Here is a 56,312-nt window from a genome sequence, read left to right as displayed (position 1 = left end):
CAAGCTCATGGAGCTGGAGCAGCGCCTGGGCGTGCGCCTGCTCAATCGCTCGACCCGCCGGCTCGACGTGACGCCCCTGGGCCAGCGCTACTACGAAGCGGCACTGCGCCTGCTCAATGAAGTCGAACAAGTGGAGCAGGGCATCAGCGGCCAAACCAGCGAGCCTCGCGGCACCATCCGCCTCAGCGCGCCGCTGTCCTTCGCCATGGCGCACCTGGGCAGCTTGTTGCCGTTGTTTCTGCAACGCTATCCGGGCGTCAGCGTCGAGGTGGACCTGAGCGACCGCTCGGTGGACCTGTTGGGGGAGGGCTATGACCTGGCGCTGCGCATCGGTGTGCTTGAGGATTCGACGCTGATTGCCCGGCGCATCGCCACCATCGAACGGGTGTATTGCGCCAGCCCGACCTACCTGGCACAACGAGGCACACCCGTGCGGCCCGAAGACCTGCGCAACCACGACTGTTTGCCCTATGGTCACAGCCGCCAGGTGCAGTGGCGTTTCGTGGGCGCTGGCAAACTACTGACCTTGGAGGTCACAGGGCGCATGCGCGCCAATAACGGTGATTTGCTCAGGGACGCGGCCATTGCCGGCATGGGCATCACCTATCTGCCGACGTTCATCCTGGGCGATGCCTTGAAGGATGGGCGACTCGTCCAGGTCTTGAAAGGCTTCGAGACCGAACCGTTGGCGCTGTCGGCGGTATATCCCCAGCACCGACAAAGTGCACGCCCGGTGCAGGCGTTGGTGGAATTCTTGCGTGAACAAATGCAGTAAAGCGCCGCGACGCATTCAGCCGTCCCATGACGGCTGAAGCATCCACGGCGCTTCGATCAGGCGGCGAGGTTGGCGCTACTCAGTTCTTTCTTGTACTGCGCTTTCATGGTTTCCATGTCTGCACCCAGGGCATCGAGTTTTGCCTTGCCCAGCAGTTTTTTCGCGAGGGGGAACATTTCTTTTTCTTCTTCCTCGATGTGGTGCTCAAGCAGTTCCTTGACCACTTTCACTCGACCGGCGAATTCCGGTTGGGTTGGATCGGTGGTTTTCAGATCCGGTAGCACCAGCGAGTCGACGGTACGGTGCTCTTCCTTGGCTTCGTAGTACATCTCGGCCTCGTCCTTGCCCCCTGCCTGCTTGAAAGCCGGGTAAAGAATTTCTTCTTCCAGGCGTGTATGGATGGAAATTTCCATTTCCAGTTTCGCCAACAGGTCAGTGCGTTTTTTCACGGCACGGTCGGTCGACTCGCTCAGTTGAGTCAGGATGGCTTTGACGCGTTCATGGTCGGCTTTCAACAGGTCGATGGCGTTCATAGTAGCTCCAGGCAATTCACGGTTACGGGTTGGCTTCAAGCGCCAACGCCGTGTAAGAGGTAAATTGCATCAGCCGTGCCAGTTGGGCCTTAATAAAAAGTTGTTTAAAAACAATTGGTTGAATTTGTCGCTGGTTTTATGTTCGTGCAAGCTGCAAGAGGCTGGGGAAAACGCCTTGCACTTTGCGCTATGGCTAAACGCTTGCAATCAGTTGCCGGACCCGTGTGGCAATCGCCAGGCAGGAGGTCAGCCCTGGCGATTCAATCCCGAACAGGTTGATCAATCCCGGAACCTGATGTTCGGCTGGGCTGCTGATGAGAAAGTCACGGGCAGGCTCGCCCGGGCCGGAGATTTTCGGACGCAGGCCGCTATAGCTCGGTTGCAGGCTCTGGTCCGGCAGGTCTGGCCAGTAATTGCGGATCGCCGGGTAGAAGGCTTCGGCCCGGGCCGGGTCGACTCGGTAGTCTTCGCGCTCGACCCATTCGACATCGGGGCCGAAACGCGCCTGGCCCGCCAGGTCCAGGGTCATATGGATGCCCAGGCCGGCGGCTTCCGGCGCGGGGTAGACCAGGTGTCGGAACGGCGCCCGTCCGGCCAGGCTGAAGTAGTTGCCCTTGCAGAGGTGGTCGTCGGGCACCGTTTGCGGCGCCAGGCCGTCGATGCGGCGGGCGAGGGCGGGTGCCTGTAGGCCGGCGGCGTTGATCAGTCGGCGGCAGGACAGGCTCATCTGCGCCGTGCCGCCCAATTCCAGCAGAAAGCCATCGGCACTGATCCGTGCGCTCGACAGAGGCGTATGAAACGCGAGAGTCGCCCCGGCCGCTTCGGCGTCACCCTGCAAGGCCAACATCAAGGCGTGGGAATCGACGATACCGGTGGAGGGCGAATACAGCGCGGCGACGCACGCCAGGGCGGGCTCCAGTTCCAGCGCCTGTTGCCGATCGAGCAAGCGCAGGTCGTCCACGCCATTGGCCAGGCCTCGTTCGAACAGGGCGTTGAGCCCGGCCTTCTGCGTCTCGTCCTTGGCAACGATCAACTTGCCGAGGCGGCGGGTCTCGACACCGTGGTGCTCACAATAGTCATACAACCTGTGCCGACCTTCGACGCACAACTGCGCCTTGAGGCTACCCGTTGGGTAATAGATGCCGGCATGAATGACTTCGGAGTTGCGCGAACTGATGCCCATGCCGATGGCTTCACCCGCCTCGATCAGCAGCACCTCGTGACCGGCCCGGGCCATCTCCCGAGCCACGGCAAGCCCGACAACGCCAGCACCCACGACCACGCATTCAAAATCGACTTTCAACCGCATCTCTCCTTCAACACGTGCCTGTTGGCTGGTCTCAAGGATAGCCCTGCTGGAGCATTTGGACGTCATGTCGCCTGGATGGATTCCACGTTGCTCGGTGCGCAGGGCTTTGTTTTCAGCAAAAAAAAGCCCGTATCTTGCGATACGGGCTTTTTCGATTGGCTACAGCGTCCAGGCGATCAGCCCGTCAGGCCTGCCTGCTGGACCAGGGTCAGCAACGGCTGCGGGTACACACCGAGGAAGAACGCCAACACGGCGATGGCCAGCAGCATCACGCCGCCTGCCTTTTGCTCCCAGTGCAACTCGGCATCGTGGCGACGCAGGTTCGGTTCCATCAGGTACAGGGTGACCATGACGCGCAGGTAGTAGAACACGCCGATGGCACTGCCCAGCACCAGGGAGCCGACCAGCCACCATTGGTGAGCCTCGACGCCGGTGGCGATGATATAGAACTTGCCGATGAAGCCGGCGGTCAGCGGGATACCGGCCAGGGACAGCATCATCACGGTCAGCACGGCGGTCAGGTACGGACGGCGCCAGAACAGGCCGCGATATTCGTACAGGGCATCAGCGTCGCGGCCGTTGTACGGCGAGGACATCAGGGTGATCACGCCGAAGGCGCCGAGGCTGGTGATCACGTAGGTGACCAGGTACACGCCGATGGCTTCCACGGCCAGGCCCTTGCTGGCGATCAGAGCGATCAGCAGGTAACCGAAGTGAGCGATGGACGAGTAACCGAGCAGACGCTTGAGGTTGCTTTGGGTCAGTGCCAGCAGGTTACCGAACAGGATCGACGCGATGGCGATGATGGTCAGTACGTTGCTCAGCACACCGCTGCTGGCCACTGGCGAGATCTGGAACAGCCGCACCATCACCGCGAACACCGCCACTTTCGACGCGGTGGCCAGGAACGCCGCCACCGGCGCCGGGGCGCCTTCGTAGACGTCCGGGGTCCAGAGGTGGAACGGTACCAGCGACAGCTTGAACGCCAGGCCGATCAGCATCATGCCCAGGCCCAGTTGTGCGATCGGGCTAGGCAGGCCGGTGGCCGCCAGGGCCTGGCCGATGCCGACGAAGTTCAGGGTGCCGGCTTCGGCGTAGAGCAGGGCCATGCCGAACAACAGGAACGCGGAACCGGCCGCCGACAGCACCATGTACTTGATGCCGGCTTCCAGGGAGCGCTTGTTGAAGAAGGCGTAGGCCACCAGGCCGTAGACCGGTACCGACAGCAGTTCCAGGCCGATGAACAGGCTGGCCAGGTGCTGCGCGCTGACCAGGACCAGGCCACCGGCGGCGGCCATCAGGATCAGCAGGTACAGTTCTTCGCGGTTGCCCGGGTAACCCGAGCCGCCATCGCCGAGGTAGGCGTGGGCGAGGGTGACACAGGCCAGGGTGGCGACCAGGATCAACGCCATGTACAGGCAGGCGAAGCTGTCGATCTGCATCAACGGCGTGACCGCCAGGGGCGCGACTTTCAGGGCCGGCAGAATCGACAGCAGGGCCAGGTTCAGCCCCGCCACCGACAGCAGGAAGGTCTGTGAGTGATTGCGGCGCCAGGCGATTGCCAGCATCACCACGATGATCGTGGCGCTGGTGATCAACAGCGGCGCAAGCGCGATAAAGTGTTGAATCGTGAATTCCATAGCGCTCTTACCGGGCCGAAGCGAGTTGAGAGAAGGCGGTGCCGAGCCACTGCTGCACGCCATGCATGGTGGCGGCAGAGGTGTCGAGGAACGGCTGCGGGGAAACGCCGAGGTAAACCAGCAGCACCGCAAGGCCGAGCACCATGATCAGTTCGCGACCGTCCATGCCGCGCAGCACTTCGTCCGACTTGGACGGGCCGAAGTAGGCGCGGTGGATCATGATCAGCGAGTAGACCGAACCGAACACCAGGCCGGACGTCGCGATGGCGGTGATCCATGGCGCACTGGCGAAGGTGCCGATCAGGATCAGGAACTCGCCGACGAAGTTGCCGGTGCCCGGCAGGCCCAGGGACGCGGCCGCGAAGAACAGGCTGATGGCCGGCAGGTAGGCGATACGCGACCAGATGCCGCCCATCTCACGCATGTCCCGAGTGTGCAGACGCTCGTACAACTGACCGCTGAGGATAAACAGTGCGGCGGCCGACAGGCCGTGAGCCAACATCTGGATCACCGCGCCTTGCAGGGCCAACTGGCTGCCGGAGTAGATCCCGATCAGTACGAAGCCCATGTGCGAAACGCTGGAGAAGGCGATCAGGCGCTTGATGTCGGTCTGGGCGAAGGCCAGGAATGCACCGTAGAAAATCCCGATCAGGCCCAGGGTCATGGCAATCGGTGCGAACTCCGCCGAGGCGTTGGGGAACAACGGCAGGGCAAAGCGCAGCAGGCCATAGGCCGCGGTCTTGAGCAAGATACCCGCCAGGTCCACGGAACCTGCGGTCGGTGCCTGGGCGTGGGCGTCCGGCAGCCAGGAGTGGAACGGCACCACCGGCAGCTTCACCGCGAAGGCGATGAAGAAGCCCAGCATCAGCACGTACTCGGTGGTCTTGGACATCTGCACTTTCAACAGGTCGGCGTAGTTGAAGGTAATCACGCCGGTGTTGTTGAAGTTGACCAGCACCAGGCCAAGGATCGCCACCAACATGATCAGGCCGGACGCCTGGGTGAAGATGAAGAACTTGGTCGCCGCGTAGATCCGGGTTTTCTTGCCGTCCGAAGAACTGTGACCCCAGAGCGCGATGAGGAAGTACATCGGCACCAGCATCATTTCCCAGAAGAAGAAAAACATGAACAGGTCCAGCGCCAGGAACACGCCGACGACACCGCCCAGGATCCACATCAGGTTCAGGTGGAAGAAACCGACGTGGCGCTGGATCTCTTTCCAGGAGCAGAGGACCGAGAGGATACCCAGCAGGCCGGTCAGCAGGATCATCAGCAGCGACAGGCCGTCGAGGGCCAGGTGCACGCTGATGCCGAAGCGCGCGATCCAGGCGTGCTTGAATTCAAGCGCCCAGGTCGGATCGGCGCCAGGGGCCGGAGCGAATGAATAGTCGCCGGTCGCCCACAGCCAGAGGCCGAGCGCGAGTTCCAGGGACATGGTCAGCAGCGCAATCCAGCGCGGGAGCGTGGAGCTGGAGCGCTCCGCGATCCAGCACAGCAGGCCGCCGATGAAGGGGATCAGGATTAGCCAGGGCAGAATCATGACGGGCTCGTTTCCTTTCGCAAGTTCGCAAGGTTCATATCAGACCGCTACCAGCACGATGGCGCCGATAACCAGCACGGCGCCAGCCGCCATGGAAGCCGCATACCAACGCAGTTGACCGGTCTCGGTACGGCTCAGGGCAGTGTGGCCGCCCTTGGCCATGCGCGGGATCAGGCCAATGGTCTGGTCGAGCGGGTCTTTGCGCAGAATGTGGCTGATCGCAAGGTATGGCTTGACGAACAGTTTGTCGTAGATCCAGTCGAAGCCCCAGGCGGCGAACCACCAGGCCGAAAGGAAACGCCCGATGCCGCTGTTGGCGATGGCCGTGACGAAACGACGCTTGCCCAGGAACAGCAGGGCGGCCAGCAGGATACCCGCCAGGGCGATGGCGCCCGAGGCGATTTCCAGGCTGTGCTTGGCTTCGCCGCCGGCATGGCCGACGCTTTGCGGCAGCACATCGGCCAGCGGTGGGGTGATCATGGCGCCGACGAAGGTCGACAGCACGATCAGTACCGACAGTGGCAGCCAGTGGGCAATGCCGTGGCCGGCGTGGGCTTCGGTCTTGGCCTCACCGTGGAACGCGATGAAGATCAGGCGGAAGGTGTACAGCGAGGTCATGAACGCACCCACCAGGCCGGCATAGAGCAGGCCTTGGTTACCGCTGGCGAACGCTTCCCAGAGGATCTCGTCCTTGGAATAGAAACCGGCGGTGACCAGTGGCAGGGCCGCCAGGGCCGCGCCGCCGACGATGAAGCTGGCGTAGGCCAGCGGCAGTTTCTTCCACAGGCCGCCCATCTTGAAGATGTTCTGCTCGTGGTGGCAGGCAACGATCACCGCACCGGAAGCAAGGAACAGCAGCGCCTTGAAGAAGGCGTGGGTCATCAGGTGGAAGATCGCGCCTTCCCAGGCACCGACACCCAGGGCCAGGAACATGTAGCCGATCTGGCTCATGGTCGAGTAGGCGAGGATACGCTTGATGTCGGTCTGTACCAGCGCGGCGAAACCGGCCAATACCAGGGTCACGCCGCCGACGATGCCGACCAGGTGCAGGATGTCCGGCGCCAGGGCGAACAGGCCGTGGGTACGGGCGATCAGGTAGACACCGGCGGTGACCATGGTCGCGGCGTGGATCAGTGCCGAGACCGGGGTAGGGCCGGCCATCGCGTCTGCCAACCAGGTTTGCAGCGGCAGTTGCGCGGATTTACCGACGGCACCGCCCAGCAGCATCAGGGTCGCCAGGACGATCCAGAAGTCACCGACCTTGAAGTGTTCCGGCGCCTTGACCAGCAGTTCCTGGATGTTAAGCGTGCCCAGTTGCTGGAACAGGATGAACAGGCCGATGGCCATGAACACGTCGCCGATCCGGGTCACGATGAACGCCTTGAGTGCGGCATTCCCGTTGTTGCGGTTGCTGTAGTAGAAACCGATCAACAGGTACGAGCACAGGCCCACGCCTTCCCAGCCGAAGTACAGGAACAGCAGGTTATCGCCGAGCACCAGGAACAGCATGCTGGCGATGAACAGGTTGGTGTAGGCGAAGAAGCGCGAATAACCGGCTTCACCGCGCATGTACCAGGAGGCGAACAGGTGGATCAGGAAACCCACGCCGACCACCACGCCGAGCATGGTGAGGGACAGGCCGTCCAGATAGAGGGCGAAGTTCGGCGTGAAGCCTTCCACCGCCATCCAGCGCCACAGCACCTGCACGAACACACCGCCTTCGGGCGGGGCGACGTTGAATTGCCAGATCACGTAGGCCGTGACGATGGCAGACAGGCCGATGGAACCCACGCCAACCAGCGCCGAAAGGTTTTCCGACCAGCGTCCACGAGAGAACGACAGCAGCAGGAAACCGATGAGGGGGAATACGAAAGTCAGAAAGAGTAGGTTCATCCGCGCATCTCGCTGGCAGCGTCGATATCGAGAGTGTGGAAGCGGCGATACAGCTGCAACAGGATCGCCAGGCCGATACTGGCCTCGGCGGCTGCCAGGCTGATCACCAGGATGAACATGATCTGTCCATCCGGCTGCGCCCAGCGAGCGCCCGCGACGATGAAGGCCAGGGCGGAGGCATTCATCATGACCTCCAGGCTCATCAGCACGAACAGAATGTTGCGGCGGACCATCAGGCCGACCAGACCGAGGCAGAACAGGATGCCGGCAACCGCCAGACCATGCTCGAGAGGGATAGCAGGCATGTGATTACTCCTTCGCCTCGTTACGGCCCAAATGGAACGCCGTGACGGCTGCGGCAAGCAGCAGCATCGAGGCGAGTTCGACCACCAGCAGGTACGGACCGAACAGGCTGATGCCCACGGCCTTGGCGCCTACGGTGGTGTGGCCGATGGCCTGGCCGCTCTGGTGAGCGAACAGCACATACAGCAGTTCACCCAGCAGCAGGGCGGACAGGATCACCGGTCCCGCCCAGATGCCGGGCTTGAGCCAGGAGCGTTCCTGCTGGACCGCGGCCGGGCCGAGGTTGAGCATCATCACCACGAACACGAACAGCACCATGATGGCGCCGGCGTAGGCGATCACTTCCAGGGCACCGGCGAACGGCGCGCCGAGGGCGAAGAAGGTCATGGCCACGGCGATCAGCGAAATGATCAGGTAGAGCAGGGCGTGCACGGGGTTGGTGTTGGTGACCACGCGAAGCGTGGACACCACTGCAATACCCGATGCGAAATAGAAAGCGAATTCCATCTTTCTTCCTTAAGGCAGCAAGCTCTTCACGTTGATCGGTTCGGCTTCGTTCTGCGCGGCGCCTTTTGGCTTACCGGCAATGGCCATACCTGCAACACGATAGAAGTTGTAATCAGGGTTTTTACCGGGACCGGAAATCAGCAGATCTTCTTTCTCGTACACCAGGTCCTGACGTTTGAACTCGGCCATTTCGAAATCCGGCGTGAGCTGGATCGCGGTGGTCGGGCAGGCTTCCTCGCAGAGGCCGCAGAAAATGCAGCGCGAGAAGTTGATGCGGAAGAAGTCCGGGTACCAGCGACCGTCTTCGGTTTCAGCTTTCTGCAGCGAGATGCAACCCACCGGGCATGCCACGGCGCACAGGTTGCAGGCTACGCAGCGTTCTTCGCCGTCGGGGTCGCGGGTCAGGACGATACGGCCACGGTAACGCGGCGCCAGGTAGACCGGCTCCTCCGGGTATTGCAGGGTGTCGCGCTTGCGAAAGCCATGGCCGAAGATCATGACCAGGCTTCGCAGTTGGGTACCGGTACCCTTAACGATGTCGCCAATATATTTGAACATGGGTCAAATCCTCACTGAACCGCGGCCGCAGGCGCGTTCATCAAAACGATCGCAGCGGTCACCAGCATGTTGATCAGGGTCAGCGGCAGGCAGAATTTCCAGCTGAAGTCCATCACCTGGTCGTAGCGTGGGCGCGGGATCGAGGCGCGCAGCAGGACGAACAGCATGATGAAGAACGCGGTCTTCAGGGCGAACCAGACGAAGGACAGTTGCGGCAGGATGCCGAACGGACCGTGCCAGCCACCGAAGAACAATGTCACCAGCAATGCCGAGATCAGGATGATGCCGATGTACTCACCGACGAAGAACATGCCCCATTTCATGCCGGCATATTCAATGTGGTAACCGTCGGCCAGTTCCTGTTCCGCTTCCGGTTGGTCGAAGGGGTGACGGTGAGTCACGGCCACGCCAGCGATGAAGAAGGTGCAGAAACCGAAGAACTGCGGAATGATGAACCACAGGTTCTGGGCCTGGTACTCGACGATGTCGCGCATGTTGAACGAACCGGCCTGGATCACGATGCCCATGAGCGCCAGGCCCATGAACACTTCGTAGGACACGGTCTGGGCCGAGGCCCGCAGGCTGCCCAGCAGGGCGAACTTGTTGTTGCTCGACCAGCCGGCGAACAGCACCGCATACACCGACAGGCCGGCCATGGCGAAGAAGAACAGCAGGCCGATGTTCAGGTCCGCCACGCCCCAGGTCGGGGTGATCGGGATGATCGCGAAGGCGATCAGCAAGGCGCTCATGGCCACGACCGGTGCCAGGGTGAAGATCACCTTGTCGGCAAACGGCGGCGTCCAGTCTTCCTTGAAGAACATCTTGATCATGTCGGCGGCGATCTGGAACATGCCGAACGGGCCGACGCGGTTCGGACCGTAGCGGTCCTGCCACCAGCCCAGCAGGCGACGTTCGACGAAGCTCAGCAACGCGCCGCAGACCACCACGGCCAGCAGGATCACGATGGCCTTGAGGACCGTCAGGATCACAGCGATCACTTCAGGGGTGAACCAGCTCATTGCGCTGCCTCCTGCAGACCGTCGACGGTTTTGCCGAATATCGCCGGTGGGATACCCGCCAGGCCAGCTGGCAGGGCCACCAGGCCGGCGCCCAGTTCTTCATTGATGCGCAGCGGCAGGCGCAGGGTCTGGCCGGCCACGTTCAGGCTCAGCAGGGCGCCATCGTTGACACCCAGGCGGTCGGCTTCGGACTTGGCCAGCGATACGTAGGCGGCTGGGATGCGTTCCTGCACCGGCGCGGCCTTGGAAGAGTTCTCTTCGCTGCCGAACAGGTGATGGAACGGCACGACCTGCCAGGTACCCGGTGCCGGGTTGAAGGCGCGCGGCACGCTGGCGAACCAGCTCAGGCCATCGCCCTGACTCTCGATCAGGCGTGTGCCCGGGTCGCCGGCACGCAGGTGACCGCCGACTTCGTCCTGGAACTTGTTCCAGGCTTGCGGCGAGTTCCAGCCCGGCGACCAGGCGAATGGCACCTGGGAGCGCGGCTCGGTCGAACCCGAGTAGCCTTCCATGGAGAACGAGAACGCAGTGTCCTTGTCCTGGGAGGTACGCGGCTCATGCACGCTGATGTTCGCGCGCATGGCGGTGCGACCGCTGTAGCGCAGCGGTTCGCGCGCCAGCTTCAGGCCTTTGATGCGGAACGAGGCCGACGGTGCGGCATCGACGATCCGGGCCAGTTGCGGGTTGCTCTCGGCGCAGGCGGCGGTGGCATGGTCCAGTTGCGTCCAGTCCACCGGCTGGTTCAGCAGGGTCGAGCGCAGGGCATGCAACCAGCGCCAGCCTTCGTGAACCAGGATGCTGGCGTCCAGGTAAGTCGGGTCGAATACCTGGAAGAAGCGCTGGGCGCGGCCTTCCTGGCTGACCAGCGTACCGTCGCCTTCGGCGAAGCTCGCCGCCGGCAGCACCAGGTGGGCGCGGTCGGTGGTGGCGGTTTTCTGATGGTCGGCGACGATCAGCACTTTCGCGGCGTTCAGGGCGGCGTCCACCCGAGCTTTGTCAGTGCGGGTGTACAGGTCGTTTTCCAGTACCACGATGGCGTCGGCGCTGCCGTCGATCACCGCTTGCAGCGCTGCGTCCACCGATTCGCCACCGAGCATGGCCAGGCCGAGGCTGTTGGCTTCCGGCACGATCAGGCTGATGGAACCGTTCTTCTCCCGCAGCTTCAAGGCCTTGGCGATGTTGGCGGCGGCTTCGATCAAGGCCTTGGAACCCAGGGAGGTGCCGGCGATGATCAGTGGGCGCTTGGCCGCCAGCAGGGCGTCGGCGATGCGCTGGGCCAGGGCGGCCGCTTCGCTGTCCAGGCCGTCGACGGCCGGAGCGCTGGTGTCCAGGGCGTGGGCCACGGCGAAACCGATGCGCGCCAGGTCGTCAGGGGCGGCGTGGACGCATTCTTCGGCGACGTCGTCGAGCTTGGTTTCGGCGAGGCTGGCGATGAACAGCGGGTTCAATGCGTGCTGGCCGATGTTCTTCACGGCGGCGTCGAGCCATGGCTGTACGCGCATGGCGTCGGCCATGTCTTCAGCCTTGCCCTTGACCGACTGGCGCAGGGCCAGGGCCATGCGCGCGGCGGTCTGGGTCAGGTCTTCGCCAAGGACGAACACTGCGTCGTGGTCTTCGATGTCGCGCATCGTCGGCACCGGCAGCGGGCTGTCCTTGAGCACTTGCAGGACCAGGCGGATGCGTTCCAGCTCGCCGGCCTCGATGCCACTGTAGAAGTGCTCGGCGCCGACCAGTTCACGCAGGGCGTAGTTGCTTTCCAGGCTGGCCCGTGGCGAGCCGATGCCGACGATGTTGCGTCCGCGCAGCAGTTCGGCGGCCTTGTCCAGCGCTTCGTCCAGGCTCAGTTTGGCGCCGCCCGCCAGCAGTGGCTGGCGTGGACGATCCTTGCGGTTGACGTAGCCATAGCCGAAACGGCCACGGTCGCACAGGAAGTACTGGTTCACCGAACCGTTGAAGCGGTTCTCGATGCGACGCAGTTCACCGTAGCGCTCGCCCGGAGAAATGTTGCAACCGCTGGAGCAGCCATGGCAGATGCTCGGCGAGAATTGCATGTCCCACTTGCGGTTGTAGCGTTCGGAGTGGGTCTTGTCGGTGAATACACCGGTCGGGCAGACCTCGGTGAGGTTGCCGGAGAACTCGCTTTCCAGGGTGCCGTCTTCAACGCGACCGAAGTACACGTTGTCGTGGGCACCGAATACGCCCAGGTCGGTGCCGCCGGCGTAGTCCTTGTAGAAACGCACGCAGCGATAGCAGGCGATGCAGCGGTTCATCTCGTGGGAGATGAACGGGCCGAGGTCCTGGTTCTGGTGGGTGCGCTTGGTGAAGCGATAACGGCGCTCGTTGTGGCCGGTCATCACCGTCATGTCTTGCAGGTGGCAGTGACCGCCTTCTTCACAGACCGGGCAGTCGTGAGGGTGGTTGGTCATCAGCCATTCGACGACGCTGGCGCGAAACACTTTCGCTTCTTCGTCGTCGATGGAGATCCAACTGCCGTCGGTGGCGGGGGTCATGCAGGACATGACGATCCGACCACGCTTGTCGTTTTCGTCGGTGTACTGCTTGACCGCGCATTGGCGACAGGCGCCTACGCTGCCAAGGGCGGGGTGCCAGCAGAAATAAGGGATGTCGAGGCCCAGGGACAGACATGCCTGTAACAGGTTGTCTGCGCCATCGACTTCGAGCTCTTTGCCGTCTACGTGGATAGTGGCCATGGTTCAAAGTTCTTCGTTGGCCCGGTGTCAGCGGGCGTGGCTAATGGAATCTTGTTATTCGTCCGAATCCAAACAGCCTGGGTAAAAGGCGTCATCGGACGAAAGGCGAAGGGCACGGACCCTTCGCCTTTTAAAGCGTCGTTACGCGCCGACCATGGTCGGCGTGACCACCTGGTTGAGATCGCCCGCGCGGGTTGGCGCGATGCCGGCCTCGAATTCAGGGCGGAAGTATTTGATCGCGCTGCCCAACGGCTCCACGGCACCCGGTGCGTGAGCACAGAAGGTCTTGCCTGGGCCGAGGAAACCCACCAGACCCAGCAGGGTCTCGATGTCGCCGGCCTGGCCTTCGCCGTTTTCAATGGCCCGCAGCAGCTTGACGCTCCAGGGCAGGCCATCGCGGCAAGGGGTGCAGAAACCGCACGACTCACGGGAGAAGAACTCTTCCATGTTGCGCAGCAGGGACACCATGTTGACGCTGTCGTCCACCGCCATGGCCAGGCCGGTACCCATGCGGGTGCCCACCTTGGCGATGCCGCCGGCATACATTTGTGCGTCCAGGTGTTCCGGCAACAGGAAACCGGTACCGGCGCCGCCAGGCTGCCAGCACTTGAGCTTGTAGCCGTCGCGCATGCCGCCGGCGTAGTCCTCGAACAACTCGCGACCGGTAACGCCGAATGGCAGTTCCCACAAGCCAGGGTTCTTGACCTTGCCGGAGAAGCCCATGAGCTTGGTGCCCATGTCTTCGCTGCCGTCGCGGGCCAGGGATTTGTACCAGTCCACGCCGTCGGCGATGATCGCTGGCACGTTGCACAGGGTCTCGACGTTGTTCACGCAGGTCGGCTTGCCCCACACGCCGACGGCGGCAGGGAAGGGCGGCTTGGAGCGCGGGTTGGCGCGACGGCCTTCGAGGGAGTTGATCAGCGCGGTTTCTTCACCGCAGATGTAACGCCCGGCGCCGGTGTGGACGAACAGCTCGAAATCAAAACCTGAGCCCAGGATGTTCTTGCCCAGCAGGCCGGCAGCCTTGGCTTCTTCCACGGCACGGTTCAGGTGCTTGGCGGCGGTGGTGTATTCGCCGCGCAGGAAGATATAGCCACGGTAGGTCTTCAGCGCGCGGGCGCTGATCAGCATGCCTTCGATCAGCAGATGGGGCAGTTGCTCCATCAGCATGCGGTCTTTCCAGGTGTTGGGCTCCATTTCATCCGCATTGCACAGCAGGTAGCGGATGGTGATGGATTCGTCCTTGGGCATCAGGCCCCACTTCACGCCAGTGGGGAAGCCCGCGCCGCCACGGCCCTTGAGGCCGGAGTCTTTCACGGTCTGGACGATGTCGTCCGCAGCCATGTCGGCAAACGCCTTGCGCGCGGCGGCGTAGCCGTTCTTGGCCTGGTATTCGTCCAGCCACACCGCTTCGCCGTCGTCACGCAGACGCCAGGTCAGGGGATGGGTTTCGGCCGAGCGCTGGATGCGGTTGGCGGGCCCGAAGGAAGTCAGGGTCATACGTAGCCCTCCAGCAGTTTGGCGACGCCGTCAGGCTGGACGTCACCGAAGGTGTCGTCGTCGATCATCAGCGCTGGCGCCTTGTCGCAGTTGCCCAGGCAGCACACCGGCAGCAGGGTGAAGCGGCCGTCGGCGGTGGTCTGGCCCAGGCCGATGCCCAGCTTGCTCTGGATTTCGCTGACCACGGACTCGTGGCCGCCGATGTAGCAGACCATGCTGTCGCAGACGCGAATGATGTGGCGGCCTACTGGCTGGCGGAAGATCTGGCTATAGAAGGTGGCCACGCCCTCGACGTCGCTGGCCGGGATGCCGAGGATCTCGCCGATGGCGTAGAGCGCGCCATCGGGCACCCAGCCACGTTCCTTCTGGACGATCTTCAGGGCTTCGATCGACGCCGCGCGCGGGTCTTCGTAGTGATGCAGCTCGTGCTCGATGGCCGAGCGCTCGGTTTCGCTCAAGGCGAAACGGTCTGTCTGGATAAGCGTGCTGTTCATGCTTAGCGGTCCACGTCGGCCATAACGAAATCGATACTACCCAGGTACGCGATCAAGTCCGCGACCATGCTGCCTTTGATCACTGAAGGGATCTGCTGCAGGTGTGGGTAGCTTGGGGTGCGAATCCGGGTGCGGTAGCTCATGGTGCCGCCGTCGCTCGTCAGGTAATAACTGTTGATGCCCTTGGTCGCTTCGATCATCTGGAAGGATTCGTTGGCCGGCATGACCGGGCCCCACGAAACCTGCAGGAAGTGCGTGATCAGGGTCTCGATGTGTTGCAGCGTGCGCTCTTTGGGCGGCGGCGTGGTCAGCGGGTGGTCCGCCTTGTACGGGCCTTCCGGCATGTTGCGCAGGCACTGGTCGATGATCTTGATGCTCTGGCGCATTTCCTCGACGCGAACCATGCAGCGATCGTAGGCATCGCCATTGGCCGCCAGCGGTACTTCGAATTCGAAGTTTTCATAGCCGGAGTAAGGACGCGCCTTGCGCAGGTCGAAGTCGCAACCGGTGGACCGCAGGCCGGCACCGGTGACGCCCCATTCCAGGGCTTCCTTGGTGTTGTAGGCAGCGACGCCGATGGTACGACCCTTGAGAATGCTGTTCTGCAGGGCGGCCTTGGTGTATTCGTCCAGGCGCTTGGGCATCCACTCGACGAAGTCCTTGACCAGTTTCTCCCAGCCCCGCGGCAGGTCGTGGGCAACGCCACCGATGCGGTACCAGGCCGGGTGCAGGCGGAAACCGGTGATGGCTTCGATCACCGTGTAGGCTTTCTGGCGGTCGGTGAAGGTGAAGAACACCGGGGTCATGGCGCCGACGTCCTGGATATAGGTACCCAGGAACAGCAGGTGGCTGGTGATGCGGAAGAACTCGGCCATCATGATGCGGATGACGTCGACCTTCTCCGGGACCTTGATCCCGGCCAGTTTTTCCACCGACAGCACGTACGGCAGGTTGTTCATCACGCCGCCGAGGTAGTCGATACGGTCGGTGTACGGGATGAAGCTGTGCCAGGACTGGCGCTCGGCCATTTTTTCGGCACCACGGTGGTGGTAGCCGATGTCAGGCACGCAGTCGACGATCTCTTCGCCGTCCAGTTGCAGGATGATACGGAACGCACCGTGGGCCGAAGGGTGGTTCGGGCCGAGGTTGAGGAACATGTAGTCCTCGTTGGCACCCGAACGCTTCATGCCCCAGTCTTCAGGCTTGAAGCGCGCGGCTTCTTCCTCGAGCTGTTGCTTGGCCAGGGACAGGCTGAACGGGTCGAACTCGGTGGCGCGGGCCGGGAAGTCCTTGCGCAGCGGGTGACCTTCCCAGGTCGGCGGCATCATGATGCGCGACAGATGCGGGTGACCGGGGAAGTCGATCCCGAACATGTCCCACACTTCACGCTCGTACCAGTTGGCGTTCGGCCAGATGCCGGTCACGGTCGGCACGCTGAGGTCGCTCTCGGACAAGGCGACCTTGATCATTACGTCACTATTACGTTCGATCGACAGCAGGTGATAGAACACGGTGAAATCGACGCCGTCGGGCAGCCCTTGACGCTTGGTGCGCAGGCGCTCGTCCACGCCGTGCAGGTCATAGAGCATGACGTACGGCTTGGGCAGGTTGCGCAGGAAGGTCAGGACTTCGACGAGCTTGGCGCGGGCAACCCAAAGCACCGGCATGCCGGTGCGGGTCGGCTGGGCGGTGAACGCCTCGGGGCCAAAACGGTTGTTCAGTTCGACGACCACATCCTGGTCGTCTGCCTTGTAAGGCGGGATGTACAGAGCACTGCCTGTAGTCATGGTTATTTATCGCTTTCGGTCAACGTAAAGAATGAAGCCAGGTTCTCGTTTCTTATGCAGAGCAGAGCTGGATCAGACTTCGTCGGGGCTGCGCAGGTTGGTGACTGCGATACGCTGTTCGCGGCGCTGTTCCTTTTGCGATGGCATCTCGGCGCGATAGACGCCTTGATCGCCAACGACCCAGGACAGCGGGCGACGCTCCTGGCCAATCGACTCCTGCAACAGCATCAAGCCTTGCAGGAACGCTTCAGGGCGAGGGGGGCAGCCAGGCACGTAGACGTCCACGGGCAGGAACTTGTCCACCCCTTGAACAACGGAATAGATGTCGTACATGCCACCGGAGTTGGCGCACGAACCCATGGAGATGACCCACTTGGGTTCGAGCATTTGCTCGTAGAGGCGCTGGATGATCGGCGCCATCTTGATGAAGCAGGTACCGGCGATAACCATGAAATCCGCCTGGCGTGGCGATGCCCGGATAACCTCGGCGCCAAAGCGCGCGATGTCGTGGGGCGCCGTGAAGGCGGTGGTCATTTCCACGTAGCAGCACGAAAGGCCGAAGTTGTACGGCCACAGGGAGTTCTTGCGACCCCAGTTGACCGTGCTGTTCAGCACGTCTTCGAGCTTGCCCATGAAGATGTTTTTGTGGACTTGATCTTCTAACGGATCAGCGACGGTTTCCCGCTCGCCAATCGGATACTGCTCGTTAGGAGCATCGGGGTCGATCCTGGTGAGATTGTATTGCATTGCCAAAGCCTCATTGTTTCAGCTTCGCTTGCCGCTTGCGCCGAGCTTCCGGAGCCCAATCAAGTGCCCCCACCCGGTAAAGGTAGACAAGACCTGCCAACAGAATTGCTATGAAAACGAGAGCTTCGACGAATCCGGTCCAGCCGCTTTCGCGGACGGACACAGACCATGCAAAGAGAAAGAGGGCTTCGATATCGAAGATCACGAACAGCATCGCGACCAGATAGAATTTGGCTGAGAGCCGCAAGCGGGCGCCACCGGTAGGTAGCATGCCGGACTCGAACGGTTCATTTTTGCTGCGGCCCCAGGCTTTTGACCCAAGCAGGCTCGACACGCCGAGCATGAAAGCACACAGGCCAACGACGCCCAGAAGGAAAATGGCAAAGCCCCAGTTGTGGGCCATGAGTCCTGTCGCTTCGGACATGCTGGAAATCCTTAACAGAGAGCAAAGGTCTCTGAGCTTGAATGAAATAACGCAGTGACGATATGTCGCAGCAATCAATCGCGGTGATTTTATGGCTAAACACCGGGCAAGTAAAATTCCTATAGCGAAATTATTTATTGGAATAAGGACATAGCGCGCCCCCAAGACCCTGCAGCCCAGGCCCCATGGGCGTTGGCCGACTATTCATTAATAATATTTCGTGCGGAATGCAACAATGATAATGACTTCCAAATGATAATTGTTATTGTTTGTGGCGGCCTTTCTACGCTGCACTTAGTGCCGTGCCTGAGGGGCTGTCTTACATCGCCGCTACTGCAGTTGTCAGCGTCGGACGTTTTACTCCTTTTCGGACTGCCCAATACTGCGTTCGATCAATTTTTCTATCCGTGCGCCGAAGTTTTGTCGGGGAGGGCCCATGCAGGTCGGATCTGCATGGGGACTGCTCCTGTGGGAGTCAAGCTTGCCCGCGATCCCGGCAACGCGGTCCCGAGGCAGACTGCGTTCGCTCTTCGCGGACAAGCCTGACTCCCACAGTTGCAGGCTTGCTCTTACAGCGTAGGTCGCTTCAAAAAAAACGGGTGAAAAAAACCGGGTGCTCAGATCAATGTTGCTCAGTCGGCCCGCGCCTGTGGCCAGGGGATTTGCGCATTAAGCGACACCGTTTTTGCGAGCGAAAATTGGCACGAGATTGGCTTAAGGTCTTGAACGAGTGATATCAAATGGCTATCTTTGTGGTTCATTCATCTAATCATCTATATCAATGTTGGTTAGATTTCCGCTCCCTTCTTATATAGCCGCGTCAGTTTTCATCGTTCGCGGCTGATACCAAAGGAATGTCATGAACTCTCGGATCGCGAATATGAGCGTTATGCTCAAGCTGGCTTTGGGCTTTGCTGTTGTGCTGCTTTTGACCGCTATTGTCGCCGCGACCGGCTGGTTCAGCCTGGGGAAAATGATCGAGCGCACTGATCGAATGACCAGCATCACCGAGCTCGGCAACCGTCTCGATCACCTGCGCAGGGCGCGCTTGCAGTACCAGTTGGACAGGGGTGATGAACAAAAGGGTGCATTGATCCAGGCGTCGCTGGAGCAGTTCGTCACCCAGCAGAAAATCCTGGCAAAAGAGCTGAAGAAACCTGAAAACCTGAACAAACTTGCGCTGATCGAGCAGGCCAGCACGCAGTATCAAGTGGCACTGAATACGATGCGCGAGGCTTATCGCAATGACGCAGCCATGCGCAAGGAGATGGGCGTCAATGCGGTCAAGGGCGCCGCGCTGATTGCCCAGGTCATCACTGACGTAGAAGCGATGCCTGCCTCGGATGAGCGCTTTGACCTTTATAAGCTCATCCTCAAGGCCAAGGAGGACGTGGCGCTGGTGCGTTATGAAGTGCGTGGCTATACCGGCAACCCCAACAGCGCCACCGAACAAGCCGCCACCCGCCAGCTCGAAAATGCGTTCAAGAGCATCGAAACACTCAAGAGCGCTTTTGGTCCCACCTATACCGACACCATCAAGCAACTGGAAACCGCGTTGATTGCTTACCGCCGTTCGGTGCAGGACTTCACTGCCAGTAATCAGGCCATTGGCAGGGCCGTGCAGGACACCATCGATTTGGGCGAAACCATCACCCGCCTGACCGATGAAATGTATGCCAGCCAACTGGTCTCCCGTGACGAAGACAGCGCCCAGGCCCGCGTCCTGCAACTGAGCTGCACCGCCTTGGCGATGTTGCTGGGGATTTTTGCCGCCCTGATCATCACGCGCCAGATTACGCGGCCGTTGCAGGACACATTGGCTGTGGTCGATCGCATTGCCGCAGGGGACCTCACGCAACACATGATCGTGACTCGTCGTGATGAGCTGGGTGTCTTGCAGCAAGGTATCGAGCGCATGGGTACCACCTTGCGTGACCTGATCGGTGGTATCCGCGATGGCGTCACCCAAATCGCCAGTGCCGCCGAAGAGCTATCGGCTGTCACCGAGCAGACCAGTGCTGGGGTCAATAGCCAGAAAATCGAGACCGATCAGGTGGCGACCGCCATGCACGAAATGTCGGTCACCGTGCATGAAGTCGCGCGTAATGCCGAACAGGCTTGCGCAGCTGCATCAGAGGCCGATGCACAAGCCCGTATTGGCGACCAAGTGGTTGCGCAGGCCATCGTTCAGATCGAGCGCTTGGCCAGTGAGGTCGGGCGCTCGGTCGAAGCCATGAACGAGCTGGAGCAAGAAAGTGGGCGCATCGGCAAGATCATGGACGTGATCAGGGCGGTGGCTGAGCAGACCAACTTGCTGGCCCTTAACGCCGCCATTGAGGCTGCTCGCGCAGGTGACGCGGGGCGCGGTTTTGCCGTGGTCGCCGACGAAGTACGTGGGCTGGCCCAGCGTACCCAGCATTCCACCGAAGAGATTGAAAGCCTGGTAGCGGGTTTGCAGAACGGCACGCGCCAGGTATCGAGTATCATGCAAAACAGCCGTGAACTGACCGACAGCAGCGTGGAGTTGGCCTCCAAGGCCGGCACCTCCCTGGGCAATATCACCCAGGCGGTTTCTGGCATTCAGTCCATGAACCAGCAGATTGCCGCCGCCGCGGTGCAACAAAGCTCGGTGGCCGAGGAAATCAGCCGGAGTGTCCTGAACGTGCGCGATGTATCCGAACAGACCGCCTCGGCCAGCGAAGAAACCGCAGCCTCCAGCATCGAGCTGGCGCGCCTGGGTAACCAGTTGCAGCAGTTGGTCAGTCACTTCAAAGTGTGAAAGCTGGGCTTGACGATCACCGTTGCCGGGGAACAACAGGCGAAAAAAAGCCCCGAACCAGTCGGGGCGTCAGATCGTCGGCTTTGCGGTTAGCTTTTATTCGGTCCGCAAGGGCCGTTTACCGCGTGGATCAGTGGAACTGTTCTTCTTCGGTGGAACCGGTCAGTGCGGTCACCGACGAAGCGCCGCCCTGGATCACGGTGGTCATGTCGTCGAAGTAGCCGGTGCCCACTTCCTGCTGGTGCGCCACGAAGGTGTAGCCCTTGGCGGCGTCAGCGAACTCCTGCTCTTGCAGTTTCACGTAGGCGGTCATGTCGTTGCGGGCGTAGTCGTGCGCCAGATTGAACATGCTGTGCCACATGTTGTGGATGCCGGCCAGGGTGATGAACTGGTGCTTGTAGCCCATGGCGGACAGTTCGCGCTGGAACTTGGCGATGGTCGCGTCGTCCAGGTTTTTCTTCCAGTTGAAGGAAGGCGAGCAGTTGTACGACAGGATCTGGTCCGGGTATTCCTTCTTGATCGCTTCGGCAAAGCGACGGGCTTCGTCCAGGTCTGGCTTGGCGGTTTCGCACCAGATCAGGTCAGCGTATGGCGCGTAGGCCAGGCCGCGGGCGATAGCCTGGTCGAGGCCGGCGCGCACCTTGTAGAAACCTTCCGGGGTACGGGTGCCGGTCACGAACGGTTGGTCGTACGGGTCGCAGTCGGAGGTCAGCAGGTCAGCGGCGTTGGCGTCGGTACGGGCCAGGATGATGGTCGGCACGCCAGCGACGTCGGCAGCCAGGCGAGCAGCGGTCAGCTTCTGCACGGCTTCCTGGGTAGGAACCAGTACCTTGCCGCCCATGTGGCCGCATTTCTTCACCGAAGCCAGTTGGTCTTCGAAGTGAACGCCAGCGGCGCCTGCTTCGATCATGCTCTTCATCAGCTCGTAGGCGTTCAGGACGCCGCCGAAACCGGCTTCGGCGTCAGCCACGATCGGCGCGAAGTAGTCGATGTAGCCTTCGTCGCCCGGGTTCTTGCCGGCTTTCCACTGGATCTGGTCGGCACGACGGAACGAGTTGTTGATGCGCTTGACCACGGTTGGAACCGAATCCACCGGGTACAGCGATTGGTCAGGGTACATCGACTCGGCGGAGTTGTTGTCCGCAGCCACTTGCCAGCCCGACAGGTAGATCGCCTGGATACCGGCCTTGACTTGCTGCACAGCCTGGCCGCCGGTCAGGGCGCCCATGCAGTTGACGAAATCTTTCTCGGGACGGAAGGCTGGCTTGGCGCCCTGGGTGACCAGGTTCCAGAGCTTCTCGGCGCCCATTTTCGCAAAGGTGTGCTCAGGTTGAACCGAGCCACGCAGACGGACGACGTCAGCAGCGGAATAATTGCGCTTCACGCCTTTCCAGCGCGGGTTTTCAGCCCAGTCTTTTTCAAGGGCTGCAATTTGCTGTTCGCGTGTCAGTGCCATGGAGATAAACCTCGTCGCATAGGTCTTGGTGGAAAATTCCTGCTCCTGCCGACCAGGGGTTGGCGTACAAGTCGGTTCAGGCGGGGAGGCGACGGGATGAACGATGGGCTCGAGGGGAAAGTGAGCAGGTAGGGGCGAACTGCGGGCGCATTCGGGCGTCGTGGGCCTTTAATACGAACTCAGAGTGATGCCGGGTTACCTAGTTACGCTTCCGTCCCTCGGGACAACTTCGTTCCAGTCGCAACCTCGTCAAACACACCTTGTGGGCGGTACAGACACGAATCGGCTCGCAGGGTAGTTGCAAGCGTCGACCCGAAGGCCCTTGCCAGGGCCCCTGATTAGCGGGAGCGAGGCCATCATGCCTTCGGTTTTTTGGCTCGTCAAACGTTTTGTAGTGCTTTTTTTGTAGCACTACATCTTTGGTCTAATACGACTCATCAGTCAGTTTTTGGTGCTTCAGTTCAGGGTGTCGACCTTGACCCGCAAAATCATGTCGTCGCGGCCCTGGGTCGAGTAGCTGCGGGTCAGACCCTGTTTGTCGGCCTGATTCTGGCGATTGACCCCGGCCAGGGTGATCCATTCGCCCAGGCGACCGCTGACGGTTGTGTCGGTACTTTGAACGTTCACTACATCGGGACGTTCCTGGCTCATGCGGTCGCGGTTGGTACTGATGCTCAGATGAACGGTCTCACCGGTGACGCTGGCGGTGACATAAAAACCCTGGGTGACGTTGCGGTATTCGGTCTGGCTTTGCATGCGCCCGTAGTTGTCAGTCTGGTTGCTGGTGAACGGCACGCTCTGGCCCACCTGGATCAGCGCTGGCTGGCCTTCGCTGGCCTGCACCTGCTGCACACCGCCTTCACGGCTGACGGTGCTGCGGTTGATGATGCGGGTCTGGCTCGGCGCGGCGCCGTTGACCGAGTAACCCTGGTTGCCCTGCAGGTTGTTTTCGTTGGTGTCGACCGTGATCAGCAGGCGCTTGGGGGCGGTGTCCAACTGGGCGAGGAACTGTCTGAGTTCTTCGATCTTGCCGGGCTCGGCGTTGACGATCAGTTGATTGCCATAGGCGCTGACCTGGCCGTCCTTGCCGATGAAATTCTGCGCCACCGGCAGCAGGTCGGCGCTGGTGCGGTAGTTCAGCGGCACGACTTGCGTGTCGGCCATGACCGACAGGCTGCAACCGAGCAGCAGAGTGGTAAGCAGGGTGCGTAAGGACATGTCCATTTCTCCGCGAGACAAAGGCTTGATATTGCCAGTTTGTCGGCCCGGGATGGGGCAAGTTGAATGGTAGACGGCAAAACGCCCCGGCATCGGAGGATGGCGGGGCGTTTTATGGTGCTGATGATGCTTTTGTGGCGAGGGGATTTATCCCCGTTGGGCTGCGAAGCAGCCCCAACAAGCTAATTGCGTCAACCTGGCACACCACAGTGACTGACTTGAGGGCTGCTGCGCAACCCAGCGGGGCGGTGCGACGTTTCGCTAAATCCCCTCGCCACAGGGATGTGTCAGGCCGAATGGCGAACCATGTCCACATGGGGAATCCCGGCTTCCAGGAATTCCTCACTGACCACCGCGAAACCCAGGCGCTCATAGAACGGCGTGGCATGCACCTGGGCGCTGAGCATCTGTTGCTTGAGCCCGCGTTTCTCGGCTTCGGCGATCACGGCGTGCATCAGCGCGTCACCCACCTTCAGGCCGCGCCAGTCCTTGAGGACCGAGACGCGACCGATATGGCCGTCAGTCAACAGGCGAGCGGTGCCGATGGGGAAGTCGCCTTCAAACGCAAGAAAATGCACCGCGCTCTGGTCATCGGCATCCCATTCCAGCTCAGGCGGAACGGACTGCTCGGCAATGAACACGGTTTCACGAATGCGCCGGATCTCGGCGTTATCCTTTTGCCAGTCTGCGACACGAACGTGAATTTTATTCATCAGCGAACCCCAGGCTGCCTTGCTTGACCAGCTCGCAGACCAGGCCGCGACCGTCTTCATCGGCCAACCACGGGCCGAGGTTCTCGATGTGCAGGGCGTCGGCGGCGCAGATCATTTTCAGCAGTTCGCGCAGCTTGCCCGGCAGGTAACGGCTCTGGCCGCTGGCGAACAGCAGCAGGTCATCATCGACTTCCGACCAGGCCAGGCGCGCACTCGGATTGCGAATGATTACTGCACCTTGTTCCAGGCTGGCCAGCAGGTCGTCTTCTTCCAGCTCCGGGCCCACCACCAGTTCCGGGTAGCGTGGCTCGGTCATGAACTGGCCGAACCAGGTCAGCAGCAGGCGTTCGTCGCTCATGTGTTCGGCCAGCAGGCCCTTGAGGCGGTCGAGGGCGTCGTGCTGGATCTGGTGAGGGTCGCTCACCGGGCGCGCGTCGGCGTCGGTGTAGCGTTCTTCGTCCGGCAGGAACTGGCTGAGGAAGTCGGTGAAATGGGTCAGTACTTCGGCGGCGCTAGGCGCACGGAAACCCACCGAGTAGGTCATGCAGTCGTCCACGGCCACGCCACAGTGAGCCAGGCGCGGCGGCAGGTAGAGCATGTCGCCCGGTTCCAGGATCCATTCGTCGGTGGCTTCGAATTCGGCGAGAATGCGCAGGTCGGCGTGTTGCAGCAGCGGGCTCTCGGAGTCGCACATCTGGCCGATTTTCCAGTTGCGCTGGCCATGGCCTTGCAGCAGGAACACGTCATAGTTATCGAAGTGCGGGCCCACGCTGCCACCCGGGGCGGCGAAGCTGATCATCACATCGTCGATGCGCCAGCTCGGCAGGAAGCGGAAGTTCTCAAGCAGCTCGCTGACTTCCGGTACGAACTGATCGACAGCCTGTACCAGCAGGGTCCACTCGCGCTCTGGCAACTTGCTGAATTCGTCTTCGGCGAACGGGCCGCGACGCAGTTCCCAAGGGCGCTCGCCGTGCTCGATCACCAGGCGCGATTCGACTTCTTCTTCCAGGGCCAGGCCGGCCAGTTCGTCGGCGTCGATGGGGCTTTGGAAGTCAGGAATCGCCTGACGGATCAGCAGCGGTTTTTTCTGCCAGTAGTCGCGCAGGAACTCCCGTGCCGTAATGCCGCCCAGGAGTTGCAGAGAAATATCAGGATTCATGTGTAACCTATTGAAAAAATATACTTTTCAGCCGCGAATAAAAACGCCCGGCGCGGCCGGGCGTCTCAAAGGTAAAGCCGTGGATCAGATGCGCTTGGCTTGTGCCGCTGCGTTGCCGATGTAGCTGGCCGGCGTCAGCTTTTTCAGCTCGGCGCGAGCGTCGGCAGGCATGTCCAGGCCATCGATGAAAGTCTGCAACGCTTCAGGGCTGATGCCCTTGCCACGGGTCAGTTCTTTCAGCTTTTCATACGGGTTTTCGATGTTGTAGCGACGCATCACGGTCTGGATCGGCTCGGCCAGGACTTCCCAGCATGCGTCCAGGTCGGCGGCAATCTTCTGCTCGTTCAGTTCCAGCTTGCTGATGCCCTTGAGGCTGGCTTCGTAGGCAATGACGCTGTGGGCAAAGCCCACGCCCAGATTGCGCAGTACGGTGGAATCGGTCAGGTCGCGCTGCCAGCGGGAGATCGGCAGTTTGCTCGCCAGGTGCTGGAACAGCGCGTTGGCGATGCCCAGGTTGCCTTCGGAGTTTTCGAAGTCGATCGGGTTGACCTTGTGCGGCATGGTCGAGGAACCGATTTCGCCGGCGATGGTGCGCTGCTTGAAGTAACCCAGGGAGATGTAGCCCCAGATGTCACGGTCGAAGTCGATCAGGATGGTGTTGAAACGGGCGATCGCGTCGAACAGCTCGGCGATGTAGTCGTGCGGTTCGATCTGGGTGGTGTACGGGTTGAAGCTCAGGCCCAGCTCGTCTTCGATGAAGGCGCGGGCGTTGGCTTCCCAGTCGATGTCCGGGTAGGCCGACAAGTGGGCGTTGTAGTTGCCCACGGCACCGTTGATCTTGCCCAGCAGCGGCACGGCGGCAACCTGGGCGATCTGGCGCTCCAGGCGGTACACCACGTTCGCCAGTTCCTTGCCCAGGGTGGTCGGCGAAGCCGGTTGACCGTGGGTGCGCGACAGCATCGGCACGTCGGCGAAGCGGATCGCCAGCTCGCGGATGGCCTCGGCGGTCTGACGCATCAGCGGCAACATCACCTCATCACGGCCTTCGCGCAGCATCAGGGCGTGGGACAGGTTGTTGATGTCCTCGCTGGTGCAGGCGAAGTGGATGAACTCGCTGACATTGGCCAGTTCCGGCAGCTTGGCCGCCTGCTCCTTGAGCAGGTATTCGATGGCCTTGACGTCGTGGTTGGTGGTGCGCTCGATCTCTTTGACGCGCTCGGCGTGCTCCAGCACAAAGTTTTCTGCCAGGGCGTTCAGCACCGCGTTGGCTTCGGCGGAAAACGCCGGCACTTCGCTGATGGCAGGATGGGCGGCCAGGCGCTGGAGCCAGCGTACTTCAACCAGGACGCGGGCACGGATCAAGCCGTACTCGCTGAAAATCGGGCGCAAGGCCTGGGTTTTGCCGGCGTAGCGGCCGTCAACAGGGGAAACCGCAGTGAGCGAAGAGAGCTGCATGGGGTGTTCTCGGACAGTCGGGCAACGAAATGGGGCGCGTATCATACATGAAAACAATCGCCGGTCCGTCGCCAACTGACCGGCGTATTACGCGTAACGAACTACAAAAACGGGTTGAGGCGACTTATTCGTTGCGCATCAACGGGTAAAGCTCTTTAAGCAATTTGCGCCGGCTGATCACCAGTTGCCAGCGATGGCCGCCCAACTGCCGCCACAGCCGTGCCGAACGAATCCCGGCCAGCAACAGGGCGCGGATCTTCGAGGCATTGCTCGGTTGCTGCAGGTTGCGCATGTCGCCGTGCACCTGGATGCGCTGGCGCAAGGTGCTCAGGGTGTCCTGGTACAGCGCGCCGCAGGCCGCGACGACGTTTTCGTGGGACGGGCCGAAGTGCTCGACCTGGGACTGGATCTGCGGCAAGCGTTTGCCGATGGTCTCCAGCAGGTCGTCGCGCTTGGCCAGCTGGCGCTCAAGCCCCAGCATCGACAAGGCGTAGCGCAGCGGTTCGCGTTGCAGGGCGCTGGGATCGCGTTCCAGGGCGCCGATCAGGGCGCGATAGCCTTCACGCAGGTTCAAATCGTCGCCGCCGTAGACCTCCAGGGTGTCCTTGGGGTCGCGAACCAGCAGGCTGCCGAGCATGCAGGCCACGCCCGCCTCGGTGGCCTGGCCGGTCTTGGCAATCCTGTCCACCAGCACGGCGGCGAGAAACACCCCACCCAATGCTGTCAGTTGTTCCTGGATGGGGGTCATGCCTTGCTGCTCCAGGGCTCTGCGACTTCGATCACGCCACCGCCCAGGCAGACTTCGCCGTCATAGAACACCACGGACTGGCCGGGCGTGACCGCCCGCTGCGGGTCATCGAAGGTGGCACGGTAGCCCGTGGCGGTTTTCTCCAGGGTGCAAGGCTGGTCGCTCTGGCGATAGCGAACCTTGGCCGTCAGGCGGCGTGGTTCGCTGAGGTCGATGGGGTTGACCCAATAGATGTCGGAGGCGAGCAGGGCGCGGGAAAACAACCACGGATGGTCGTTGCCCTGGCCGACGATCAGCTCGTTGTGTTCCAGGTCCTTGACCAGTACGTACCACGGCTCTTCGCCAGCGTCTTTCAAGCCGCCGATGCCCAGGCCCTGGCGCTGGCCGATGGTGTGGTACATCAGGCCATGGTGACGGCCGATGACTTCGCCTTCGGTGGTCTTGATCTCGCCTGGCTGGGCCGGCAGGTACTGCTTGAGGAAGTCGCTAAAGCGGCGCTCACCGATAAAGCAGATCCCGGTGGAATCCTTCTTCTTGGCGGTGGCGAGCTGGTGTTTTTCGGCGATTGCGCGCACTTCGGGCTTTTCCAGTTCGCCAACCGGGAACAGGGTCTTGGCGATCTGTTCGCCGCCGACGGCATGCAGGAAGTAGCTCTGGTCCTTGTTCGGGTCCAGGCCCTTGAGCAATTCAGTGCGGCCGTCGATGTCGCGGCGACGCACGTAGTGGCCGGTGGCGATCAGGTCGGCGCCGAGCATCATGGCGTAGTCGAGGAACGCCTTGAACTTGATTTCGCGGTTGCACAGGATGTCCGGGTTCGGCGTACGGCCGGCCTTGTACTCGGCCAGGAAGTGCTCGAACACGTTGTCCCAGTACTCGGCGGCGAAGTTGGCGGTGTGCAGCTTGATGCCGATCTTGTCGCACACCGCCTGGGCATCCGCGAGGTCGTCCATGGCGGTGCAGTATTCGGTTCCGTCGTCTTCTTCCCAGTTCTTCATGAACAGGCCTTCCACCTCATAACCCTGCTCGATCAGCAGAAGGGCGGAAACGGAAGAGTCCACGCCGCCGGACATGCCGACAATGACGCGCTGCTTGGATGTGTCAGAAGGAGCTGGATCACGCATAGGAGTTTCAATGAGTGTCTTGAAAAAGGACGCGATTCTATCAGGCCCGGGCGCGCAAGGCTAAAGAGAAGGACGGATCAGCGTCAGACTGTGGCGATGGCCGGCCAGATAATCGTCGATGCAGCGGATGATCAGCTCGCTGCGCCAGTGCCCGCGCTGTTCGAGCAGCTCGTCGCGAGTCAGCCATTTGGCGCCCAGGATGCCGTCGTCCAGTTGATAGCCGGGGCGATGGTTCAAGGCCTTGGCGGCGAAACAGACCCGCTGGTAGGTCACGCCGTTGCTGGGGGCGGTGTACAGGTAGATGCCCACCACGCTGGTGGGTTCGACGTCCCAGCCGGTTTCTTCCAGGGTTTCGCGCACCGCGGCTTCGATCAGCGTTTCGTCCGGGTCCAGGTGACCGGCGGGCTGGTTGAGCACTGCTCGTCCGCCTTTGGATTCTTCGACCATCAGGAAACGGCCGTGGTCTTCGACGATGGTGGCGACGGTGATGTGGGGTTTCCAGTCCATGGGGTTTCCTAGATATCAATGTGCATGGAAATTTCAATTTGAAAACAGGCCATTGTGGGAGCGAGCCTGCTCGCGATAGCGGTGTGCCAGTCAGCATCAGGGTTGAATGTTATACCGCTATCGCGAGCAGGCTCGCTCCCACAGGGGGGATATGTTGTCAGGAGGGAAAGTATGGTGTGTCCGGAAACACAAACCCCGGCACCAGGCCGGGGTTCGTGATGTTCCCTTACAACCTTATACCAGCGCAGCAATTGCCGCGTTGAAGGTGGCGCTCGGGCGCATGGCCTTGCTGGTCAGCTCAGGGTTGGCGAAGTAGTAACCGCCGATATCCACTGGCTTGCCTTGAACGGCATTGAGCTCGGCAACGATTTTTTCTTCGTTGTCGGTCAACGTCTTGGCCAGGGCAGTGAACTGAGCCTTGAGGGCTGCGTCGTCGTCCTGGGCGGCCAGTGCCTGGGCCCAGAACAGGGTCAGGTAGAAGTGGCTGCCACGGTTGTCGATGCCGCCGACCTTGCGCGAAGGCGACTTGTTGCGGTCCAGGAACTCACCGGTAGCCTGGTCGAGGGTCTTGGCCAGCACCAGCGCTTTCGGGTTGTCGTAGGTCACGCCCAGGTGTTCGAGGGAGGCGGCCAGGGCCAGGAACTCGCCCAGGGAATCCCAGCGCAGGAAGTTTTCTTCCAGCAGTTGCTGAACGTGCTTGGGAGCCGAACCGCCGGCGCCGGTTTCGAACAGACCACCGCCGTTCATCAGCGGCACGATGGAGAGCATCTTGGCGCTGGTGCCCAGTTCCATGATCGGGAACAGGTCAGTCAGGTAATCGCGCAGTACGTTGCCGGTCACCGAAATGGTGTCCTTGCCTTCGCGGGTGCGTGCCAGGGTGAACTTCATCGCGTCGACCGGCGACATGATGCGGATGTCCAGGCCGGCGGTGTCGTGGTTCTTCAGGTAGGCCTGGACTTTCTCGATCACCACGCCGTCATGGGCGCGCATCGGGTCCAGCCAGAAGATCGCCGGGGTGCTGCTGGCGCGAGCGCGGTTGACGGCCAGCTTGACCCAATCCTGGATCGGCGCGTCCTTGGTCTGGCACATGCGGAAGATGTCGCCAGCCTCGACGTTCTGCTCCAGCAGGGTGCGACCGGTGCTGTCGGAAACGCGTACCACGCCGTTGGCCTTGATCTGGAAGGTCTTGTCGTGGGAGCCGTACTCTTCGGCTTTCTTGGCCATCAGGCCGACGTTCGGCACGCTGCCCATGGTGGTTGGGTCGAAGGCGCCGTGTTGCTTGCAGTCTTCGATCACCGCCTGGTAGATGGTGGCGTAGCAGCGATCCGGGATCACGGCCTTGGTGTCGTGCAGCTGGCCGTCGGTGCCCCACATCTTGCCGGAGTCACGGATCATGGCCGGCATCGAGGCGTCGACGATGACGTCGCTCGGCACGTGCAGGTTGGTGATGCCTTTGTCGGAGTTGACCATCGCCAGGGATGGACGCGCTGCGTAGACCGCCTGGATGTCGGCTTCGATCTGCGCCTGCTGCTCGGCCGGCAGGGCCTTGATGCGGGCGTACAGGTCGCCGATGCCGTTGTTCAGGTTGAAGCCGATCTGCTCCAGCACTTGGGCGTGCTTGGCCAGGGCGTCTTTATAGAACTCGGCAACGATCTGGCCGAACATGATCGGGTCGGAGACCTTCATCATGGTGGCCTTGAGGTGAACCGACAGCAGGACGCCTTTTTGCTTGGCGTCTTCGATTTCAGCGGCGATGAAGTCGCGCAGGGCGTTCTTGCTCATCACGGCGCAGTCGAGGATCTCACCGGCTTGTACGGTGGTTTTTTCCTTCAGGACAGTGGCAGTGCCGTCCTGGGCGATCAGCTCGATTTTCACGCTGCCGGCAGCGTCGATCAGGGCGGCTTTTTCGCTGCCGTAGAAATCGCCGGTGCTCATGTGGGCCACGTGGGACTTGGAGTCGGCTGCCCAGGCGCCCATTTTGTGCGGGTGCTTGCGTGCGTAGTTCTTGACCGACAACGGGGCGCGGCGGTCGGAGTTGCCTTCGCGCAGGACCGGGTTCACGGCACTGCCCTTGACCTTGTCGTAGCGGGCGCGCGCGTCTTTCTCGGCGTCGCTGGACACGGTTTCCGGGTAGTCCGGCAGCGCGTAGCCCTGGGCCTGCAATTCCTTGATCGCGGCCTGCAGTTGCGGCACCGAGGCGCTGATGTTCGGCAGCTTGATGATGTTGGCTTCAGGCGTAACGGCCAGGTCGCCCAGTTCGGCGAGGTGGTCGGCTACGGCTTTGTCGCCCAGTTGCTCGGGGAAGCTGGCCAGGATGCGCCCTGCGAGGGAGATATCGCGGGTTTCCACGGCGATATCGGCCGAAGCGGTAAAGGCTTCGACGATCGGCAGCAGCGAATAGGTGGCGAGGGCGGGAGCTTCGTCGGTGAAGGTATAGATGATCTTCGAGCGGGTGGGCATATTCGGATTAACTCTCTTCTTTGCTAAAGCATGCGCAGAAACTCGAGGGGCGCCGGGTAAGCGCGTTCGTTCAAAGTCATCCGTGAGCCGAATGTCGAGGTTTCTTCGCGGTGATGTTGGGTGCATCAGTCGAGCGTCAAGCGGTTGGGCCGCGGTAACGGTCCGGCTTTTAAATTGGCGGAAAGTCCTGTGATAGAGCCGTCAGCCGTCGTGACCCTGTGGTCAGCGGCGGCATTATACATAGGTAGCTGGCGATCTGCCGATGGTTCATAGACTTCCGTACACGTCCATTGGTCTAAACGTCGCACTACCCATGGAGCGGACTATGCTCATGTTTGGCGCTTTTCCCTTGGTTTTCAGGGTTGTACATGGCGAACTGCAACGCTTTGCCCCTGATGAGCCTAACGTAGGGTTTGCGCGCCGATTCAAGTGGGGTACGCTCGAACGCAGCCAGATGTTCAATCCAAGCAATGGAGTTCAGCATGGGGTATCAAAAGATTCAGGTTCCAGCCGTCGGTGACAAAATCACCGTCAATGCAGACCATTCTCTTAATGTTCCGGACAACCCGATCATCCCTTTCATCGAAGGCGACGGTATTGGCGTCGACATCAGTCCGGTCATGATCAAGGTGGTGGACGCAGCGGTTCAGAAGGCCTATGGCGGCAAGCGCAAGATTTCCTGGATGGAAGTCTATGCCGGCGAGAAAGCGACCCAGGTCTACGACCAGGACACCTGGTTGCCCCAGGAAACCCTGGATGCGGTCAAGGATTACGTGGTTTCCATCAAGGGCCCGCTGACCACGCCGGTGGGCGGTGGTATCCGTTCGCTGAACGTCGCCCTGCGCCAGCAGCTCGACCTGTATGTGTGCCTGCGCCCGGTGCGCTGGTTCGAAGGCGTGCCCAGCCCGGTCAAGAAACCTGGCGACGTGGACATGACGATCTTCCGTGAGAACTCCGAGGACATCTACGCTGGCATCGAGTGGAAGGCAGGTTCGGCCGAAGCCACCAAGGTCATCAAGTTCCTGAAAGAAGAAATGGGCGTGACCAAGATCCGTTTCGACGAGGACTGCGGCATCGGCGTCAAGCCGGTTTCCAAGCAGGGCACCAAGCGCCTGGCGCGCAAGGCCTTGCAATATGTTGTCGACAATGACCGCGATTCGCTGACCATCGTGCACAAAGGCAACATCATGAAGTTCACCGAAGGTGCCTTCAAGGAATGGGCCTACGAAGTGGCGGCCGAGGAGTTCGGCGCGACCCTGCTCGACGGCGGGCCCTGGATGCAGTTCAAGAACCCCAAGACTGGCAAGAACGTGGTCGTCAAGGACGCCATCGCCGACGCGATGCTCCAGCAGATCCTCCTGCGTCCGGCCGAATATGACGTGATCGCCACCCTGAACCTCAACGGTGACTACCTGTCCGACGCCCTGGCGGCGGAAGTGGGCGGTATCGGTATTGCGCCGGGCGCCAACCTGTCCGACACCGTGGCGATGTTCGAAGCCACCCACGGTACCGCGCCCAAGTATGCCGGCAAGGACCAGGTCAACCCGGGATCGCTGATCCTGTCGGCGGAAATGATGCTGCGCCACATGGGTTGGACCGAAGCGGCCGACCTGATCATCAAGGGCACCAACGGCGCGATTTCGGCCAAGACCGTGACCTATGACTTCGAACGTCTGATGGAGGGTGCCAAGCTGGTGTCGTCCTCGGGCTTCGGTGATGCCCTGATTTCGCACATGTAAGCGAGTCGGCGCTCAGCGCAAATGCCCGGCTCGGGTGATCGAGCCGGGCATTTTCATTTGTCCGGGGTGGCGACTGCCGGTCAATGGGCCTCGGTGATCCTGGCATTGACAGGGGCGGGTGTCTCTTCGGCGGTGACAATCCTGATGTTGACCGCGTGCAAGCCCTTGGGTCCCTGGATGACGTCGAACGTCACAGGCTGTCCGGCCTTCAAGGTCTTATAGCCTTCCATGTTGATAGCCGAGTAATGGGCGAAAAGGTCTTCATTGTCCCTGCCGGCCGCGATAATGAAGCCGTAGCCCTTTGCATTGTTGAACCATTTCACCTTGCCATTCATCTTGACGACCGACATAACCCATTTCCCTCTGCAACGCACTCCATCACTGGAGTATCATCCAGTCCATCCGCAGGCTAATCTTGAAAACAGGATAGATTCCACGGACCTTTTTAACCCACGATGGGCTCTATTGGTTGTAACACCGTTTTGCCGATAGTCAAGGTGGCCGGGTGGTCGTGGTTGAAATCGCCCACAAGCGCCCCCATCACTGTATTCGCCAACTAAACGAACCTTTCTTTCCATGCATGCAGTCAGCCAGATTCGACTAACATTCAATCAGGATCGCCCGGATCTACACGACGACGATTCCGCAGGCATTGCTGTTCAGGAGGCAAAGCCTGCATTACAGGCTCCACCGATGTACAAGGTGGTTTTGTTCAATGATGACTACACACCGATGGATTTCGTCGTCGAAGTGCTCGAGTTGTTTTTTAATCTGAACCGCGAGCTGGCGACCAAGGTCATGCTGGCCGTCCATACAGAGGGACGGGCAGTATGTGGAGTGTTTACCCGCGACATCGCCGAGACGAAGGCCATGCAGGTCAATCAGTACGCCCGGGAAAGCCAGCATCCGCTACTCTGTGAAATCGAGAAGGACGGTTAACGCCGACCACTTGGGTATGAGGTGAAGCTATGTTAAACCGCGAGCTCGAAGTCACCCTCAATCTTGCCTTCAAGGAGGCTCGTTCGAAGCGTCATGAATTCATGACCGTCGAACACCTGCTGCTGGCCCTATTGGATAACGAGGCTGCCGCCACCGTTTTGCGTGCCTGCGGCGCGAACCTCGATAAACTCAAGCATGATCTGCAGGAGTTCATCGACTCCACCACGCCACTGATCCCCGTGCATGACGAGGATCGCGAAACCCAGCCAACCCTGGGCTTCCAACGTGTCCTGCAGCGTGCTGTCTTCCATGTACAGAGCTCGGGCAAGCGTGAAGTCACCGGTGCCAACGTGTTGGTTGCCATCTTCAGCGAGCAGGAAAGCCAGGCAGTGTTCCTGCTCAAGCAGCAGAGCGTTGCGCGTATCGATGTCGTCAACTACATCGCCCATGGCATCTCCAAGGTGCCGGGGCATGGCGATCACTCCGAGGGTGAGCAGGATATGCAGGACGACGAGGGCGGTGAGTCTTCTTCTTCAGGCAACCCATTGGATGCCTATGCCAGCAACCTGAACGAACTGGCACGCCAGGGGCGCATCGATCCACTGGTCGGACGCGAGGCCGAGGTCGAGCGCGTTGCGCAGATCCTGGCCCGGCGCCGCAAGAACAACCCGCTGTTAGTGGGCGAGGCAGGCGTGGGCAAGACCGCGATTGCCGAAGGCCTGGCCAAGCGCATCGTCGACAACCAGGTGCCGGACCTGCTGGCCAACAGCGTCGTGTATTCCCTCGACCTGGGGGCCTTGCTGGCCGGTACCAAGTACCGCGGCGATTTCGAGAAGCGCTTCAAGGCGTTGCTCGGCGAGCTGAAAAAACGTCCGCAAGCGATCCTGTTCATCGATGAAATCCACACCATCATCGGTGCCGGGGCTGCTTCCGGTGGTGTCATGGATGCCTCCAACCTGCTCAAGCCGTTGCTGTCTTCGGGTGATATCCGTTGCATCGGCTCGACCACGTTCCAGGAATTCCGCGGGATCTTCGAGAAGGACCGTGCCTTGGCCCGGCGCTTCCAGAAGGTCGATGTGTCGGAGCCTTCGGTGGAGGACACCATCGGTATCCTGCGCGGCCTGAAAGGGCGCTTCGAGCTGCACCACAACATCGAGTACAGCGATGAAGCCCTGCGCGCCGCGGCGGAACTGGCCTCGCGCTACATCAATGACCGGCACATGCCGGACAAGGCCATCGACGTCATCGACGAGGCGGGTGCCTACCAGCGCCTGCAACCCGTGGAGAAACGCGTCAAGCGCATCGAAGTGCCTCAGGTCGAGGATATCGTGGCGAAAATCGCGCGTATTCCGCCCAAGCATGTCACCAGTTCCGACAAGGAGCTGCTGCGTAACCTGGAGCGTGACCTGAAGCTGACGGTGTTCGGCCAGGATGCGGCCATCGACTCGCTGTCGACCGCTATCAAGCTGTCTCGCGCCGGCCTCAAGTCGCCGGACAAGCCAGTGGGCTCGTTCCTGTTCGCAGGTCCCACCGGTGTCGGCAAGACCGAGGCGGCACGGCAATTGGCCAAGGCGATGGGTATCGAGCTGGTTCGTTTCGACATGTCCGAGTACATGGAGCGCCACACCGTGTCGCGTCTGATTGGTGCGCCTCCAGGTTATGTCGGTTTCGACCAGGGCGGCCTGCTGACCGAAGCGATTACCAAGCAGCCACACTGCGTGCTGTTGCTCGATGAAATCGAGAAGGCGCATCCGGAAGTCTTCAACCTGCTGCTGCAGGTCATGGACCACGGTACGCTGACCGATAACAACGGGCGCAAGGCGGACTTCCGCAACGTGATCATCATCATGACCACGAACGCCGGTGCCGAAACCGCAGCTCGCGCTTCGATCGGTTTCACCCATCAGGACCACTCGTCCGATGCGATGGAAGTGATCAAGAAGAGCTTCACGCCTGAGTTCCGCAACCGCCTGGACACCATTATCCAGTTTGGTCGCCTCAGTCATGAAGTCATCAAGAGCGTGGTGGACAAGTTCCTTACCGAACTTCAGGCGCAGCTCGAAGACAAGCGTGTGTTGCTGGAAGTCACCGATGCGGCTCGCAGTTGGCTGGCCGAAGGTGGTTACGATGTGACGATGGGGGCACGACCAATGGCTCGCCTGATCCAGGACAAGATCAAGCGTCCGCTGGCGGAGGAAATCCTCTTTGGCGAACTGGCCGAACATGGCGGTGTGGTTCACATCGACATCAAGGACGGCGAACTGACCTTCGACTTCGAAACCACGGCCGAAATGGCCTGATCACTACCCGCAACAAAGCAAAAGGCGCCGAAAGGCGCCTTTTTGCTGACTTCAGAAATACGCCGACTTCCTGTGGGAGCGGGCTTGCTCGCGAATGCAGTTGCACATTCAACATCCATGCAAGCTGACCCACCGCCTTCGCGAGCAAGCCCGCTCCCACAGGGATCTGTGTATTTCTGAGAGGTGGGACAAATCGCAGGCAAACAAAAACGCCCGGCATCAGCCGGGCGTTTTGTATTGACTTGTTAGCGAGCGCGGTAAGTGATGCGCCCTTTGCTCAAGTCATAGGGCGTCAGCTCGACGCGCACTTTGTCACCGGTAAGAATACGAATGTAGTTCTTGCGCATCTTGCCGGAGATATGCGCGGTTACGACGTGCCCATTTTCCAACTCCACACGAAACATGGTGTTGGGCAGGGTGTCGACGACAGTGCCTTCCATTTCGAAGCTGTCTTCTTTCGACATGCAGTAAAGCCCTCGGTATCCAGTGAATGGCCCGGTGCAACTGCGCCAGGCAAAAGCGGCGTGCATTGTGCCCGAAAAAGGGGGTTCAAGCCAAGGGGTTCTAGCTTTTAAGCCGAAGGGTTCTAACTCAGGACAACCCAGCGTTGGTTTATCAGCAGTTCAATGGGGCGATATTGGGTCTTGTAGTTCATTTTCTTGCAGTTCTTGATCCAGTAGCCCAGGTATACCGCTTCCAGTCCCAGGCGCCGGGCTTCGTTGATTTGCCAGAGGATGGCAAACCGGCCCAGGCTGCGCCGTTCTTCGTCTGGCTCGTAGAAGGTGTATACCGCCGAAAGGCCATTGGGCAGCAGGTCCGTGACGGCGATGGCTACCAGCCGTCCGTCCAGGCGGAATTCATAGAAACGCGAAAACGGCAGGTCACGCACCAGGAAGGTCGAGAACTGATCGCGACTGGGTGGGTACATGTCGCCATCGGCATGGCGTTGTTCGATGTAGCGCTGGTACAGGTCGAAATATTCCTCGGTGAACTGCGGCTTGACCGGGCGGACCTGAAGGTCGGCGTTGCGCTTGAAAATGCGTTTCTGTTGGCGGTTGGGCAGAAATTGCGCGACAGGGATGCGCGCCGGGACACAGGCGTTGCAGTGTTGGCAATGAGGCCGGTAGAGGTGGTCGCCGCTACGGCGAAAGCCCATTTCCGACAGGTCTGCGTAGACATGCACATCCATGGGCTGGCTAGGGTCGAGGAACAGCGTCGTGGCCTGCTCCTCCGGCAGATAACTGCAAGAGTGGGGCTGAGTGGCATAGAACTTCAAACGCGCCAACTCGGTCATGATCGACCCTCGGGATAAGCTTTGAATTTAATTGTAAGCCAGGAGCGCGAATGTCGCTCAGCAAACCCATGTCGCATGGTTGGGTTGGTCCAGATGCGCCTTTAGATAATCGGCAAATTCATTGCGTGGGATCGACCGTGCGCCGAGGCTGTGCAGGTGCTCGGTGGGCATCTGGCAGTCGATCAGTACGAAACCGGCGGCCTTGAGGTGCTGGACCAGGGTGGCGAAGCCGAATTTCGAGGCATTGTCGGCCCGGCTGAACATGGACTCGCCAAAGAACAGCTGCCCCATGGCCAGGCCATACAGGCCACCCACCAACATCCCCTGGTCCCACACTTCCACCGAATGGGCAAAACCGCGTCGGTGTAGTTCCCGATAAGCGGTTTGCATGGCGTCGGTGATCCAGGTGCCCTCGGCATAGTCCCGAGGCGCGGCGCACGCCTGGATGACCGCCGCGAAATCTCGGTCAAACGTCACTTGATAGCGCTGCTTGCGCAGCAGTTTGTCCAGGCTGCGGGATATGTGCAGTTCGTCGGGAAACAATACCGTACGTGGGTCCGGCGACCACCACAGGATCGGTTGCCCCTCGGAAAACCATGGGAAGCAGCCGTGGCGATAAGCCTGGATCAGCCGGTCGGCGGAGAGATCGCCGCCGGCGGCCAATAACCCGTTGGGGTCGCGCATGGCTTTTGCCAGTGGCGGGAATTCGAAGCTGTTGCGTTGTAACCAGGTCAGCATTGGTATCCGGCTTAAGTAGAAGGGGAGGGCGGCAGGCGGCGGGCCTCGCGCATCAGCGAGGACTCGCCTGGAAGGTTAACCGTCAAACGGCAGGGATGTCATCGAGATACTTCTCGGCATCGAGTGCGGCCATGCAGCCGGCGCCGGCGGAGGTGATTGCCTGGCGATAGACGTGGTCGGCCACATCGCCGGCGGCGAACACGCCTTCGATAGCGGTCGCGGTGGCGTTGCCCTCGCTGCCGCCGCGCACGATCAGGTAACCGTCACGCATCGTCAGCTGGCCCTGGAACAGTTCGGTATTGGGTTTGTGGCCGATGGCTATGAACACGCCAGCCAGGGACAGCGTGCTGGTTTCGCCGGTCTCGCTGTGCCGCAAACGCGCGCCAGTCACGCCGCTGGCGTCGCCCAGGACTTCGTCCAGGTTCTGGTTCCAGTGCAGCTTGATATTGCCGTTGGCGGCTTTTTCGAAGAGTTTGTCCTGCAGGATTTTCTCTGAGCGCAGCTTGTCGCGGCGGTGGATCAGGTGCACTTCCCTGGCGATGTTCGACAGGTACAGGGCCTCCTCGACTGCGGTATTGCCGCCGCCGACCACGGCCACCACCTGGTTGCGGTAGAAAAAGCCATCGCAGGTCGCACACGCGGAAACCCCTTTGCCAGCGAAGGTTTCCTCCGAGGGCAGGCCCAGGTACTGGGCCGAGGCACCGGTGGCAATGATCAGCGCATCACAGGTGTAGGTGCCGCTGTCGCCGATCAATTCGAACGGGCGCTGTTGCAACTTGGCGGTGTGGACATGGTCGTAGACGATCTGCGTGTCGAAGCGCTCGGCGTGCCGTTGCATGCGCTCCATTAGTACCGGGCCCGTCAGGCCTTCGACATCGCCGGGCCAGTTATCGACTTCCACGGTGGTGGTGAGCTGGCCGCCGGCCTGTAGGCCGGTAATGACAACAGGTTTGAGGTTGGCGCGGGCGGCATAGACAGCAGCGCTGTACCCCGCAGGGCCGGACCCGAGAATGATCAGGCGTGAATGCTTCACTTCGCTCATAAAAAACACCTCATAAGCCTTTGTCACAAAAGAGAATGCATGGTCCAATTAGCGCGTGTGCAGCCTGAATCCGGCTATGCTGTCAGGCAATGCCTTGGCGTCGACAAACCCGTACAATGCTTGAGTTTTGAGCGCTGGATGGGCTAAAGATCAAAATCTTCGGCAACACCTGTGGTTTTCTGGATGCACCTCACAGTGGTAAAAGTAGTACCGGTTGTGCACATTCACTTTTTTACCTGCTCGTCATGGGCAGTTTTTTATAGTCATTCAACAGATGGACGCGCCGTAGGCGCAGGAAAAGAAGCGTTTTGAAGAAATCCACCGCAGCACCCAAACCAGTCGTTCCGCTCTGGCGCCAGCAATTGCACTACCGGCTCAAGGAAGGTGCGTTGATCGCCATCGGTGCCCTGTGCCTGTTCCTGATGATGGCCCTGCTGACCTACGGCAAGGACGATCCGGGCTGGAGCCATAACAGCAAGATCGACGACGTGCAGAATTTCGGCGGCCCGGCCGGTTCCTACAGCGCCGACATCCTGTTCATGGTGTTGGGCTATTTCGCCTACATCTTCCCGTTGCTGCTGGCGATCAAGGCCTACCAGATCTTCCGCCAGCGCCACGAACCGTGGCAGTGGAGCGGCTGGCTGTTCTCCTGGCGCCTGATCGGCCTGGTGTTCCTGGTGTTGTCGGGGGCCGCGCTGGCCCATATCCATTTCCATGCGCCCACCGGCTTGCCGGCCGGGGCGGGCGGTGCGCTGGGGGAAAGCCTCGGCGACCTGGCCAGGAACGCCCTGAATATCCAGGGCAGCACGCTGCTGTTCATCGCCCTGTTCCTGTTCGGCCTGACGGTGTTCACCGACTTGTCCTGGTTCAAGGTCATGGACGTCACCGGCAAGATCACCCTCGACCTGATCGAACTGATCCAGGGTGTCGTGAACCGCTGGTGGGCGGCGCGCACCGAGCGCAAGCAACTGGTGGCGCAACTGCGTGAAGTCGACGACCGGGTCCACGATGTGGTGGCCCCGACGACGCCGGACAAGCGCGAGCAGGCCAAGGTCAAGGAGCGCCTGATAGAGCGTGAGCAGGCCTTGAGCAAGCACATGTCCGAGCGCGAGAAACAGGTGCCACCGGTCATTACCATGGCCCCGGCCAAGCCGCCGGAGCAGAGCAAGCGCGTGCAGAAAGAGAAACAGGCGCCGCTGTTCGTCGACAGCGCGGTGGAAGGCACCTTGCCGCCGATCTCGATCCTGGACCCGGCCGAAAAGAAACAGCTCAACTATTCCCCCGAATCCCTGGCGGCTGTCGGCCACTTGCTGGAGATCAAGCTCAAGGAGTTCGGCGTCGAGGTCTCGGTGGATTCGATTCACCCGGGCCCGGTCATCACCCGCTACGAAATCCAGCCGGCCGCCGGCGTGAAGGTCAGCCGCATCGCCAACCTCGCCAAGGACCTGGCGCGTTCCCTGGCCGTGACCAGCGTGCGGGTGGTGGAGGTGATTCCCGGCAAGACCACCGTGGGGATCGAGATCCCCAACGAAGACCGGCAGATCGTGCGCTTCTCCGAGGTACTGTCCACGCCGGAGTACGACAACCACAAGTCGCCGGTCACCCTGGCCCTGGGCCACGACATCGGTGGCAAGCCAGTCATCACTGACCTGGCGAAAATGCCCCACTTGCTGGTGGCCGGTACCACCGGTTCCGGTAAATCGGTGGGTGTGAACGCGATGATCCTGTCGATCCTGTTCAAGTCCGGCCCGGAAGACGCCAAGCTGATCATGATCGACCCGAAAATGCTCGAGCTGTCGATCTACGAGGGCATCCCGCACCTGCTGTGCCCGGTGGTCACCGACATGAAGGACGCCGCCAATGCCTTGCGCTGGAGCGTTGCCGAGATGGAACGCCGCTACAAGCTGATGGCGAAGATGGGCGTGCGCAACCTGTCGGGCTTCAATGCCAAGGTCAAGGAAGCCGAGGAAGCCGGTACGCCGTTGAGCGACCCGCTGTATCACCGCGAGAATATCCACGACGAAGCGCCGCTGCTGCACAAGCTGCCGACCATCGTGGTGGTGGTGGACGAATTCGCCGACATGATGATGATCGTCGGCAAGAAGGTCGAAGAGCTGATCGCCCGTATCGCCCAGAAGGCCCGTGCGGCCGGTATCCACCTGATCCTCGCCACACAGCGACCGTCGGTGGACGTGATCACCGGCCTGATCAAGGCCAACATCCCGACCCGCATGGCATTCCAGGTGTCGAGCAAGATCGATTCGCGGACCATCATCGACCAGGGCGGCGCCGAGCAGTTGCTCGGCCACGGTGACATGCTCTACATGCCGCCGGGCACCAGCCTGCCGATCCGAGTGCACGGCGCGTTCGTCTCCGACGACGAAGTGCACCGCGTGGTGGAGGCCTGGAAGCTGCGCGGCGCACCTGAATACAACGACGACATCCTCAACGGTGTCGAAGAAGCCGGCAGCGGTTTCGAAGGCAGCAGTGGCGGCGGTGACGACGATGCTGAAACCGATGCGCTCTACGACGAAGCGGTGCAGTTCGTCCTGGAGAGCCGTCGGGCCTCGATTTCTGCTGTTCAGCGCAAGCTGAAGATTGGCTACAACCGTGCCGCCCGCATGATCGAAGCCATGGAAATGGCCGGGGTGGTGACGGCCATGAACACCAACGGTTCGCGCGAAGTACTGGCGCCGGGCCCGATGCGCGACTAACGACCCGGGCGGCTTGCTGACACGCCGCCCGACCCCCACGACTTCATGAGGACTCCCATGCGCCTGATTCGCATGTTGCTGTTGCCCGTATTGGCCCTGAGCACCTTGTCGGCCCACGCCGATGAAAAGGACGTGGCCCGCTTGACCCAGTTACTGGAGCGCTCCCAGACCCTGACCGCGCGTTTCTCCCAACTGACCCTCGACGGCAGCGGCACCCAGTTGCAGGAAACCGCTGGCGAAATGGCGTTGCAGCGCCCAGGCCTGTTCTACTGGCACACCGACGCGCCGGCCGAGCAATTGATGGTCTCCGACGGCAAGAAAGTCTCCCTGTGGGACCCGGACCTGGAGCAGGTTACCATCAAGACCCTCGACCAGCGCCTGACCCAGACCCCGGCATTGCTGCTCTCCGGCGACATCTCCAAGATCAGCCAGAGCTTCGACATCAGTGCCAAGGAGGCCGGCGGCGTGATTGACTTCACCCTCAAGCCCAAGACCAAGGACAGCCTGTTCGATAGCTTGCGTTTGTCGTTCCGCAACGGCCTGGTCAACGACATGCAACTGATCGACAGTGTCGGCCAGCGCACCAATATCCTGTTCACCGGGGTCAAGGCCAACGAGCCGATCGCGGCATCCAAGTTCAAGTTCGACATCCCCAAGGGTGCCGATGTGATCCAGGAGTAAACACAAAGCCCCTGTGGGAAATGGTCTGTGGAAATTGGTCTGTGGGAGCAAGGCTTGCCCGCGATACAGACACCTCGGTGTATCTGGTAGACCGAGGCGATGCAATCGCGGGCAAGCCTTGCTCCCACAGATCTGCTTCTGCAGAGAGAATCGGTATCAGGACCCAGTGGAGGTTGTATAAGTAGTGATGGACCTGTTTCGAATCGCCCCGATTGCCCAGCCATTGGCCGCCCGCCTGCGCGCGACCAACCTGGATGAGTACGTCGGCCAGGAGCATGTGCTCGCTCGCGGCAAGCCGCTGCGCGAAGCGCTGGAGCAGGGCGCGCTGCACTCGATGATCTTCTGGGGCCCGCCGGGCGTGGGCAAGACCACCCTGGCGCGGCTGCTGGCGGAAGTCTCGGACGCGCATTTCGAAACGGTTTCGGCGGTGCTGGCCGGGGTCAAGGAAATCCGCCAGGCGGTGGAAGTGGCCAAGCAGCAGGCCGGCCAGTACGGCAAGCGCACCATCCTGTTCGTCGACGAAGTGCACCGCTTCAACAAATCCCAACAGGACGCGTTCCTGCCCTACGTGGAAGACGGCACGCTGATCTTCATCGGTGCGACCACCGAAAACCCTTCGTTCGAACTCAACAACGCCTTACTGTCCCGGGCGCGGGTCTATGTGCTCAAGAGCCTCGACGAAGCGGCGATGCGCAAGCTGGTGCATCGGGCATTGACCGAGGAGCGCGGCCTGGGCAAGCGGCATTTGAGCCTCAGCGACGAAGGGTTCCAGATCCTGTTTTCGGCCGCTGACGGCGATGGCCGGCGCTTGCTCAACCTGCTGGAAAACGCCTCGGACCTGGCTGAGGACGATAGCGAGATTGGCGTCGAGCTGTTGCAAAGCCTGCTGGGCGATACCCGGCGGCGCTTCGACAAGGGCGGCGAAGCGTTCTACGACCAGATTTCGGCGCTGCACAAATCCATCCGCGGCTCCAACCCCGATGCCGCCTTGTACTGGTTTGCGCGAATGATCGACGGCGGCTGCGATCCGCTGTACCTGGCGCGGCGCGTGGTGCGCATGGCCAGCGAAGACATCGGCAACGCCGACCCTCGCGCCCTGAGCCTGTGCCTGGCAGCCTGGGATGTGCAGGAGCGCCTGGGCAGCCCGGAAGGCGAGCTTGCCGTGGCCCAGGCGATCACCTACCTGGCCTGCGCGCCGAAAAGCAACGCCGTGTACATGGGCTTCAAGGCGGCGATGCGCAGCGCTACCGAGCATGGCTCCCTTGAAGTGCCGCTGCACCTGCGCAATGCGCCGACCAAGCTCATGAAGCAGTTGGGCTATGGCGAGGAATACCGTTACGCCCACGATGAGCCGGACGCTTATGCCGCCGGCGAAGATTATTTCCCCGATGAACTCGAACCCCAGCGCTTCTATCAGCCGGTGCCCCGTGGCCTGGAACTGAAGATCGGCGAGAAGCTCAACCACTTGGTGCAATTGGACCGCTTGAGTCCACGGCAGCGGAGAAAACCTTGATCCCCCTGATTCTTGCAGTTTCCGCAGGTGGCGTTGCCGGTACGTTGGTGCGCTTCGCGACCGGCAACTGGATCAATGCAAATTGGCCGCGGCACTTCTATACCGCGACGCTGGCCGTTAATATCGTGGGCTGTCTGCTGATCGGTGTTCTATACGGTCTGTTTTTGATGCGCCCGGAAGTGCCCATCGAGGTACGTGCGGGCCTGATCGTCGGCTTTCTTGGCGGCCTGACGACCTTTTCATCCTTTTCACTGGATACGGTGCGCTTGCTGGAAAGCGGGCAGGTGCCGCTGGCCCTGGGCTATGCGGCCATCAGCGTATTCGGCGGGCTGCTCGCCACATGGGCCGGCCTGTCCCTGACCAAACTTTGATAACGAGAGACCGACATGCTCGATTCCAAACTGTTACGTAGCAACCTTCAGGACGTAGCGGATCGCCTGGCTTCCCGTGGCTATGCCCTGGACGTCGCGCGCATCGAAGCGCTGGAAGAACAGCGCAAGACCGTCCAGACCCGCACCGAAGCCCTGCAGGCTGAACGTAACGCGCGCTCCAAGTCCATCGGCCAGGCCAAGCAGCGCGGCGAAGACATCGCGCCGTTGATGGCCGATGTCGAGCGCATGGCGGGCGAGTTGAGTGCCGGCAAGGTCGAGCTGGACGCGATCCAGACCGAGCTGGATTCGATCCTGCTGGGCATCCCGAACCTGCCGCACGAATCGGTACCGGTCGGTGAAGACGAAGAGGGCAACGTCGAAGTACGTCGCTGGGGCACGCCAAAGGTCTTCGATTTCCCGGTGCAGGACCATGTGGCTCTGGGCGAGAAGTTCGGCTGGCTCGATTTCGAAACCGCCGCCAAGCTTTCCGGCGCGCGTTTTGCCCTGTTGCGCGGGCCGATTGCCCGTCTGCATCGGGCCCTGGCGCAGTTCATGATCAACCTGCACGTCACCGAACACGGTTACGAAGAAGCCTACACGCCGTACCTGGTCCAGGCCCCAGCCTTGCAGGGCACCGGCCAGTTGCCGAAGTTCGAGGAAGACCTGTTCAAGATCAGCCGCGACGGCGAGGCCGACCTGTACCTGATCCCGACCGCCGAAGTGTCGCTGACCAACATCGTCGCTGGCGAGATCGTCGACGCCAAGCAACTGCCGATCAAGTTCGTCGCCCACACGCCGTGCTTCCGCAGTGAAGCCGGGGCGTCGGGTCGCGACACCCGGGGCATGATCCGCCAGCACCAGTTCGACAAAGTCGAGATGGTCCAGATCGTCGAGCCTTCGAAGTCCATGGAGGCGCTGGAAAGCCTGACCGCCAATGCCGAGAAGGTCCTGCAACTGCTGGAACTGCCGTATCGCATCCTGGCGCTGTGTACCGGCGACATGGGCTTCAGCGCGGTCAAGACTTTCGATCTGGAGGTCTGGATCCCGAGCCAGGACAAGTACCGCGAGATTTCCTCGTGCTCCAACTGTGGCGACTTCCAGGCCCGCCGTATGCAGGCGCGTTTCCGCAACCCGGAAACCGGCAAGCCGGAACTGGTCCACACCCTCAATGGCTCCGGCCTGGCGGTGGGCCGGACCCTGGTGGCGGTGCTGGAAAACTACCAGCAGGCCGACGGTTCGATCCGTGTGCCCGAGGTGTTGAAACCGTACATGGGCGGCATCGAGGTCATCGGTTAAATGGACTATTTGCCACTGTTCCACAACCTGCGCGGCAGCCGCGTGCTGGTGGTTGGCGGCGGCGAGATTGCCTTGCGCAAGTCTCGCCTGCTGGCCGATGCCGGCGCGTTGTTGCGGGTGGTCGCACCCGATATCGAACCGCAGTTGCGGGAACTGGTCGGTGGCAGCGGCGGTGAATGCATCCTGCGTGGCTACGTGGAAGTGGACCTGGACGGCTGCGGTCTGATCATCGCTGCCACCGACGACGAATCGCTCAACGCCCAGGTGTCGGCTGATGCCCACAAGCGTTGCGTGCCGGTCAACGTGGTGGACGCGCCAGCCTTGTGCAGTGTGATTTTTCCGGCCATCGTCGACCGTTCGCCCCTGGTGATCGCGGTGTCCAGCGGCGGCGACGCGCCAGTGCTGGCGCGGTTGATCCGGGCCAAGCTGGAAACCTGGATTCCATCGACCTACGGGCAACTGGCCGGGCTGGCGGCGCGTTTTCGCAGCCAGGTCAAAGGCTTGTTTCCCGATGTGCAGCAACGTCGGGCGTTCTGGGAAGAAGTGTTCCAAGGCCCTATCGCCGACCGTCAACTGGCCGGGCAGGGTGCCGAAGCCGAGCGCCTGCTGCAGGAAAAGATCGACGGCCAGGCGCCGAACGCGCCGGGCGAAGTCTATCTGGTGGGGGCTGGGCCGGGTGATCCTGACCTGCTGACCTTCCGTGCCTTGCGCTTGATGCAGCAGGCCGACGTGGTGCTGTATGACCGCTTGGTGGCGCCGGCAATCCTGGAACTGTGTCGGCGCGACGCCGAGCGCATCTACGTTGGCAAGCGCCGCTCCGAACACGCCGTGCCCCAGGACCAGATCAACCAGCAATTGGTGGACTTGGCCCGACAAGGTAAGCGAGTGGTGCGGTTGAAGGGCGGTGATCCGTTCATCTTCGGCCGTGGCGGCGAGGAGATCGAAGAGCTGGCGGCCCACGGCATCCCGTTCCAGGTTGTCCCGGGCATCACCGCCGCCAGTGGTTGTGCGGCCTACGCCGGGATCCCCCTGACCCATCGTGACTACGCCCAGTCGGTGCGGTTCATCACCGGCCATCTCAAGGACGGTACCAGCGACTTGCCATGGGCCGACCTGGTGTCCCCGGCCCAGACGCTGGTGTTCTACATGGGGTTGGTGGGATTGCCGGTGATCTGCAACGAGCTGATCAAGCATGGTCGCGCGGCGGACACACCGGCGGCGTTGATCCAGCAAGGCACGACATCCAATCAGCGAGTCTTCACCGGCACCCTGGCGGATTTGCCACGGCTGGTGGCCGAGCATGAAGTGCATGCGCCGACGCTGGTGATCGTTGGGGAAGTGGTACAACTGCGCGAGAAACTGGCTTGGTTTGAAGGGGCTCAGGGGCAGGTTTAGGAAGACCGCGTTGTCTCCAATCGCGAGCAGGCTCGCTCCCACAGTGGACCGTGTACAACCGCAGATTCATGGTTGAACGACGATCAAGTGTGGGAGCGAGCCTGCTCGCGATGGGCCTTCAGAGGCAATCAAGACCCCAGATCACTTCCCAGAACCAAGCCAAATCCCTTCCCCACTCAACCTTTCCCGATCATGGCCAACCCTGAAGTCCTGCTTCGGCCCCTTGGGCACGATCCCATTGGGATTGATGGTCTTGTGGCTGCCATAGTAATGGCCCTGGATATGGGTGAAATCCACGGTCTCGGCAATGCCCGGCCACTGATACAGCTCCCGCAGCCAGTTCGACAGGTTCGGATAATCGGCGATGCGCCGCAGGTTGCACTTGAAGTGGCCGAAATACACCGCGTCGAAACGGATTATCGTGGTGAACAGTCGGATATCAGCCTCCGTCAGATATTCACCGGCCAGGTAGCGTTGGGTCGCCAGCAAGGCTTCCAACCGGTCCAGTTCGGCGAATAAACCGTCGAATGCCTCTTCGTAGGCCGCTTGGGTGGTGGCGAACCCGGCGCGATACACGCCGTTGTTCACCGCCGGGTAGATGCGCTCGTTCAGCGCATCGATGTCACTGCGTAGCGGTTCGGGGTAAAGATCCAGGTTGTTGCCGGTCAGCCCATCGAAGGCGCTGTTGAACATGCGGATGATTTCCGCCGACTCATTGTTGACGATGCGCTGTTGGCGTTTGTCCCACAGCACCGGCACGGTGACGCGACCGGTGTAGTCCTCGGTATCGGTGGTGTAGCGCTGGTGCAGGAAGCTCAGGTTATCGAGTTTGTCGCCCGTGGAGCCGTGGGCCTTGTCGAAGGTCCAGCCGTTTTCCAGCATCAGGTAACTGACCACCGAGACGTCGATCAGGTCTTCCAGGCCCTTGAGCTTGCGAAAGATCAGCGTGCGATGGGCCCAGGGGCAGGCCAGGGACACGTACAAATGGTAGCGCCCGGCCTCGGCGGCAAACCCGGCTTCGCCGCTGGGGCCGGCGCTGCCGTCGGTGGTCACCCAGTGACGGCGTTGCGCCTGTTCGCGCTGGAACGTGCCGTCCTTGCTTTCATACCACTGATCCTGCCAGCGGCCCTCGACTAACAAACCCATCTCGATCTCCTCGGCCAATAAACATTGGAGGGCAGTCTATGCCGATGGGTTCGAACTAAAAGCGCAAAGGTTGGGCGTTGATGATCGACTAAATCGATCGATCCCGGGCATCCCAATATTGCCGGGCCCGTTCGAAAGCCTCTTCGCGCGCCAGGCCCAGGCCGCGCAAGGCCAGGGCCATGGTGGCGATCAAGGCGAGTTGCGGGTAGCTGTCTTCAACGTCGCCGCGCCAGACGGCCTTCAGGTGCTCGGGGTCGAGGCTTTCCGGCTTGACGTGGCGTTGTTCGGACAGTCGCGGCCATTCTTCATCCCAACTGGTGCCACCGGTGGTGCCGTACAAGTGACTGTCAGCGTCCGGGTTGATCTCGATCTCGCCGCCGTCGCCCTTGATCACGATGGCGGTATCACCCAGCAAACCGCTGGCATCGCGATGCACCGCCTGATAGCCCGGATGGAAGATGCTTTGCAGCCCGCAACGGGCGCCCAACGGGTTGAGAATCCGTGCCAGGGAGTGGATCGGCGAGCGCAAGCCCAAGGTGTTGCGCAGGTCGATCATCCGCTGCATTTGCGGCGCCCAGTCCACCAGTGGCATGAAGGCCAGGCCGCCGTTGTCCAGCGCGCTACCGACCTGCTGCCAATCCCGGCACAGCGGGATCTGCAGCAAGCCGAGCAATTGTTCGGTGTAGAGCCGACCTGCGGTGTGAGCACCGCCGCCGTGCATGAAAATCCGCACGCCGTTCTGCCCAAGGCACTTGGCCGCCAGCAGGTACCACGGCAAATGGCGCTTCTTGCCGGCATAGGTCGGCCAGTCGAGGTCCACCGTCAACGCCGGGACCACCAGGCGTTCGCGCAGGGCTTCGGTGAAGCCGGCCATTTCCTCAGCGCTTTCTTCCTTGTGCCGCAACAGCATCAGGAAGGCGCCAAGCTGGGTGTCCTCGACCTTTTCGTCGAGCACCATGCCCATGGACTCGCGGGCTTCTTCGCGGGTCAGGTTGCGGGCACCGCGCTTGCCTTTGCCAAGGATGCGTACGAACTGGGCGAACGGGTGTTCGGCCGGGGTCTCAAGGGACAGCGATGGAAAGTCGGTCATAAGCAATTCGTCGGTTTGGGCAGGCCCGCCAGCTTGGCGGCGAGTTTGGCGGGAGTGCCTTTGAACAATCGGTTCAGGTGCAGGCTGTTGCCTTTGTCCGCGCCCAGTTTCAGTGCCGTGTACTTGATCAGCGGCCGGGTCGCGGGGGAAAGCTGGAATTCGTCGTAGAAACCGCGCAGCAGTTCGAGGATCTCCCAGTGTTCGGGGCCGAGCTCAATGTCTTCGGCGGTTGCCAGGGCCGTGGCCACCTCGGCCGACCAGTCATCAAGGTCGGCCAGGTAGCCGTCCTTGTCCAGCGCGATGGTGCGCTCGCCCACCTTCAGCGTCTTCATAGCCAGGTGTTGACCTTGTCGTGCTCGATCGATAGCTCGACGAAACCTGAATAGTTGATGGCTTCGGCCCAGTCTGGTGTGTCCAGGGCACGGGCCTGGAGGTCTTCGGCGAGCACGAACAGGTTCACGCCAGCGGCTTGCAGCACTTCAAACGGTGGGCTGCCCGGTTGCAACGCATACGTCGCGTCGCCACACAGCAACAGCGCATCCTGATTGCCCAGTAGCCGCAGGCAACTGGCAAGGCGGTTATCGCCGAAGGGCGAATGAGACAACACATGCAAAGTCGACATCAGAGGGTGATCACCTGGTCGTAGCGGTCGATGAGCGCGGCGATGTCCGGCGCAGTCAGTACTTTTACCTCGCCCAGTGCCAGGGCATCGGTGGCGATGCCGCGTTCGGCGGCGCTGGCGGCGCAGAGGAACAGGTCTTCGACGCCGAACATCGGCAATGCCTGCAAGTTGGCGCTCAGATCCTTTTGCTGGACCGCCTTGGCGTTTTGGCCTGACGTGAGCTGGAACACGCCGTCATCGAGAAACAGCAGGCCGATGGGCAGGTCGAACGCACCACCGGCCAGGACGATGTCCAGCGCTTCACGGGCGCCGGGGCCGGACCATGGGGCCTGGCGGCTGATGAGCAATAACGACTTGGCCATTCACGCGCCTCCAAAGCAGATCAGACGGTCGGCGTCCTGGATCGCATCGTGCAACTGACCCAGCCCGGACAAGGCCCAGGGTGCTTCGACGCTGACCGCAGAACGCTGGTAGCGCTGGGCTTCCTCGTCGTTCAACACACCACGGCGCAACGCCGCCGCGATGCAGACCACGCCATCGAGCCGATTGTCGCTGACGAACGCGCGCCACTGCTGGGGCAGGTCCTGTTCGTCCTGGGGGGTGACGACGCTGCTGGCGGCGTTATAAACGCCGTCCTGATAGAAAAACAACCGCACGATTTCATGCCCACTTGCCAGCGCAGCCTGGGCAAACAACAGGGCTCGGCGCGAGGAGGGCGCATGGGCGGCGGAAAACAGCGCAATGGCGAACTTCATGACAGACCCGATCAGCAAAACTGCGGCCATGATAAAGCTTTATGGGCGCAGGGGCGATTGCCAAGGGTGTTCACCAGGGCATGGGGTGAACACTGTGTGGCGAGGGGATTTATCCCCGTCGGGCTGCGAAGCAGCCCCTGGGTTTGCCAACGCGGTGCATCAGACAGACTGCGGTGACTGGAAGAGGGGCTGCTTCGCAGCCCAGCGGGGATAAATCCCCTCGCCACAGGGATGTGTTCAGCCTTGGGTTTTGAGGCCATGCAGTTCGCAATACTCCGCCCACTCCATCCCCGCCATTTCCGCCACTTCCTTATGTACCTCCAGGCGCTGGGCCTGGTAGTCCTCGGGGGAGGCGGCGGTCAGTTGCAGGGTCAGTTCCCAGGCGAACAGGCCCAGGCGTTCGGCCTCGGCTTCGAAGGCTTCATGCAGCCGCTCAGCGCGGTACTGCGCAGCGGTCTCGCCCTTGGCCTGGGCCAGCAGCGGGTTGAGGTGGTCCAACTCGATGCGCAGTTCGGGACGCTCGTCGAGAAACTTTTCCAAGGCCTGTTCGTGTTGCTGTTCGGTTGCCGCCATGATCACTCCTTAGGGGATGAAGACTGCTTTTTGCTGGCCTTGGCCGCAGCCGCGAGACATTCGAGGGCGAACTGTTCGGTGTAGGTCATCTGGATCGGCGTGGTTTCGCCCTTGACGGTGCGTTCGCCGTCGAGAATGTAGCGAATCCGCTTGTCGGTGACGCCGATTCGCTTGGCGATCCAGGAAGGAGTCTGGCCGATCTGGCTGATGAGTTTGTCGGCGTATTCGGCGGTGGGTTTGTAGAACTCGGCGTTGGGGGTCATGGAGTGTTCCGCGATGGCTGGTGGCAATGGCGCGACAGGTTGCGCGAATCGCAGGCCGATGTCCCGTGTAAATTTCAGTAAAGCAGCACGAAGGCGGGGGCCGCAGTGCTACAGTCCGTTTTTTTCTTGATGAGTGAACGCAATGCGAATGTTGACGGTGGCCCTGGCCGCAACCTTGCTGGCCGGCTGCGCGGGTTCGGCGATGAACGAGGCCCGGACCCAGGCCCCATACAAGATCATGACCTCGGACAAACCCGAACAGGTCGTGGCCCAGTGCGTGCAGTTCTCCTGGCAGGACGAAACGGTGTTCGGTGTCGATGCTGGTGCCTACCTGCAACCGGGCAAGCAGGGGGGCTCGACGGTCTACACCCGCTCCGCCGAAGCGTTTGTCGATTTGCAAACCGGTGCTGACGGTACGACGTTGAACTATTACGCCAAGCATGACGACTTCGTGGCCAAGCGCCGGTTGGCGGCGTTGGCGACTTGTCTTTAAGCAGGCAGATCGAGGTGCCTGCCATCGCGAGCAGGCTCGCCTCCACAAGGTCGGGTTTCAGTCGGCGGGAGCCAGGCGCTTCTGGAGGAAGAAGTGCTGGTGGCCCGGCGGGTAGTCGTCGATCTGGCCGACTGTCGTAAAGCCGTGCGTGCGGTAGAACTCCGGCGCCTGGAAGTCGAAGGTCTCCAGCCAGATGCCCACGCAGTTTTTCTCCCGGGCCAACTCTTCGGCCATTTGCATCAGGGTCGAGCCCGTGCCCTGGCCCCGGGCCTGTTCCGGCACCACCAGCAACTCGATATACAGCCAGCGGAAAAACACTCGGCCGTAGAGCCCCCCGACAATTTCGTCGTGTTCGTCCCGCACCAGCCAAGCGACCAGCTCAGGCACCGTCCCGCCAGTCTTGGCCGTGTTATAGGCCCGTAGCGGAGCGAGAATGGCCTGACGTTCTTCGTCGGTGGGCGTGTCCGTGCGTTCGATTCGCAGCGTCATCGGTGATGTCCCTATTCAATAAAAAATCAACGCACGAGCCTATCTCAAAGGGGATGTCGCCGTAACCCAGCCGACGGCTGACAAGCGCATTCCACAAACCGGGCCATACTGCCTAATGCTTTTGAAGCGATCCCTATCCTTAAAACAAGAAGAGACCGACTCATGAAGTTCGAATCCTTAGCCCGGACCCTCATCGCTACGTCATTGACCCTCGGTTGTTTATCGACGTTTGCTGCCTCCCAGGCACCGGTGGCCGCCGAGAACGGCATGGTGGTCACCGCTCAGCACCTGGCGACCCATGTGGGTGTCGACGTGCTCAAGAATGGCGGCAATGCCGTGGATGCGGCGGTGGCGGTGGGATACGCCCTGGCGGTGGTGTATCCGGCGGCGGGTAACCTCGGCGGCGGTGGGTTCATGACGCTCCAATTGGCCGACGGCCGCAAGACCTTCCTGGATTTCCGCGAAAAAGCCCCCCTGGCCGCCACCGCCAACATGTACCTGGACAAGGACGGCAACGTCGTTCCTGACCTCAGCACCCGTGGGCACCTGGCCGTGGGCGTGCCCGGCACTGTCTCCGGCATGGAGCTGGCGTTGAAAAAGTATGGCAGCAAGCCTCGGGCGGAACTGATCGCCCCGGCCATCAAGTTCGCCGAGGAAGGCTTCACCCTGGAGCAGGGCGATGTCGATCTGCTGGAAACCGCCACCGATGTGTTCAAGAAGGACATGCGCGACTTCGGTGCGATTTTCCTGCATAACGGCGAACCGATGCAGGTCGGCCAGAAGCTGGTGCAGAAAGACCTCGCCAAGACCCTGCGGGAAATCTCCGCCAAGGGCGCCGATGGTTTCTATAAAGGTTGGGTGGCCGATGCCCTGGTCACGTCCAGCCAGGCCAACAAAGGCATCATCACCCAGGCCGACCTGGACAAGTACAAGACCCGCGAGCTGGCCCCGGTGGAATGCGACTATCGCGGCTACCACATCATCTCGGCGCCGCCGCCCAGTTCCGGCGGGGTGGTGCTGTGCCAGATCATGAACATCCTCGATGGTTATCCGATGAAGGACCTGGGCTTCCATTCGGCCCAGGGCATGCACTATCAGATCGAAGCCATGCGTCACGCCTACGTGGACCGCAACAGCTACCTGGGTGACCCGGACTTCGTGAAGAACCCCATCGATCATCTACTGGATAAAAACTACGCCGCCAAGCTGCGGGCGGCGATCGAGCCACAAAAGGCCGGCGACTCCCAGAAGATCAAGCCCGGCGTGGCGCCCCATGAGGGCAGCAACACCACCCATTACTCCATCGTCGACAAGTGGGGCAACGCCGTTTCGGTCACCTACACCCTTAACGATTGGTTCGGTGCCGGCGTCATGGCGAGCAAGACCGGGGTGATTCTCAATGATGAGATGGACGACTTCACCGCGAAGGTCGGCGTGCCCAACATGTATGGCCTGGTGCAGGGCGAGGCCAACGCCATCGCGCCGGGCAAGGCGCCGCTGTCATCCATGAGCCCGACCATTGTCACCAAGGACGGCAAGACGGTCATGGTGGTGGGCACCCCGGGCGGTAGCCGGATCATTACCGCGACGTTGCTGACCATCCTCAACGTGATCGACTACGGCATGAACCTCCAGGAGGCTGTCGATGCGCCGCGTTTTCACCAGCAATGGATGCCGGAGCAAACCAACCTCGAAACCTTCGCCGCCAGCCCCGATACCCAGAAACTGCTGGAAAGCTGGGGGCACAAGTTTGCCGGCCCGCAGGACCCCAACCACATTGCCGCGATTCTGGTCGGCGCGCCGTCATTGGGTGGTAAGCCAGTCGGCAAGAACCGTTTCTATGGCGCCAACGACCCCCGTCGCAACACCGGCTTATCGCTGGGCTATTGATAGCGGTTGGGATCGAGCAGCGTTTTCAAGAGGAAAGCCATGAACACCGCATTGCTGATCATCGACGTCCAGAACGCACTGTGCCGCGGCGAAGAGGAATGCTTCGACATCCAGCGCGTCATCCGGACCATCAACGACCTCGCCGCCAAGACCAGGGCCCTCGGCTTGACGGTGATCCTGGTCCAGCACGAAGAGTTGGAAGGCTCGTTGACATATGGCTCTGCCGCCTGGCAACTGGCCGACGACCTGTTGACCGCGGCCGATGACCTGCGGGTGCGCAAGACCACGCCGGACGCCTTCTACCAGACCGATCTACTGTCGCTGCTGCAAGCCCGCAGCATTGATCGCCTGGTGATCTGCGGGCTGCAAACCGACTATTGCATCAACGCCACCGTGCGCCAGGCCCATGCCTTGGGGTTCGACGTGGTCCTGGCCGCCGACGCCCACTCCACGGTGGCCAACGGCAGCATGTCCGCCGAGCAGATAATCGCCAACCACAACAACCGGCTGGGGCGGCTGAGCAGTGCGGTGTCGCGGATCGACGTGGTGCCGGCTGCTGAAGTCCGCCTCTGATCCGAAAGACAAGGTTGTCTGACCCCTGTGGCGAGGGGATTTATCCCCGTTGTGTGGGAGCAAAGCTTGCTCGCGATGCATGCGCTTCGGTTCCCAGGGAGACCGCGTTATCTTCATCGCGAGCAAGCTTTGCTCCCACAGGTGGGGATCCCCTTCGCCACAGATTCGCTGTTTGCAAGTTTGGGCGATTCTGGCTCCTCAAGGCGCGCCTAACACCATCGTCCAGTACACCCCCGCATCGCTGCGCGAGTCGCTGGCGGAAGCTGCGCCCATCTGGGTGAACATCGGGTTCATCAGGTTGGCGCAGTGCCCCGGGCTGGCGAGCCAGTCGTGCAGGGCCTGGCTCGGTGAGCGTTGGCCGGCGGCGATGTTCTCGCCCAATTTACGTCCGCGAAAGCCGGCGCTCTTGGCCCGATCGGAGGTGGAGCGACCGTCCGGATCGCGGTGGGCAAAAAAATTCTCGCGGGCCATCGACCGGCTGTGGCCTTGGGCGGCGGCTCCCAGCGCGGCGTTCCAGCTCAGCGGCCGAGCCGCCGCGAAGCGCTGGCTCCCGCACATCCGCGGCCTGGCCCTGGCGGCGTTGACTTGAGCCAGCAGTGTCTTGTCCGCCGAACCTGCATCGTCCATCCGCGTACCGCCCATGGGCTGCGCCAGCACCACGCGCCATTCATCACCGACCCGATTGACGCCGATGTCAGCGTACTGGTTGTCCAGCAGCGCTGCGCAATGTTCGTCTGCCAGCATGTCAAAGGCTTCTTCGGCGTCCCGTGCATCGGTCAGGCGGATGCTACGCACGGACCGGGCTTGATAGCCGGCGTCTTTCAAGGTTTCCCGCAGGCCTCCACGAAAACCGATCGGCAAGCCCAGGCTCGATCGCAGCACCAGCGGCTGGGTGGCACGTACCGTGCGCCATTCACAACGGCGCGACTGGCCACGGAAGTCGTTGATGGCGTCCACCAGTTGCCTTTCGCCGCGGGCATGGGCGGGACTGGTGAGTAAAGGAAACAGGGTCAACAAGCACAGCGAAACGAAACGGCAAG

General features: G+C 61.3%; 53 protein-coding genes and 1 pseudogene (2 of these 54 cut by a window edge). 15 read left to right on the top strand and 39 right to left on the bottom strand.

Annotated elements, in window-relative coordinates:
- Positions 1–775 carry the 3' portion of a LysR family transcriptional regulator gene (locus DTP52_RS23970; protein ID WP_109755565.1) on the top strand. Its footprint begins 104 nt before the window's first position, so only the last 775 of its 879 coding nucleotides appear in the window; its start codon lies off the left edge, out of view; the stop codon is at positions 773–775.
- Positions 776–831: 56 nt separating this feature from the next.
- On the opposite strand, the gene DTP52_RS23965 is transcribed toward DTP52_RS23970, so the two are convergent.
- From DTP52_RS23965 to DTP52_RS23895, 15 genes are all read right to left on the bottom strand, one after another.
- On the bottom strand, positions 832–1,308 hold the full coding sequence (locus tag DTP52_RS23965) for a hemerythrin domain-containing protein (protein ID WP_109755564.1): 477 nt from the start codon (positions 1,306–1,308) through the stop codon (positions 832–834).
- Positions 1,309–1,501: 193 nt separating this feature from the next.
- Positions 1,502–2,611, bottom strand: coding sequence for an NAD(P)/FAD-dependent oxidoreductase (locus tag DTP52_RS23960; RefSeq protein WP_109755640.1), 1,110 nt, complete (start codon positions 2,609–2,611; stop codon positions 1,502–1,504).
- Positions 2,612–2,793: 182 nt separating this feature from the next.
- Positions 2,794–4,257 (bottom strand): NADH-quinone oxidoreductase subunit NuoN, encoded by a 1,464-nt coding sequence (nuoN, locus tag DTP52_RS23955; protein ID WP_109755563.1) that lies wholly within the window; start codon positions 4,255–4,257, stop codon positions 2,794–2,796.
- 7 nt (positions 4,258–4,264) lie between these two features.
- The gene (nuoM, locus tag DTP52_RS23950; protein ID WP_109755562.1) at positions 4,265–5,797 is read right to left on the bottom strand and encodes an NADH-quinone oxidoreductase subunit M; all 1,533 of its coding nucleotides are present in this window, start codon (positions 5,795–5,797) and stop codon (positions 4,265–4,267) included.
- Between the two features lie 39 nt (positions 5,798–5,836).
- Positions 5,837–7,690 carry an NADH-quinone oxidoreductase subunit L gene (nuoL, locus tag DTP52_RS23945; RefSeq protein ID WP_109755561.1) on the bottom strand — a complete coding sequence of 618 codons (1,854 nt, stop codon included), beginning with the start codon at positions 7,688–7,690 and terminating at the stop codon, positions 5,837–5,839.
- Positions 7,687–7,995 carry an NADH-quinone oxidoreductase subunit NuoK gene (nuoK, locus tag DTP52_RS23940; RefSeq protein WP_003180046.1) on the bottom strand — a complete coding sequence of 103 codons (309 nt, stop codon included), beginning with the start codon at positions 7,993–7,995 and terminating at the stop codon, positions 7,687–7,689. Before nuoK ends, nuoL begins: the two co-directional genes overlap by 4 nt.
- Before the next feature lie 4 nt (positions 7,996–7,999).
- Positions 8,000–8,500: an NADH-quinone oxidoreductase subunit J gene (nuoJ, locus tag DTP52_RS23935; RefSeq protein ID WP_003180049.1), complete on the bottom strand. Its 501-nt coding sequence runs from the start codon at positions 8,498–8,500 to the stop codon at positions 8,000–8,002.
- Between the two features lie 9 nt (positions 8,501–8,509).
- Complete coding sequence (nuoI, locus tag DTP52_RS23930) at positions 8,510–9,058, bottom strand: NADH-quinone oxidoreductase subunit NuoI (RefSeq protein WP_003180051.1); 549 nt, start codon at positions 9,056–9,058, stop codon at positions 8,510–8,512.
- A gap of 11 nt (positions 9,059–9,069) precedes the next feature.
- A complete protein-coding gene (gene nuoH / locus DTP52_RS23925; RefSeq protein WP_025212983.1) occupies positions 9,070–10,077 on the bottom strand; it encodes an NADH-quinone oxidoreductase subunit NuoH in 1,008 nt (335 codons plus the stop codon).
- Positions 10,074–12,788: an NADH-quinone oxidoreductase subunit NuoG gene (gene nuoG, locus DTP52_RS23920; RefSeq protein ID WP_109755560.1), complete on the bottom strand. Its 2,715-nt coding sequence runs from the start codon at positions 12,786–12,788 to the stop codon at positions 10,074–10,076. The genes nuoH and nuoG overlap by 4 nt, the downstream gene beginning before the upstream one ends.
- 141 nt (positions 12,789–12,929) lie before the next feature.
- Positions 12,930–14,288 (bottom strand): NADH-quinone oxidoreductase subunit NuoF, encoded by a 1,359-nt coding sequence (gene nuoF / locus DTP52_RS23915; RefSeq protein WP_109755559.1) that lies wholly within the window; start codon positions 14,286–14,288, stop codon positions 12,930–12,932.
- On the bottom strand, positions 14,285–14,782 hold the full coding sequence (gene nuoE, locus DTP52_RS23910) for an NADH-quinone oxidoreductase subunit NuoE (RefSeq protein ID WP_109755558.1): 498 nt from the start codon (positions 14,780–14,782) through the stop codon (positions 14,285–14,287). The genes nuoF and nuoE overlap by 4 nt, the downstream gene beginning before the upstream one ends.
- Positions 14,783–14,784: 2 nt before the next feature.
- Complete coding sequence (gene nuoC / locus DTP52_RS23905; RefSeq protein ID WP_063320475.1) at positions 14,785–16,569, bottom strand: NADH-quinone oxidoreductase subunit C/D; 1,785 nt, start codon at positions 16,567–16,569, stop codon at positions 14,785–14,787.
- Between the two features lie 72 nt (positions 16,570–16,641).
- On the bottom strand, positions 16,642–17,316 hold the full coding sequence (locus DTP52_RS23900) for an NADH-quinone oxidoreductase subunit B family protein (RefSeq protein WP_003180065.1): 675 nt from the start codon (positions 17,314–17,316) through the stop codon (positions 16,642–16,644).
- A 10-nt stretch (positions 17,317–17,326) separates the two neighbouring features.
- Positions 17,327–17,740, bottom strand: a complete 414-nt coding sequence (locus DTP52_RS23895; protein ID WP_003203367.1) for an NADH-quinone oxidoreductase subunit A — start codon at positions 17,738–17,740, stop codon at positions 17,327–17,329.
- A gap of 859 nt (positions 17,741–18,599) precedes the next feature.
- On the opposite strand from DTP52_RS23895, the pseudogene DTP52_RS31740 reads away from it, so the two are divergent.
- A pseudogene (locus DTP52_RS31740) lies at positions 18,600–19,616 on the top strand (methyl-accepting chemotaxis protein); the annotation flags it as partial.
- Complete coding sequence (locus DTP52_RS31735) at positions 19,602–20,519, top strand: methyl-accepting chemotaxis protein (protein WP_370873823.1); 918 nt, start codon at positions 19,602–19,604, stop codon at positions 20,517–20,519. The pseudogene DTP52_RS31740 and the gene DTP52_RS31735, both read left to right, overlap by 15 nt.
- Before the next feature lie 130 nt (positions 20,520–20,649).
- On the opposite strand, the gene aceA is transcribed toward DTP52_RS31735, so the two are convergent.
- The 9 genes from aceA to DTP52_RS23845 all read right to left on the bottom strand — a co-directional run bounded on the left by aceA (position 20,650) and on the right by DTP52_RS23845 (position 31,356).
- Positions 20,650–21,975, bottom strand: coding sequence for an isocitrate lyase (gene aceA / locus DTP52_RS23885; protein ID WP_109755556.1), 1,326 nt, complete (start codon positions 21,973–21,975; stop codon positions 20,650–20,652).
- A 456-nt stretch (positions 21,976–22,431) separates the two neighbouring features.
- Positions 22,432–23,193: a secretin N-terminal domain-containing protein gene (locus DTP52_RS23880; protein WP_109755555.1), complete on the bottom strand. Its 762-nt coding sequence runs from the start codon at positions 23,191–23,193 to the stop codon at positions 22,432–22,434.
- Positions 23,194–23,480: 287 nt separating this feature from the next.
- Positions 23,481–23,906: a GNAT family N-acetyltransferase gene (locus DTP52_RS23875; RefSeq protein ID WP_072339633.1), complete on the bottom strand. Its 426-nt coding sequence runs from the start codon at positions 23,904–23,906 to the stop codon at positions 23,481–23,483.
- Complete coding sequence (locus DTP52_RS23870) at positions 23,899–25,065, bottom strand: cupin domain-containing protein (protein WP_109755554.1); 1,167 nt, start codon at positions 25,063–25,065, stop codon at positions 23,899–23,901. Before DTP52_RS23870 ends, DTP52_RS23875 begins: the two co-directional genes overlap by 8 nt.
- Positions 25,066–25,149: 84 nt before the next feature.
- Complete coding sequence (gene purB, locus DTP52_RS23865; RefSeq protein ID WP_109755553.1) at positions 25,150–26,520, bottom strand: adenylosuccinate lyase; 1,371 nt, start codon at positions 26,518–26,520, stop codon at positions 25,150–25,152.
- Positions 26,521–26,644: 124 nt separating this feature from the next.
- Positions 26,645–27,268: a high frequency lysogenization protein HflD gene (gene hflD, locus DTP52_RS23860; protein ID WP_003203353.1), complete on the bottom strand. Its 624-nt coding sequence runs from the start codon at positions 27,266–27,268 to the stop codon at positions 26,645–26,647.
- On the bottom strand, positions 27,265–28,389 hold the full coding sequence (mnmA, locus tag DTP52_RS23855) for a tRNA 2-thiouridine(34) synthase MnmA (protein ID WP_109755552.1): 1,125 nt from the start codon (positions 28,387–28,389) through the stop codon (positions 27,265–27,267). The genes hflD and mnmA overlap by 4 nt, the downstream gene beginning before the upstream one ends.
- Positions 28,390–28,449: 60 nt before the next feature.
- Positions 28,450–28,896 (bottom strand): NUDIX hydrolase, encoded by a 447-nt coding sequence (locus DTP52_RS23850; RefSeq protein ID WP_109755551.1) that lies wholly within the window; start codon positions 28,894–28,896, stop codon positions 28,450–28,452.
- A gap of 234 nt (positions 28,897–29,130) precedes the next feature.
- Positions 29,131–31,356: an NADP-dependent isocitrate dehydrogenase gene (locus DTP52_RS23845; RefSeq protein ID WP_109755550.1), complete on the bottom strand. Its 2,226-nt coding sequence runs from the start codon at positions 31,354–31,356 to the stop codon at positions 29,131–29,133.
- A gap of 482 nt (positions 31,357–31,838) precedes the next feature.
- Between DTP52_RS23845 and icd the strand changes: the two genes are divergently transcribed.
- Positions 31,839–33,095, top strand: a complete 1,257-nt coding sequence (gene icd / locus DTP52_RS23840; protein WP_024779303.1) for an NADP-dependent isocitrate dehydrogenase — start codon at positions 31,839–31,841, stop codon at positions 33,093–33,095.
- Between the two features lie 80 nt (positions 33,096–33,175).
- Here the strand turns inward: icd and DTP52_RS23835 are convergent, their stop codons facing one another.
- A complete protein-coding gene (locus DTP52_RS23835) occupies positions 33,176–33,445 on the bottom strand; it encodes a cold shock domain-containing protein (RefSeq protein ID WP_109755549.1) in 270 nt (89 codons plus the stop codon).
- Positions 33,446–33,671: 226 nt separating this feature from the next.
- Here DTP52_RS23835 and clpS point away from each other — a divergent pair, with 226 nt between their 5' ends.
- Positions 33,672–34,034 carry an ATP-dependent Clp protease adapter ClpS gene (clpS, locus tag DTP52_RS23830; RefSeq protein WP_109755548.1) on the top strand — a complete coding sequence of 121 codons (363 nt, stop codon included), beginning with the start codon at positions 33,672–33,674 and terminating at the stop codon, positions 34,032–34,034.
- Between the two features lie 29 nt (positions 34,035–34,063).
- On the top strand, positions 34,064–36,334 hold the full coding sequence (clpA, locus tag DTP52_RS23825; RefSeq protein WP_003203340.1) for an ATP-dependent Clp protease ATP-binding subunit ClpA: 2,271 nt from the start codon (positions 34,064–34,066) through the stop codon (positions 36,332–36,334).
- Between the two features lie 245 nt (positions 36,335–36,579).
- Here the strand turns inward: clpA and infA are convergent, their stop codons facing one another.
- From infA to trxB, 4 genes are all read right to left on the bottom strand, one after another.
- Positions 36,580–36,798 carry a translation initiation factor IF-1 gene (infA, locus tag DTP52_RS23820; protein ID WP_002553999.1) on the bottom strand — a complete coding sequence of 73 codons (219 nt, stop codon included), beginning with the start codon at positions 36,796–36,798 and terminating at the stop codon, positions 36,580–36,582.
- A 122-nt stretch (positions 36,799–36,920) separates the two neighbouring features.
- Positions 36,921–37,628: an arginyltransferase gene (locus DTP52_RS23815; RefSeq protein ID WP_109755547.1), complete on the bottom strand. Its 708-nt coding sequence runs from the start codon at positions 37,626–37,628 to the stop codon at positions 36,921–36,923.
- A 57-nt stretch (positions 37,629–37,685) separates the two neighbouring features.
- Positions 37,686–38,366 (bottom strand): leucyl/phenylalanyl-tRNA--protein transferase, encoded by a 681-nt coding sequence (gene aat, locus DTP52_RS23810; protein WP_109755546.1) that lies wholly within the window; start codon positions 38,364–38,366, stop codon positions 37,686–37,688.
- Between the two features lie 82 nt (positions 38,367–38,448).
- A complete protein-coding gene (gene trxB, locus DTP52_RS23805; protein ID WP_109755545.1) occupies positions 38,449–39,408 on the bottom strand; it encodes a thioredoxin-disulfide reductase in 960 nt (319 codons plus the stop codon).
- Between the two features lie 308 nt (positions 39,409–39,716).
- Here trxB and DTP52_RS23800 point away from each other — a divergent pair, with 308 nt between their 5' ends.
- The 6 genes from DTP52_RS23800 to cysG all read left to right on the top strand — a co-directional run bounded on the left by DTP52_RS23800 (position 39,717) and on the right by cysG (position 47,378).
- Positions 39,717–42,122, top strand: a complete 2,406-nt coding sequence (locus DTP52_RS23800) for a DNA translocase FtsK (RefSeq protein WP_109755544.1) — start codon at positions 39,717–39,719, stop codon at positions 42,120–42,122.
- A 57-nt stretch (positions 42,123–42,179) separates the two neighbouring features.
- Positions 42,180–42,803, top strand: a complete 624-nt coding sequence (gene lolA, locus DTP52_RS23795) for an outer membrane lipoprotein chaperone LolA (RefSeq protein ID WP_109755543.1) — start codon at positions 42,180–42,182, stop codon at positions 42,801–42,803.
- A 187-nt stretch (positions 42,804–42,990) separates the two neighbouring features.
- Positions 42,991–44,316, top strand: a complete 1,326-nt coding sequence (locus tag DTP52_RS23790; RefSeq protein WP_109755542.1) for a replication-associated recombination protein A — start codon at positions 42,991–42,993, stop codon at positions 44,314–44,316.
- On the top strand, positions 44,313–44,687 hold the full coding sequence (crcB, locus tag DTP52_RS23785) for a fluoride efflux transporter CrcB (protein WP_013693703.1): 375 nt from the start codon (positions 44,313–44,315) through the stop codon (positions 44,685–44,687). The genes DTP52_RS23790 and crcB overlap by 4 nt, the downstream gene beginning before the upstream one ends.
- A gap of 15 nt (positions 44,688–44,702) precedes the next feature.
- A complete protein-coding gene (serS, locus tag DTP52_RS23780) occupies positions 44,703–45,983 on the top strand; it encodes a serine--tRNA ligase (protein ID WP_109755541.1) in 1,281 nt (426 codons plus the stop codon).
- On the top strand, positions 45,984–47,378 hold the full coding sequence (cysG, locus tag DTP52_RS23775) for a siroheme synthase CysG (RefSeq protein WP_109755540.1): 1,395 nt from the start codon (positions 45,984–45,986) through the stop codon (positions 47,376–47,378).
- Positions 47,379–47,519: 141 nt separating this feature from the next.
- Here the strand turns inward: cysG and DTP52_RS23770 are convergent, their stop codons facing one another.
- The 8 genes from DTP52_RS23770 to DTP52_RS23735 all read right to left on the bottom strand — a co-directional run bounded on the left by DTP52_RS23770 (position 47,520) and on the right by DTP52_RS23735 (position 51,827).
- Positions 47,520–48,524, bottom strand: a complete 1,005-nt coding sequence (locus DTP52_RS23770) for a glutathione S-transferase family protein (RefSeq protein WP_109755539.1) — start codon at positions 48,522–48,524, stop codon at positions 47,520–47,522.
- 88 nt (positions 48,525–48,612) lie between these two features.
- Complete coding sequence (locus DTP52_RS23765; protein WP_109755538.1) at positions 48,613–49,614, bottom strand: glycosyl transferase family protein; 1,002 nt, start codon at positions 49,612–49,614, stop codon at positions 48,613–48,615.
- Positions 49,611–49,946 (bottom strand): TusE/DsrC/DsvC family sulfur relay protein, encoded by a 336-nt coding sequence (locus tag DTP52_RS23760; RefSeq protein WP_109755537.1) that lies wholly within the window; start codon positions 49,944–49,946, stop codon positions 49,611–49,613. The genes DTP52_RS23765 and DTP52_RS23760 overlap by 4 nt, the downstream gene beginning before the upstream one ends.
- Positions 49,943–50,236, bottom strand: coding sequence for a sulfurtransferase complex subunit TusB (tusB, locus tag DTP52_RS23755; protein WP_109755536.1), 294 nt, complete (start codon positions 50,234–50,236; stop codon positions 49,943–49,945). Before tusB ends, DTP52_RS23760 begins: the two co-directional genes overlap by 4 nt.
- Positions 50,236–50,598, bottom strand: coding sequence for a sulfurtransferase complex subunit TusC (gene tusC, locus DTP52_RS23750; protein WP_109755535.1), 363 nt, complete (start codon positions 50,596–50,598; stop codon positions 50,236–50,238). The genes tusB and tusC overlap by 1 nt, the downstream gene beginning before the upstream one ends.
- Positions 50,599–50,991, bottom strand: coding sequence for a sulfurtransferase complex subunit TusD (tusD, locus tag DTP52_RS23745; protein WP_109755639.1), 393 nt, complete (start codon positions 50,989–50,991; stop codon positions 50,599–50,601).
- A 237-nt stretch (positions 50,992–51,228) separates the two neighbouring features.
- Positions 51,229–51,564 carry a DUF6388 family protein gene (locus DTP52_RS23740; RefSeq protein WP_109755534.1) on the bottom strand — a complete coding sequence of 112 codons (336 nt, stop codon included), beginning with the start codon at positions 51,562–51,564 and terminating at the stop codon, positions 51,229–51,231.
- 2 nt (positions 51,565–51,566) lie between these two features.
- Entirely contained in the window at positions 51,567–51,827 is a 261-nt protein-coding gene (locus tag DTP52_RS23735) for a hypothetical protein (protein ID WP_109755533.1), read from the bottom strand.
- Between the two features lie 142 nt (positions 51,828–51,969).
- On the opposite strand from DTP52_RS23735, the gene DTP52_RS23730 reads away from it, so the two are divergent.
- The gene (locus tag DTP52_RS23730) at positions 51,970–52,320 is read left to right on the top strand and encodes a hypothetical protein (RefSeq protein WP_109755532.1); all 351 of its coding nucleotides are present in this window, start codon (positions 51,970–51,972) and stop codon (positions 52,318–52,320) included.
- Between the two features lie 57 nt (positions 52,321–52,377).
- Here the strand turns inward: DTP52_RS23730 and DTP52_RS23725 are convergent, their stop codons facing one another.
- Complete coding sequence (locus DTP52_RS23725; protein WP_109755531.1) at positions 52,378–52,809, bottom strand: N-acetyltransferase; 432 nt, start codon at positions 52,807–52,809, stop codon at positions 52,378–52,380.
- Positions 52,810–52,971: 162 nt separating this feature from the next.
- Here DTP52_RS23725 and ggt point away from each other — a divergent pair, with 162 nt between their 5' ends.
- Together ggt and DTP52_RS23715 are read left to right on the top strand one after the other, a co-directional pair.
- Entirely contained in the window at positions 52,972–54,699 is a 1,728-nt protein-coding gene (gene ggt, locus DTP52_RS23720; RefSeq protein WP_109755530.1) for a gamma-glutamyltransferase, read from the top strand.
- 39 nt (positions 54,700–54,738) lie between these two features.
- Positions 54,739–55,272, top strand: coding sequence for a cysteine hydrolase family protein (locus tag DTP52_RS23715; RefSeq protein WP_109755529.1), 534 nt, complete (start codon positions 54,739–54,741; stop codon positions 55,270–55,272).
- A gap of 198 nt (positions 55,273–55,470) precedes the next feature.
- Here DTP52_RS23715 and DTP52_RS23710 read toward each other — a convergent pair whose 3' ends face one another.
- On the bottom strand, positions 55,471–56,312 hold the 3' portion of the coding sequence (locus tag DTP52_RS23710; RefSeq protein ID WP_109755528.1) for a CAP domain-containing protein. The gene runs 19 nt beyond the window's last position; the window shows 842 of its 861 coding nt (coding positions 20–861); its start codon lies beyond the right edge, outside the window; its stop codon occupies positions 55,471–55,473.

The sequence above is a fragment of the Pseudomonas sp. 43mfcvi1.1 genome, from assembly GCF_900115935.1.
Classification (GTDB): Bacteria; Pseudomonadota; Gammaproteobacteria; order Pseudomonadales; family Pseudomonadaceae; genus Aquipseudomonas; species Aquipseudomonas bijieensis.
The sequence above is the reverse complement of the archived record's forward strand: the minus strand, read 5'-3'. Positions and strand labels throughout refer to the sequence as shown.

What these genes read in the sequence shown, in the direction of transcription:
- DTP52_RS23965 (WP_109755564.1), bottom strand. Translation starts at nt 1,308, where the DNA reads ATGAACGCCATCGACCTGTTGAAAGCCGACCATGAACGCGTCAAAGCC.
- nuoN (WP_109755563.1), bottom strand. Translation starts at nt 4,257, where the DNA reads ATGGAATTCACGATTCAACACTTTATCGCGCTTGCGCCGCTGTTGATC.
- nuoM (WP_109755562.1), bottom strand. Translation starts at nt 5,797, where the DNA reads ATGATTCTGCCCTGGCTAATCCTGATCCCCTTCATCGGCGGCCTGCTG.
- nuoL (WP_109755561.1), bottom strand. Translation starts at nt 7,690, where the DNA reads ATGAACCTACTCTTTCTGACTTTCGTATTCCCCCTCATCGGTTTCCTG.
- nuoK (WP_003180046.1), bottom strand. Translation starts at nt 7,995, where the DNA reads ATGCCTGCTATCCCTCTCGAGCATGGTCTGGCGGTTGCCGGCATCCTG.
- nuoJ (WP_003180049.1), bottom strand. Translation starts at nt 8,500, where the DNA reads ATGGAATTCGCTTTCTATTTCGCATCGGGTATTGCAGTGGTGTCCACG.
- nuoI (WP_003180051.1), bottom strand. Translation starts at nt 9,058, where the DNA reads ATGTTCAAATATATTGGCGACATCGTTAAGGGTACCGGTACCCAACTG.
- nuoH (WP_025212983.1), bottom strand. Translation starts at nt 10,077, where the DNA reads ATGAGCTGGTTCACCCCTGAAGTGATCGCTGTGATCCTGACGGTCCTC.
- nuoG (WP_109755560.1), bottom strand. Translation starts at nt 12,788, where the DNA reads ATGGCCACTATCCACGTAGACGGCAAAGAGCTCGAAGTCGATGGCGCA.
- nuoF (WP_109755559.1), bottom strand. Translation starts at nt 14,288, where the DNA reads ATGACCCTGACTTCCTTCGGGCCCGCCAACCGCATCCAGCGCTCGGCC.
- nuoE (WP_109755558.1), bottom strand. Translation starts at nt 14,782, where the DNA reads ATGAACAGCACGCTTATCCAGACAGACCGTTTCGCCTTGAGCGAAACC.
- nuoC (WP_063320475.1), bottom strand. Translation starts at nt 16,569, where the DNA reads ATGACTACAGGCAGTGCTCTGTACATCCCGCCTTACAAGGCAGACGAC.
- DTP52_RS23900 (WP_003180065.1), bottom strand. Translation starts at nt 17,316, where the DNA reads ATGCAATACAATCTCACCAGGATCGACCCCGATGCTCCTAACGAGCAG.
- DTP52_RS23895 (WP_003203367.1), bottom strand. Translation starts at nt 17,740, where the DNA reads ATGTCCGAAGCGACAGGACTCATGGCCCACAACTGGGGCTTTGCCATT.
- DTP52_RS31735 (WP_370873823.1), top strand. Translation starts at nt 19,602, where the DNA reads ATGATCGTGACTCGTCGTGATGAGCTGGGTGTCTTGCAGCAAGGTATC.
- aceA (WP_109755556.1), bottom strand. Translation starts at nt 21,975, where the DNA reads ATGGCACTGACACGCGAACAGCAAATTGCAGCCCTTGAAAAAGACTGG.
- DTP52_RS23880 (WP_109755555.1), bottom strand. Translation starts at nt 23,193, where the DNA reads ATGTCCTTACGCACCCTGCTTACCACTCTGCTGCTCGGTTGCAGCCTG.
- DTP52_RS23875 (WP_072339633.1), bottom strand. Translation starts at nt 23,906, where the DNA reads ATGAATAAAATTCACGTTCGTGTCGCAGACTGGCAAAAGGATAACGCC.
- DTP52_RS23870 (WP_109755554.1), bottom strand. Translation starts at nt 25,065, where the DNA reads ATGAATCCTGATATTTCTCTGCAACTCCTGGGCGGCATTACGGCACGG.
- purB (WP_109755553.1), bottom strand. Translation starts at nt 26,520, where the DNA reads ATGCAGCTCTCTTCGCTCACTGCGGTTTCCCCTGTTGACGGCCGCTAC.
- hflD (WP_003203353.1), bottom strand. Translation starts at nt 27,268, where the DNA reads ATGACCCCCATCCAGGAACAACTGACAGCATTGGGTGGGGTGTTTCTC.
- mnmA (WP_109755552.1), bottom strand. Translation starts at nt 28,389, where the DNA reads ATGCGTGATCCAGCTCCTTCTGACACATCCAAGCAGCGCGTCATTGTC.
- DTP52_RS23850 (WP_109755551.1), bottom strand. Translation starts at nt 28,896, where the DNA reads ATGGACTGGAAACCCCACATCACCGTCGCCACCATCGTCGAAGACCAC.
- DTP52_RS23845 (WP_109755550.1), bottom strand. Translation starts at nt 31,356, where the DNA reads ATGCCCACCCGCTCGAAGATCATCTATACCTTCACCGACGAAGCTCCC.
- icd (WP_024779303.1), top strand. Translation starts at nt 31,839, where the DNA reads ATGGGGTATCAAAAGATTCAGGTTCCAGCCGTCGGTGACAAAATCACC.
- DTP52_RS23835 (WP_109755549.1), bottom strand. Translation starts at nt 33,445, where the DNA reads ATGTCGGTCGTCAAGATGAATGGCAAGGTGAAATGGTTCAACAATGCA.
- clpS (WP_109755548.1), top strand. Translation starts at nt 33,672, where the DNA reads ATGCATGCAGTCAGCCAGATTCGACTAACATTCAATCAGGATCGCCCG.
- clpA (WP_003203340.1), top strand. Translation starts at nt 34,064, where the DNA reads ATGTTAAACCGCGAGCTCGAAGTCACCCTCAATCTTGCCTTCAAGGAG.
- infA (WP_002553999.1), bottom strand. Translation starts at nt 36,798, where the DNA reads ATGTCGAAAGAAGACAGCTTCGAAATGGAAGGCACTGTCGTCGACACC.
- DTP52_RS23815 (WP_109755547.1), bottom strand. Translation starts at nt 37,628, where the DNA reads ATGACCGAGTTGGCGCGTTTGAAGTTCTATGCCACTCAGCCCCACTCT.
- aat (WP_109755546.1), bottom strand. Translation starts at nt 38,366, where the DNA reads ATGCTGACCTGGTTACAACGCAACAGCTTCGAATTCCCGCCACTGGCA.
- trxB (WP_109755545.1), bottom strand. Translation starts at nt 39,408, where the DNA reads ATGAGCGAAGTGAAGCATTCACGCCTGATCATTCTCGGGTCCGGCCCT.
- lolA (WP_109755543.1), top strand. Translation starts at nt 42,180, where the DNA reads ATGCGCCTGATTCGCATGTTGCTGTTGCCCGTATTGGCCCTGAGCACC.
- DTP52_RS23790 (WP_109755542.1), top strand. Translation starts at nt 42,991, where the DNA reads ATGGACCTGTTTCGAATCGCCCCGATTGCCCAGCCATTGGCCGCCCGC.
- serS (WP_109755541.1), top strand. Translation starts at nt 44,703, where the DNA reads ATGCTCGATTCCAAACTGTTACGTAGCAACCTTCAGGACGTAGCGGAT.
- cysG (WP_109755540.1), top strand. Translation starts at nt 45,984, where the DNA reads ATGGACTATTTGCCACTGTTCCACAACCTGCGCGGCAGCCGCGTGCTG.
- DTP52_RS23770 (WP_109755539.1), bottom strand. Translation starts at nt 48,524, where the DNA reads ATGGGTTTGTTAGTCGAGGGCCGCTGGCAGGATCAGTGGTATGAAAGC.
- DTP52_RS23765 (WP_109755538.1), bottom strand. Translation starts at nt 49,614, where the DNA reads ATGACCGACTTTCCATCGCTGTCCCTTGAGACCCCGGCCGAACACCCG.
- DTP52_RS23760 (WP_109755537.1), bottom strand. Translation starts at nt 49,946, where the DNA reads ATGAAGACGCTGAAGGTGGGCGAGCGCACCATCGCGCTGGACAAGGAC.
- tusB (WP_109755536.1), bottom strand. Translation starts at nt 50,236, where the DNA reads ATGTCGACTTTGCATGTGTTGTCTCATTCGCCCTTCGGCGATAACCGC.
- tusC (WP_109755535.1), bottom strand. Translation starts at nt 50,598, where the DNA reads ATGGCCAAGTCGTTATTGCTCATCAGCCGCCAGGCCCCATGGTCCGGC.
- tusD (WP_109755639.1), bottom strand. Translation starts at nt 50,991, where the DNA reads ATGAAGTTCGCCATTGCGCTGTTTTCCGCCGCCCATGCGCCCTCCTCG.
- DTP52_RS23740 (WP_109755534.1), bottom strand. Translation starts at nt 51,564, where the DNA reads ATGGCGGCAACCGAACAGCAACACGAACAGGCCTTGGAAAAGTTTCTC.
- DTP52_RS23735 (WP_109755533.1), bottom strand. Translation starts at nt 51,827, where the DNA reads ATGACCCCCAACGCCGAGTTCTACAAACCCACCGCCGAATACGCCGAC.
- DTP52_RS23730 (WP_109755532.1), top strand. Translation starts at nt 51,970, where the DNA reads ATGCGAATGTTGACGGTGGCCCTGGCCGCAACCTTGCTGGCCGGCTGC.
- DTP52_RS23725 (WP_109755531.1), bottom strand. Translation starts at nt 52,809, where the DNA reads ATGACGCTGCGAATCGAACGCACGGACACGCCCACCGACGAAGAACGT.
- ggt (WP_109755530.1), top strand. Translation starts at nt 52,972, where the DNA reads ATGAAGTTCGAATCCTTAGCCCGGACCCTCATCGCTACGTCATTGACC.
- DTP52_RS23715 (WP_109755529.1), top strand. Translation starts at nt 54,739, where the DNA reads ATGAACACCGCATTGCTGATCATCGACGTCCAGAACGCACTGTGCCGC.